This is a genomic window from Acetobacter malorum (genome assembly GCF_001580615.1).
Taxonomy (GTDB): Bacteria; Pseudomonadota; Alphaproteobacteria; order Acetobacterales; family Acetobacteraceae; genus Acetobacter; species Acetobacter malorum.
On record NZ_LHZC01000051.1, the window covers coordinates 57672 to 115342 of the forward strand.

A 57671-nucleotide genomic window follows, 5' to 3' on the forward strand; every position below is an offset into this window, starting at 1 on the left:
ACCAAAACATGACCGTAGTGCTCTAACTCGCATTTGGCGAGCCACTGCACTCCAACCGAAGGGAACGCAGTGCTGCCGCGCTAGATGAATATCGGCTTTAACTCTGCCAAACCTGAAAGCCGACAGGCCGGAATCTCCCAAAATCTAACTTAAAGAGGGGGTTCACGGGGGAGAGCTTTGCTCTCACCCTGACCAGTTTGCAAACCATCGCGACACAACGTGTCCGCTGGTTTGCACGGCTGGCTATCCTAAATATTGCGCCCCAATTTGCAGAGGAAACTTTAATGACAAACGAAATGCTGTCGTAACCAGACGGCAAATGCCTCCTCTTCCATACCACCTGAAGCAAGTGTCACCATAACCTCTACCGCCTCTGGGGCATGGACCTGAATACGCACCCCATTCACTCTCAGAAACAGTACGCAGCAACTCCAGGCCGTCCGCTTGTTTGCATCATTAAAAGGATGATTGCGGGCTATACCGTAAGCATAGGCTGCCGCCAAAGTAGCCATATCAGGCGCTTCACTCTCCGCATAATGCCAACGATTTTCTGGCCGCGCTAACGCGCTATGCAACAAGTCTTCGCTTTTGACACCTTGCGTTCCTCCATATTCCCTGAGTGCCTGGTCATGCATAAACAGCACCACATCAGGTTCAAGAAACTCTGGCTTCTCCGTCATTACCGCTTAGCCAGTTCCTGAAGCACATCAGCCTGCTCTCGAAGCGTCTCACGCGCCATTTGCATCTGACGTTCCAACTTCAAATTACGCTTTACCAGCTTGATGCCATCGGCCATCTCAACAAGCGTGAGTTCCTGCCCTACTTCCAGACCCAGCCGAATACGTGTTTCAGCAGGAAGGGTAATTCCGATAGAGTTTCCCTGTTTCCGCACAACAACTGTTTCCATGACACATCTCCGTAATACAATCCGTATTACATAGCAGAGGCTATTGGCGCTATTCAACAACGAAACACTTATAAGCAGTCTGCTGAATTAAACTCTGCGCCACTGTCTTGACTGCCCCACGGGTTTGCCCGCACAGTGAACCCGCAGTCACCATGTGAAGGATGATTTCTTCTGAAATTATCGTTCTATTTCAATGGGTTGTCTGACTGGTTGCGGCCAAGACGAGCGGGTTCGAGTCCCGCAGTTCGCAATATCTAAGGCACTGATTTTATTGAAAATCACAAAAAATATGAAATATGAATTTCTACATGGTCGTCTTCCCAATCAGAGAACTTTTTAGACTTGCGACCGCACTATAAACTTCAGACATCTCGTGCGCTTACGGTCGGACTACGTAACTTTCGCAGATATTACGTCAAGCAATCTCCCGAGAATTAGTCGCGCATATGCCCTCTATACGAAACACTGAATACAGCTGACAGAAAACCATGCACCATTTTTGCACCACAATAAGGAAGATTTAGGGTGACAAGCCGTGAGATTGGATGACATAAATGTATCTGTTTTTCATATAGTTATGACAGGATCCCCCAGATGACCACGGTCTATTTTTGCCCTCTCACGGCGGCAACACGGGTTCGAATCCCGTACGGGACACCACTGATTTAATTGGCTTTTTTGGCCAAATTCTTCCAAAAAATATGGGTTTTTGCACCATCGCGAGGCACGTCATAGTGTCCTCTCATGGTGGAAGAAATCAACACGCCAGCAGGTGATATCATGAGCGGGCGCACGGACCCCGCCCCAGGAAGCCTTTACCTCGCGGTGTAAACTATCGTGGCCCAAAGCAATACATGACCCGTAAGGTAGTCGATGGACGTCGAGTGCAGCAGACTTTCTCCACCGCGGCACAAGCCCGACGCTAGCTGAATGAAACGGCTGCCCAGACAGAGCTTGGCCAGTTCACAGATACGCGCCCTCTCGACAAGATGACGATTGGCACACTTGTTGAACGGTATCGCGACGAGTGCATGGCCAATCGGAAAGCCGACCGGATCGGGCACATTCCTGCAATCCTGCGTGAAACAACAATTTTTCCGGTAAGATTATCAAAATTCTCAGCGACAGAGGCGTCATGTCGCCTTCACGGATTGCCGGTGCAGTGTCTTGTTGTCGGGCGTGACCTACAATATCCCAAGTGTGCTTTCCCTGCTGCTTATGGGGTCTCAGAGACAGGAGCGGTGCTTGTCCGCGCCGACGGGTTTGTTGTCTGGAAAACCGTGCGAGCGAACGTATTTCGTCACGAAGATTTATTAAATATTTTGATTGCAGAACGTGAAATATAAAAACCTGTCGAGGCAATTTCTGCTGCTGTAGAATCGTAAGCCATCGGTGAAGGCATCAAAGACCGACCGCTATGATCCCGATCAGAACGACGGCAGCGCCCGCGATCCGGCGTGCGAGATGGCCCTCGTGAAAGAGCATGCATGCCAGAAGAGAGCCTATAACGATAGAGGATTCACGCAGGGGCGCAACGAGCGCCACTGGCGCCACCTGCATGGCGCTGAGTACGAGGATATAGGCCAACGGGGAAAGCACGGCGACAATAAGGATTGGCGTGGCGTTTGTGCGAATAGTACTCGGGATCTGATGCCCCCGACGCAGCGCGCTCGGCGTTAGCAATACGCCCTGTAGCAACAGCGTGCCTGTGTAGTAACTTACCGGTGCGAGATGCAGCGAAGTCAGTGAATAACTGTCCCAGAGAGTATAGCCTGCAATGGTGGCGCCTGTCGCAGCCCCCCATAATACCCCCTGAAGCGGGTGGTGACGTGCGCGCCTGAACGGATTACCTGTGACAACGAGAATTCCTGCTATAATCAGGAAAGCGCCGAGCATCGCGAGTGCAGTAAGGCGTTCTCCCAGCAGGAGAACCGCGAAGAGCATCGTCAGCAATGGTCCCGTGCCGCGTGCTACCGGATAGACCACGCCCAGTTCTGCGCGGTCATATCCGACCTGTAAAATCAGAGAGTATGCGATATGGAGCACTGCCGAGACGGCCGCGCCTAAGGCAAGCGGCCAGTCGAGCACCTGTTGCCCCGTGATGACAGGCGTGACGCAGAGTGGCACACACAGCAGCGCCGAGGTGCCGGTATAGGCCCAGACGAACAGTAGGGTATCACCGCGCTTGTATTTCGAAGCCAGGTTCCATATCGCATGGGCCACCGCCGCGACGAGGACTATTTCAACCGTGCCCGGCTGCATCAGGCAAGATCGGGCAGGTCGATGCCGGCTCGTTCCGCCCGTCGGCTACGTTCCGGGTCGCGTAAGGCCAGAGCGGCGGCCAGTGCATCAATAACGACGAGTTGGGCCAGTCGGCTGCCAGCGGCGGCCATCTGTGCCGGCAGTGGTGCGCCACCGACGACCAGTGCAATATCCGCAAGAGCGGCCAGGGGTGTGCAATACTGATTGGTGACCGCGATGAGCGACGCTCCTGCGGCAGCCGCTGCGTCGGCGACAGCCAGCGTCGTTGGCGTACGACCCGTCGAACTGACAGCTATGACGACGTCGTCCGGGCCAAGCAGGCGCGTGGCGATCATCGCCGACAAGTAATCCGGGATGCTAATGGTCGTTACGCCCAGTGCGCGCAGGCGGAACACCGCGTCGGCGGCAACCGTCGCTGACGGACCCGCGCCGAAGGCGATCACTTGGCGGGCACCCTGGATAGAGGCAACGGCCCTGTCGAGCGCAGTGATGTCCACTGCTCCGCTGAGCGCCGTCAGAGCGTCGGTGCCCGCACGAATGGATGTTTCTAGCACGGTGGCGGTAGTCGCATCCGCCGTGAGTGTTTCAGAAGGTGCGAAGAATTCGGCAGTGCCACGGGCACGAGCAATCTCAATCTTGAGTTCAGTAAAGCCACTAAACCCAATCGCACGCGCGGCGCGGATCACGCTTGGTGCTGAGACGCCAGCTCGGGCGGCTACCTGCGCAGTCGTGCTGGTGCCGACGAACAAGGGATCGGTGAGCAGGAGTGCGATCACCTTCTCCTCGCTGGCAGCGAGGTTGCCGGTGCGTGCCTGAATGCCGCCAAGCCATTGGCCAAGCCGCCCTTCAGAATCTGAAATTCCATTACAATTATCTTTCATCATGTGTAATATATTACAAAGAGCGTATCGAGCGCACAAGCGTCATGTGAGTCTATGCGCTGCATGTGAGCCGAAGATTTCACCAGGGAGGCCGTTTTCATGAATAAGGATATGAGTACCACTGTCGCTGTCGTAGGCCCCGGCGCAATCGGCACCGTGATTGCGGCGGCGCTGTACGAAGCTGGTCACATTCCGGTGTTATGTGGCCGCACACCGCGCGAGCATCTGACTCTGCAGGATAACGATCGTCTCATCACCGTTCCCGGACCGGTAAGGACTGATCCCCGACAAATAGATCGGAGCGCTGACCTCGTCTTCCTTGCTGTGAAGGACACACAAATCGAGGCGGCGGCGGAATGGCTGTCAGTACTGTGTCGCCCGAGGACCGTCGTATGCGTGCTGCAAAACGGTGTGGAACAGGTGGAGCGCGTAGGGCCACACTGTCCGCATGGTCAGGTCATCCCTGCCGTTGTGTGGTTTCCTGTTCAGGCGCAGTCCGATGGCTCTGTGCGCTTGCGTGGGGATGTGCGTCTTACCCTGCCAGACATGTCGGCTTCACACATCGTTGTCGAGGCGTTGCAGGGCTCCCGCTGTTCCGTAGAATTGGCCGGGGACTTCCTCTCGCAGGCCTGGCGCAAACTACTGCAGAACGCGGCAGCCGGCCTCATGGCGCTTACGCAGCGCCGCTCAGGCATGTTCGGCCGGCCTGACATCGCCGGACTTACACTCACTTATCTGCAAGAATGTCTGGCCGTGGCTCGCGCCGAGGGCGCTGAACTGGGTGACGAGATTCCGCAGACTATCCTCGACAAGTTTCTGACATCTCCTGCTGACATGGGCACTTCCATTCTTACGGACCGTGAAGCGGGTCGACCCCTTGAATGGGATATCCGCAACGGCGTCGTCCTACGTCGAGGTCGCGCCCACGGCATCCCAACGCCGATCAGCGATGTCATTGTGCCACTCCTTGCAGCCGCTAGCGATGGTCTAGGCTAACTCCATGGCTGAAAAGGTCGAAGGAATTATTGTTGAAATCCCTGCGACCCGATTTTGAGGGCAATGGATGATGACAACTGGGGCTGCGTGATGACTTTCGCCTTGCGTTGAAACCGAGCGGGAGATGCTCTGTCTTACGCTGCTATGCGGCGACGCTGACCTTCTTGATGAAGAAAGAGAATCGCACAATATTAGGCGAAAATCATTCACCCCACAGGCATTTTGGGGATAAGTAAGTGCGGCCGCCTTTTGGGTGCCAGCGATATGGATATTTCTCCAGCGAGTTTTAATTCAATCAGCAGGCTCACCGAGGAACCACACGCTCGTCTTGATGCCCGGTTTCCTAGGGCATGCCGTCAGTTAGCTCCGATGACAGCGGAGACGAGTTGCACTGCTGCGATGAAGGTTGATTTCAGCTTGTCATAGCGTGTTGCAATGCCTCTGAACCACTTCAGTCTGGCGAAGAACCGTTCGATGATGTTTCGTTTTTTATAAATTGAAAAACGGGTTTTTCGTGGACAGATACGGTTTTTCTTTGAGGGGATAACCGGCGTGATCTCCCGCTCTTCAAGCTTTTCGATGAGGGGAGCGGCGTCGTAAGCCCTGTCGGCGGCGATGTAGACCTCAGGATCGATTTCATCGAGCAATGGCTCTGCTTCAGTGATGTCCGCCCTTTGCCCGGGTGTCAGGGAAAGAGCTACAGCCTTTCCCGCAGCATCGACAATGGCATGGATTTTTGAAGTCAGTCCGCCACGGGACCGCCCGATGGCCTGATACGCGCCCCTTTTTTACGGGTACCCGCACTGTGCTGGTGAGCGCGGACAATCGTGCTGTCGATCATCATGTATTCGTTGTCATGGTCAGCTGCCAGATGCCGGAAAATCCGTTGAATCACACCGCTTTCACACCAGCGACGCAGCCGTCGGTGCACGTTCTTCCAGTCCCCGAACCGGACAGGCAGGTCACGCCAAGGAATGCCTGCGCGATAACGATACAGCACGACTTCGATAAACCGACGGTATCCGTAGCTGTCCTACCGACATGCCCTTCGCGACCCGAGAGAAGATTTTTTATCCGCTCCCACTAACCATCGTTCAAACCATACCGTCGCATACACATTCTTCCCGTTCCCAAAACAGGAAATAAGCATCACAGATCAGACGGGAGTACAAGCGACATAATCCTTCCGCTTAACTGACGACACGCCCTAGTCAGCCAGAAGCGGATTATGAACAACCATAGCTTCAAACTGGATGAATTTATTTTCCAGTTCAATCTGTAACCCGGCTTTCTCACTTCGCGCGACAAAGTCGTGACAACTTTTACTCGTCATATCCTGACACGCAGGGACGACATGCCCGTCTGCCCACAGGCTCTCACCGGGTATGAAAGAATAAGTCAGCCCATTACGCGACAGTTCTTTTATATCCTGATAGCTGAGCGGCCATGTGGTCACCGCACGCAGGTATTCCTGCGTAAGATCGCCGCGCGAGACACCTTCGTCATCAGTGGAAAGAGCTACTGGCACCCCTGCCCGCCGGTAAAGGGCTAAGGGATGAGACTTTCCTTTCACATTCAAAATCACATCATTACTCGTCAGGTTGATTTCAACCATGACTTTCTTACGGGCCATTTCCGCTAAAAGCCCTGCAGGGTCACGTTCCCATTCGATATCAACGCCGTGCCCGATGCGGCGCGCGTTCGCCACTTCCACTGCCCCGCGAATATGGTGATCGAGCCCTTCAGGCGGAACAAGACCGGGAGTTAGTTCACCCGCATGCAGGCTAAGCCTGACATCGGGATACCGGGCGTTCAGCGCCTCGAACATACGCATATGCTGGTCATAATCGCGCATGGAGGTGGCATCATCTTCGGGACAGACAATATTCACCCCGACAAAACGCGGGTCGGCGCGCACCACCTCATATCCCGCGTAAAGCTGTGCGAACACGGCAGAGGGCTGCACGATACGCAGGGTTTGGTACAAATAATGCACCTTTACCCCACAGCCTGCATGGGCCTACGGCGTCCCGCACTGCAAGGTGCGCTGGGCTTGCTGCTCCATCTCGTCGGTTTCGCGCCGGGCATCCGCCACTAGTCGGGGCAGAAGCGGGCGAAGGGACTGTTCCGCCTGAGCATAATCCTCGCCCTTGAGGGGATGCGTATTCCCTGCGGCGATCATACCGCCCAGTCCCGGTGAAACCATCAGTTCAATATAATGCACATGGTCAAGGGCAGCACGTTCCCGTGCTTCTGCCAGACTATCGCCTGCATGGGTACGTGTCAGTGCATCAAACCCGCGGAACGCTGCGAAGAAATGGTCATGCCCCGACCGATCTTTTGCCGTGGGAACGAAATCACGCATCGACAAAGCATCGATCATGCTGTTTTCCGCATCTACATCTGCGGGCAGCGTGGCAGCAGACCTGCCTCCTTTGTCATGATCGGTGCAACCATGAGGCAGGATCTGGCCATTTGCAACCGTTACACACAACCCATCCTGCGCAGCCCATTTCAGGTAGCTTTCGGCATAAATCGCACCAACCAGGTGGTTATGCAGATCCGCACCCTTGGGAAACTGACGCATGAACAGCGGCAGACGCACAGGGTCAGACTGCAGGGTGGAAAAAATATGGGCCGTTTTCTGTTCATCCGTCGTCTGCGCCTGACAGACGTAAACAGGCATAAACAGAGCAGCACAAATCAGAAAAAGGGAGCGAAAACGCATAAGTCACCATCGACGAAGAAAAATTGACACAGACCCGCAGGTAAGAGGGACATATACGGCAGGCCACTCATCTAATCTGCCTGCCGATATCCCTTTAGATGCAAAATTTGACGTAACTGCCTCAGGGCGTTTGAGGACCGTACGTATTCCAGTTCCGAAGCAGTTCATGAATAATGGTGGAACCAACACGGTAGCCATTTGTCAGCGCAACGATTTCACCATCGTATCCACTATTCATTGACTGAACGGCGGTCATCTTGCGGGGCTGTTCCGTATAATTCGATGCACTCCGCAGGACGAGCACCCGGTTTGCATCCACTTTGCCTGCTTGCCCCAGGCGTGTCAGAGCCTCCAGAATACCGGAATCTTCCATGTCACTGGAGACAAAATGAGTTTTTCCCTGCGTGAGAAGCCTGACCCAGTCCCGCGCAAAGCCTGTCATGATCTTCCCGTGCCAGAACGTGTCGGATCCGAAATCACCACCGGTCACCACGGCGGGATGTCCTGCCGCCTTGTCTGTTGCCTTATAAAGTTTGCGCTGGGCCTCAAGTTGCGGTGGGTCGGACAGAGGGATCGCATGCGTCAGGCCATAAGCCCAGCTTACCAGTGAGGAGTTAAGCGCGAATGCATTATTGTGCTGTATGCTGCCATCAGGGGCATCCCCACCCGAAAGGGCATACTGGTTGGGCTTCTGCGCGGTAATCATGAAGTAACCATATGGCCATTCCTTCGGAGCTTCCCGCTTGTCGATATAGCGCGTGATATCTCCCACAACGTAATCGGCAATGGAAACGGACCCGACCGAGGCAACCGTCGGATCAAACCCGGAGATGCCATCCACCATCCAGTAAGCATGCCGCAGGTCAAAACGGGGGTCTGTCGCCAATGCCGTGACGGACGTCGTGGCCGGCGCGATCGGGGTCCCCGTGATCACAACCAGCAGATGGTGCTCTGCATCCGTGTACATGGGATGAATACCCAGTGGGAACGGTACTTTTTCAGTAAGGTGCTCACCTTCAATCCACGGCTGAAATTCTCCGGCACGATCACCGGTATCTTCACCGATTTCATAAGTTGTCAGCACAACAGCTCGTATGTCCCACGGTTTTTCTGTCGGACGGGCCTGCGCAAGCGTGGATGACGCGGCAACGCAAAAAACGGCTGCTACTATAGGACTAAATCTTTTTATTGATTTAGATGGAGACGACATTTTTACATTCCCATTGATATAATTATATCATTAGCCTTATCACTGAAGCTTTATAGTCTCAATGACAGAAATTCGTACAAACAAATTACCATGCAAATTATTCATGTTTCATTATTTATTTGTAATTGAGATGATTATTTCAATATAATTTCTTGTGCAATGGCTTTATTCAATCCTACGTGGGGATTTATCGTTCGGCTTTTGTGTTAAAGGATAGCTCAGCAATTAGCGTCATATCTGGGCTTTTTCGATTTTAAATTTGCACCATGTAAGATACTCTTTCCTTATAATGCGAGCATAAGAAAGAAGTTTTCGTTAACAAGACTATAGAAACAATGACGAAAATATTTGTTCCAAGTATTTTCGACAACTACCCTCACACCGATAGATCAGAATAGAAAACCAGACTAATACCTGCATTGTTGAACAGAGTCTCCAGAAAAAGTATGATCTAATCAGTTTCTTCTGGTTATCGGACAACATAAACAGATCCGCCCACAGGCTAACCTTCCATCGGTCAGCCTGTGGATCACAACGTCATACTCAGTCCAATAAATTAACAGGCTCTGAAGTTAGAAAGATGTGGAGATTGTGCCCGTCATGCTAAAACGTGGCTGGACATAGAATGCCGCACTGGATCCTGCACCAGACAGATTGCCATTCATCAGCCGGACAGTTGATGCATTTGTCCCCACACCCCTTACACCAGTTCTGACAATGGACCCTGTCAGATTTGTAAAATTCAGGCGGAAAGTGGGCGACTGAGCACGCCAGAATGGCTTGAAGTGATAACCCAGAGAGAGTGTATCCGTCACATACCCCGGCATCCGCTGGTCCCCTGCAAGAGATACGGACTGCGGGCCTGTGTAATGCACCGTTCCGTTGGCAAAAAATCCTTTATTTGTATAGGTCAGACCAAAGTTTGCCATGACATGCGGAGACATGGGCGCCTGCGTTCCTTTGGTACGGAAGTTGGTAAGATTCCCGTACATGTCAGACGCCGGTATGTTTGAGTCCATTCGTGCGTTGAGATACTCGAAGGACACATAGGGGCTAAAGCCATAGATTGGCTGACTGGCAACCATCAAGTCAAAACCACGGGCTGTCTGGTTACCGGCGTTGATAACACCGGACTGATTGTTACCCAGATATGTAGAAAGCAGACGATTGGTGATGTTGTAATTGAACAGATCGAGATCAACGATTACGTATTTGTCGTTATACCGATAACCGAGCTCTTCTTTAATGGAATACTGGTTGCGTGGCAGGGTGCCAGTATAACTCGTGTTTGCCAGCGCCGATGCTGAGGGCTGGCGGAAATCACCTTCCGCATTGACGTAAATCTGGTGATGCTGATTGAAGCGGTAGCTAACGGAGAGATGCGGCAGCGGCGCTGTTAAGTTCTGTCCCATGTGGCCATTACCGGGGTAAGTCCGATACCACACGTTGGACATAACGTATTTGAAGCCTGCATTGATCTGTAGCTTGTCTTCAAAATACTTTGCCGTGTCCTGCACAAAGAGTGAATGCACCTCATAGCCGGTGGTATTGCCGGGGTAGGAGCGGCTACCATCAGAGAAAACCTGATAGCGGTAGTCATTCGGGCTCGGATTTGCTCCGTTAGCCTTGGTCACACTTGTTGGGAAGTGTTGGGTATAATCCTGATTCTCGTACCAATAGCCAATATCAAAATGGTTGTGTCTATCGATATCATATCCAAGCTTGGCCGTAGCCCCGACATCAAGGGCCCCATTTTCCTGAAAATAACTTGTCTGGGGCGTGCCCGCAGCAATAGGCTGTCCGGAATAATAGGTCGTGTTTCCGGTTGCGTTGGAGCCTGCGGAACCATCCCAACCCTGCCCCCAGTTATAATAGGGACGGAAGTCAAACGTCAGCTTTCTGGTAATAACCACATGAATGGGAGCTGTCAGAAAAAGCTGATTCCAGTGGTCAATATTATTCCGCCAGTAATCATTCCCCACAGCATCAAAGCCAGCCTTGCGGCCATACCCTTCACCTGTGTGCTTATATTTCATGAACTGCGCCGCCGTGGGATAACGGTCGATCACAAAGTCCTCATTGTTCCAGGACATGAACAATTTGGCAAAAGAGCCGTTATTCCAGTCCTTCCTCAGACCAAAATCAATATGCCTGCGCTGATTAGTGCCGGCCCCCATCCACGAGCGGGCATGAGTGTTAGAAAAAGAGAAAAAGCTGCGGACGCCGCTTTTGCCAATATCCCCGCTTTCCAGACGAATAAACTCGCGGGACATGTTGTTCGTGCCGTAGGAGAAATCAACCATGCCACCAAACTTGTGGCTGGGATCATGAGATGTTTCATACATTGTGCCTGCGGCAGCGGATGTTGCTGGCAGATCAATGGGAGAAGACCCTGGCATCATGCTGACGCTATCAAGATTTTCGGAATCAATATTTTCCGCAAGATATGTGGCACTCGCCGCGGGCGCACCATCCAGCATGAGGGCCATATCTTCATCTGTCAGGCTTCGGCTCTGGATGCTGCCACCCTGCATGCCAGAGGAATCTGACGTAGAAACGCTGACACTGGGCAGATTTTTGATAAGATCAAGCGCGGTGTTAGTTGGGCTTTTCATCTCAATGTAAGATTTTGTAACGGTTTGAATGGCATGCGGAGCTGTTTCCACACGCATCATCCCGCCACCACGCCCCTTGCCGGAGCGGGAGACGGCAACTGTGAGCTGCTCTCCGCCAGACGCATTCACAGCCGTGGGACGTGCCTTTTTCCGCGCTGTCACAGGCTGAGTTCCTGCGCCAGATGCAGTGGCCACATGATGGGCAACGGTAGCATGTGGCAAACGATGATGCGTATGAACTGCACCGGTTTCCGCCCGAGCAGAAGAACTCACTGACACAATTCCACTGCCAGCCAGACAGGTGACAAGGCACAGGACTTTTCTACTTGATGGCCTGTCAGAAAAATAAAAATGCATTACCTTTGAGTCTCTCCTGCGATGCAAGACGCATTTCGCTGTGTAAGGCGCTGATTGGTTAAAGACAGCACCCTTTTCTTCTTGCGATAACGTAACATTATCTCATCTTATTGTGAAAGGAGTTCTAAAACCTACGCCAACCCAAATTTACCGTTTTTCTGCCGAAAAACAGGAAAAACCCCCTAAAAAAATGCGCGTTTTCCCGCTGGCTGTATCTTGTATGCAACTATGCCACATTATGGAAACAAGCCATTCTAAAACTTCGAGCAACAAAGCAAAGACACGCGAGAAAAGACGTCGCAACAGCTTTGTGGTGCTGCTTCCTTGCGGCCAGAGCATGACCTCAGCGAATTTCGTAGGGACCAGGATCTACGCGTCATTGGATTGAGCGGCACGTTATAATTCACAAATTTACCGATGGAAGTGACGCAGTGAGTAACGTGCTTATTGCAACCTGAGTGCCAGATGGAGTTGATCAGGCCGTTTTTCCCTCGGGCGCATGGTGTTCCACGTTTAGCTAACCGTCGGGTTCTGAGTGAGATCGTTTTATGGGGTCCGCAACGGTCTTCAGTGGAAAGACGCCTCGAAAGCATATAGTTCGCACAGGATAGCGACTTTTCTGCTCAAAAAAGGGTTTTCCCACGCCATATCGGACAAACAAAGCAACGTCTGAACTCAATGCTGTATACCGTGTGTAATGACGAGGAAGGGCCTGTCCATCTACATCTGGCCGTGGGATAGGTTAGAGCGTGTCGTCAGTTAACGGGTAGCGATACTAACGACACGCTCTAGCAGAGGATTTTTCTGAAAAGTCATCATATCTCGTCTCTCAACCACACCACTTACCCAGACCAGAATGAGGATTTTAAATAAGTTCTATAATTATATGGTGTTTTTTATTATCATTTTTATGGTACTTATCCTTTCCACATGATGCATGGGGAAACAAGGTCTAGTTATTCCCTCTCCTATTGCAGTGTCTTTTTATGAGGCTGCCGCAATCCCGTTTCTTTGATCCGAATATTTTGCACCAACCGGTCCAGGAACAGCAGGCCATCCAGCCAGTAGCCAAGGTCGCATTGGTTACCGATATGCCCTTTACGACCAGCATCCACGAAAAAAGCGCCCCAGTGCCGCGCGAACGTGCGGGCACGCGCCACACTAAGCCATGGGTCATTACGACTCCCTACCACCACGGATGGGAAAGGTAAGGGCGATAATGGCACCGGACTAAAGGCGGCAACGCGAAATCGTTCCCCTTCAGGCCCATTCTCCACATCAGCAGGGGCAACCAGCAAAGCGCCAGCAACAGTATCGGGTAAAAGTCCCTCTTTGGCAGCATGCGCAATCAGGAGAGACCCTAGACTGTGCCCAACAAGCAGAACCGGCTTTTTACTCTTCTTGACAGCAGCCGTCAGGGTCGCAATCCAGCTTTCATAGTCTGGTTTTGACCAGATTTCCTGCCGGACGCGCCCCACGGAAATACCGCCAGCACGAAAGAACCTCTGCCAGTTGGACTGCCAATGGTGCCGCGCAGAGCCATCCAGACCTGGCACGATGATAATCTCAAACCCCGCCAGAGAAGCTGAAAGGTGCCGAACAATATCATCAGGCACTCCGTGATCCACCACACTCTTATCGTGCGAAGGAGCAGATCTTCGCGCTTGGAGAGTCGGCCTTAAGAAGGATGAACGCGATACAACCTTGCTTTGGTACCCAGAACTCATCGTTCTTACGTATTGTGCTTCAGGAGCACGCTTACTGACACTATGCCGCACCTTCGTAATCCTCCTGTGACCAGTATGTTCTGGCTGCTTTATGAAAGTTTCACCAAACGCAGATAAGGTTTGAGAGCCTTCCACCCCTGAGGAAACAGCGCTTTCGCCTGCTCATCGCTGACAGATGGAGCGATGATCACGTCATCCCCGGAATGCCAGTTGGCTGGCGTTGTCACCTTCTGCTTATCCGTCAGTTGGAGACTATCGAGCACCCGAAGAATTTCATCGAAGTTCCGCCCTGCTGAGGGAGGATAAGTCAGTGTCAGTCTGACTTTTTTGTTGGGATCAATAATGAAGACACTTCTCACCGTCACCTTCGGATCAGCATCAGGATGGATCATGCCATAGAGAGTAGAGACCTTTTTATCCGTGTCCGCCAGGATAGGAAAATTGACAATACTCCCTTGAGTTTCGGCAATATCTGCCTCCCAGGCAGAATGGTCTTTCAGACCGTCTACAGAGAGACCGAGCACCTTGGTGTTCCGTTTGGCCCATTCTGGAGCCAGACGGGCAACAGCACCTAACTCGGTTGTGCAAACGGGGGTAAAATCCTTCGGATGACTAAACAGGATCCCCCACCCGGCCCCAAGCCATGAGTGAAATTCAATTGGCCCCTGTGTGCTGTCCTGCACAAAATCAGGAGCGATCTGACCAAGCTGGATTGTCATAAGCTCACCTCGAAATTACACACCAGAATCTGATATAAAGATAAGCACATATTTTTATCGTTGTAAAAATTATAATTCACCATATTTTAGTGAAATATAATCGGTCTGCTATCGAAAGCGCATACCGTGCGAACCCGACCGAACATGGAGGACATGATGATGCTCAGAAAAACACTTTGGCCTGCCCTAGCTGTCGGTGCTCTCCTTGCAGTCACAGGAGCCGTGTTTCTGCCTCCACAGAGCACACAGACAGTGCTCTACGCGTTTTCTGACGCTACCGCCTGCCTGTTCCAATACGATGTGACACAGCCTACGCTGGAAGTGGCTTCACGCTGAGGAACAGGTCGGTAAATGACGGCTATGAAGCCACGATCTGGTGCGGTCTGATAAAAAATGTGCATATGGCTGATGTAAGGCAAAGTAAAAAGCTAAGGAAACCCACCCACATATAATGGCCGCTATTACCCGCCACTCCAGCTAATAATGTTGTCGCTGCCTGCGAAAGCATCCATGCTCCCCCAGCACGGGAAGCGAGCTTACCCGAGGAGTCAACCAGACAGGTCAAACCAACCAGAGCAGGATAGATAAAAAACCATAAGGCATAGTTTAAAGAAAATGCTGCGTTAAAAACCAACCATGATGGTGGGCAAGCCTGAAAAATACAGATCACTCCGGCCAAGATAAGTGCAGGGCTTAACAGCCGCAGGCTTGCTGTATTCCGACTTAACCGGACACTGGCAAGACAAGCACACAAGCCGAACAAATTCGCAAAAGCTGATAAAGAGCCAAATGCGCCCGGCGTAAGTCCGACTGAGGCCGCAATCCGTTCTGTAAATGGCCAAACAGCAAGGCTTCCGCCTGTATAGCATAAAACAGCAAGTAACGCGGCGACCGCTTGACCGGATACCGGCTTGGTAGCTTGCAGCACCGGCTTAGTCTTATTAACCGCTTTTGGCAGCAGCCGCATCAGTGGCGTAAAGACCAGAACAATAAGTGCCAGTATTAAAAAAATACCCATCTGCCCAAAAACCTTACCAACATAAGGCAGGAAAAGGCTTGATGCGGAAAAGACGATTGTCTGTACAACCATCACAAAAGAAAGCACAAAAACAGGCTGCCCTATACGGCTCGCTCCCACATTAACAACCGCATTCAAGGCCCCCAGCCCACAGCCGGACAAAACACGGAGACCCAGCAGCCCCCAGAATACATGCAGATATGCAGACCCGGCTTGTGCTACAACGACGCAACCCGCAGCAACAAGAGCGAGCTGACGCAAACGCACACGGTTCACGTGGGACGCAATGCCCGTCATGGCAGCAGCATAGGAAAGCATTTCTACGCTGCTCCATATCCCAGCCTGTGCGGCTGTCATCTGGCCGCTTTTTATCAATTCTCCCACAGCAAATGGGCCGAGCGAGTTCATGCTATGCGCGGCACAGTCTGCTGCACTGATAGCGGCCAGTGTGGTGAAGCCAATTTTACGGGTTTGCTCCAGCATTGTTAAAGAGACCGCATGACTTCGAAGCCAAAGGAGCGCAAATCACCCGGGTAACGACTGATGTTACGGTTGAAGAATTCACCAAATGCATTGGTATAAGTCATTTGGTTGGTAATATTATGGAGCCAGACAGCCACTTCCGTTTTTTCATCCACAGAATGCCAGGCAAGCCTTACATTACCGGTAATCACCGGCTTTTGGGAAAAGGCATTCCGCACTAAGGCCTGCGTTTGCGGTGAAGAGAGAAAGGGCGCAGGCGTAGACGGATGCACGTCAGACCACGCCTGGAAACGATAACGGCTCGTGTAACGCCAGTCTGTCTGGATTGTGAAGTCGCCAAAAGATACAGGGATTTTATAGCTCAGCAAAAAATTGGTCGTGATATGAGGTGCGCGCTCCAACGGCTGCCCAGACAAGTCTACCGGGTTGCCACCATTAAACGGTGTTGGAGCACTCGCATTACGAAAACTGGTATAATGTGCATCCTGATAGGAAACACCAAAAGAGGTAAAGACGTTTTCAAGTGGTCTCACCTGCCCTTCAAATTCAAACCCGTTAGAAACGGCTCGGGCGGCATTTGTTGTATGTGTGCCGGTGTTTTGCAGAATTGTAACCTGCATATTGTTATAATCATAATGGAAGCCAGACAGATTAAGCTGAGCTTTACCGTGCCATAACCTGGCCTTTACGCCGCCCTCATAGTCAGTCAGCACTTCAGGATTATACAGACTAAAATCTGATGCTGTTGCAACATATGTGTTGTAATTCCCTGTGCGAAACCCGCGCGCATAACGCAGGTAGCCAATAATACCATGCGAAAACCGATATTTCAGGCTTGCATCTTCACTGTCCCGGTTAAACGTTTTTTTCAACGGTGGGCCGCTAAGACTTTGGCCGGTGGCCGGGTCAATAAATGTTCCTGTATTGGTATTAATATAAGTAAGTGCCCGATTACCCGTATAATACGGATCTGCGGCTAACGTATTATACGCCCAGGCTTCACCATTGGCGCTGCGGTTTTCAGACGTAAAGCGCCCCCCAATATCAAGAGTTAAGCGGCGCGTCAGGTCAAAGGAGAGAGCCGAAAAAACAGCCGCATCCTGCGTGTTAATATTAAAGCTGGATGCATTGCCATTCACACCAAAATCAGTCGGGCTATAAAGCGGCTGCTGACTGGAAGATTGCATCATGTTTCGTAAATAATAGACACCGCCAATATACCGTATTTTCCTGTTCTGTGGAGATGCTACACGAATTTCATTACTCAACACTCGCGCCACCCCGCCAATATTTTCCTGATAATCAACAGCGGCCGGGCTTGCATCATCATCTGAAAAAACGTTGAAGTGATTCCACTCCAGCGCAAAAATATTACTCAGGCTCCACCCATTTTCAAACTCATAGCGCGCATTGACAGAAAGCCCGGCTCTCCGGGTTGTCGCATCCGTACGCCCGTTATTCTGGATGTTTCGACGGGAGGTTTGAGCATACCCTTGCGCATCCGCTCCCCCTTCCAGCAGCCCGACATGATCAATAGGTACTTCCGTTCTATTCCGCCCAAGATGGGCCTTGACCAGAATGGAGAAGTTATCAACAGGCTTCGCAAGGATCTGGCCACGCATATCATAATACTGGTAGCCACCGGTTGGGTTTTTATGTGTGCCATTATAATACTGGCCATCCATACGCCGGTTAACAATGGCAAAGCGCGCCATAAGCTTATCTTTTATAATGGGGCCACCAATTGCTCCTTCCTCTCCCCATAACCCATAATTACCGGCCGTGCCCCGCACGTAACCATCAAGCGTATTGGTTGGCTTTTTGGTATAATAAGAGACCATGCCCGCAGTTGTATTTTTGCCTTGCAAGGTGCCTTGCGGCCCACGGAAGATTTCCACATGATCCAGATCGTAAATTGGTGTCCCTTGCGAAGCGCCACTATCTAAAAACACCTCATCTTCAGACACACCGACGGCCGTTGTCATGTTTGCTGAAAAATCATTTGTACCAATACCGCGCAATCTGTACCGTGGATTGGTAGAACCCGATGTGCTTTCTGCCATAAGTCCGGGAATATCACGCGCCAACGATAATGCGTCCCGCACTCCTGTTGTCTGAAGTGTCTTGCCTGTCAGCGCTACAACAGAAGCCGGCGTATTTACTGCTTGCTGCGTGCGCCTGTTAGAACGGACGATCACCTCCTCCAGAGCAGAAGATTGTTTTTTTTGTGCCGCAACATGGGGAGCATTTTTCTGCTTGCTTTGCTTTTGTAATACCTCTCCGGATTCAGAAGCATAGGCAGAACATGCCGCTCCAAGAGAGACAACAAAAGCGAAAGATGCGCGATAAGGAAGGCGATTTACTATCATAGCGATATTACCCAATACCCTGTAATAGCAGCCGCGCTTCTGCTTCAAGCTGTTCCAGAGGTTTATGATGGCGGATATAGGCGCGATGGGCATTTGCAGGAGGTTGATAATCCCATGCTGTCGGGCGGCCTGTGGCAAGGGCTCGCTTCACTAACGCACGCCTTTTCTGACTCAGCAGCACGTTTTGCCGTAGCTGATCAAAATCCCATTTCTCATCCACTTCAGCGCGAAAAGCCCGGACGCGCTCCTGATAAGAAGGTAAATAAGCGAGATTTTGCTTTTCGTCGGGATCATCTTCCAGATCATACAATTGATCAGGATCGTTTGGGGTGTAGAGAAATTTCCATTTGTCACGACGGATCATGACAGTTGGTTCAAATGTCCCTTCCCCCAGATACTCACCAAACACTTCATTGGCCCACGCTTTCTCTCCGTGAAGAAGGGAGGTCAAATCACGACCGGTAACTTCCGGGGCTGATGGGGCACCGGCCAACCCACAGAGTGTCTCACCCACATCCGCCAGGCAGACAGCTTGTCCAACATGCCGTGATTGCTCTTCCGGCAGGGCAATCAGCAGCGGTATCCGGCTGGCTCCCTCCCGAAAAGACATTTTATACCATTGCCCGTGTTCACCCAGCATCTCACCATGATCCGTGGTGAAAATAACAGCGGTAGTTTTGTCTAGCCCGGTCTGCTGCAAGACCTCGAGCAATTGTCCCAGTTGATGATCAACATAAGAAATAGCACCGTAGTAAGCCCGCTTTGCACGCAGAACATCAGCCTCAGAAGGACGGTGCGCATCAATGCCACATGCCGCACGAATACGATCTTCGGCGGGGTGCTTTTCTACCGCGTCGGGCACTCTGGGAAGAGGGATGTCGCTGTCCGCATACAAATCCCACCATTCCGGGGTAATATTGAATGGGTCGTGTGGATGCGTAAAAGACACCACCATGCAAAATGGCCGTTTGTCGTCTCTCTGACGCGCGAGGTCGAACAACTTGCGCCGTGACGCAAAAGCAACTTCTTCGTCAAAATCAATCTGATTACTCCGCAGAACCGGGCCTGCATTCAGCACGGAATCCATGGAGTGGTACCAGTCAGGCCGATCCTCCTTGTTCTGCCAGTCTGGCACCCAGGTAAAATCTGACGGGTAAATATCTGTTGTCAGGCGCTCTTCAAAACCATGAAGCTGATCGGCGCCAACGAAGTGCATCTTCCCTGCAAGAATGGTTTGATATCCCACATCGCGCAGTCTGTGCCCGAAGGTAGGGATGTCTGAATGCCATTCACTGCCATTATCCATGATTCCACTTTTGGAAGGCATAAGGCCCGTCATGAACGCACCACGAGAAGGCCCACACAGAGGGCTAACCGTATACGCATTGGTAAAAACGGTGCCGCGTTGCGCCAGCTTATGGAGGTTAGGTACTTTAGCCGGAGACGGATCACGCCCGCCCAGATAAGCAGGCAAAGCAAGAGCTGTGAGCTGGTCTGCCACAACAACCAAAGAATTCAGAGGAGAGGCTTGGGTCACGGTGTCAGTCTCCATTGCGCAATTAACTATTTCAAATAGTTTTAATTCATCAAATTAAACATTTTTTTGTTGTTTTTGATATATCTACGTTTGTATGTGTTGTATAAGCATGAGTTATGACACCGAATCAAGCAGACTATCTGTTACGCTCTCTGCGCCTGATTGAGACCGTTGGTCGATGCGGCAGCTTTAGTACGGCTGCTCTTGAGCTGGGCATGACTCAACCCGCAGTGAGCCAGCAAATCGCGCACCTCGAAAAACTATTGGGGGTTGTCTTGTTTGAGCGCCGGCATAGGGGTGTGTCTGCTACCCACCATGGCCAAATGTTACACACAACAACCACGGATGTGCTGACACAGCTCTATGGCACAATGAAAACTATTCATGAAAGTGGTGCTCGTGAAGCGTTAACTATTCTAACTGACTACGGATTTGCAGCTAATTGGCTTCTGCCCCGTTTGTCAGACTTTGAAGAAAAATTTCCTGAATTTGACGTCAGCTTACTAACAACTCAGGCTAAACGGGATGCCAAGATAGACCATAGAAACACCCATCATGATGTTTCGATACTTTTCGGGGAAAAGCCGCAGGCACATGATCTGTCCAGCACCTGTTTATTCCAGGAGGAAATCGTTCCTATCTGCAGCACCACGTATTTCAAGACGGCAGGCCCATTTAACCACCCAAGAGATATCCTGAAGGCAAAGCTGTTACATTTAAAAGGCCCGGATCATCACTGGTTTACATGGGCAGACTGGTTTGATGCTATTGACGCTTCTTTCTCTTTAAAGAGCGTTCCGAAAAATAGCCTTTCTTTTGGGAATTATCCGCTCCTTCTGCAAGCCGTATTGCAGAACCAGGGCATAGCTCTGGGCTGGCGACCTTTAATTGATGATCTGATAAAAACAAACCAAATCATTCCCTTAAGTAATGAATCAATAAAAAGTAAGAGAGGATATTTTCTCTCTACTCCTTTAAAAAATAGACCAAATATCGAAAAATTTACACAATGGATACTGCAGCAGACACAAATTAATCAAGTATGATTTTTTACCTTTCCTCGCGATTCCAAGACATAATTTACATACTTTGTATGAAGAGATTTGAAGAGATTCTATCAACAAGAGGCCGTCAACAGAGTTGGAGGGACATTCCTCCTCTCATAGAAAGGTATTACAAGGCATAATTTTAGAAAGAACCTTCATAAGAGGTTATTTTTCATGTCGAATTTTCGAACATATTTCCGATAAGATATCATTTTTTATAAAGCCAACTTAAACCATGAAATCCCGTACACATGGCGTCTAAAACCACGTGACGGGATAATTTCTCTCAAGCCTCCTTTTTCATTTATCCATGTGTGGGCATCACGAATTCCGCACCAGACCGAATACCCGCGGGCCAACGTTGCGTTACAGCTTTCATGCGGGTAAAGAAGCGTACACCTTCCGGGCCGTGCATATGGTGATCCCCAAACAGAGAATCTTTCCAACCACCAAACGAATGGAACGCCATAGGCACCGGGATAGGCACGTTCACACCAATCATTCCTGCTGTCACGTTATGGGCAAAGGTTCTCGCAGCATCACCGTCACGCGTGAAAATAGCTGTCCCATTCCCAAAGGGGCTGTCATTGATTAGTTTGAGCGCAGTATCAAAGTCTGGAGCACGCATGACGCACAAAACAGGACCAAAAATTTCCTCACGGTAAATGTCCATATCTGCTGTCACATTATCAAACAGTGAACCGCCAATGAAAAATCCTTTTTCATGGTCCTTTACTGTGATGTCACGTCCATCCACCACCAGCTTTGCCCCCTGATTGACACCTGCATCAACAAGTCCCTTAACACGGGCCAAATGCTGCGCGGTCACCAGTGGCCCCATTTCGCTGGCGTCATGTGTGCCATTGCCAATGGTGATTGCTTTCACCTTTTTTTCCAGTTCTGCAACCAGTGTATCTGCAATTGGTCCTACCGCGACTGCCACGGAAATAGCCATACACCGCTCGCCTGCGGAGCCGTAAGCGGCTCCAATCAGGGCATCGACTGTTTTTTCCAGATCACAATCAGGCATGATGAGAGCGTGGTTTTTTGCACCACCCAGTGCCTGCACTCTTTTGCCGTACGCTGTACCCGTTGCATACACATGTTGAGCAATAGGAGTGGAGCCTACAAAGCTGACAGCCGCAATATCAGGGTGTTTCAGAATAGCATTCACCATGTCCTTATCACCATGGACAACCTGAAACACTCCATCTGGCAGACCAGCCTCTTGCAAAATTTCAGCCAGTAGGACAGATGCGGACGGGTCACGCTCCGATGGTTTCAGGATGAAGCAGTTTCCGGTAGCCAGCGCCATAGGGGCCATCCATAAAGGCACCATAACCGGGAAATTGAAGGGAGTAATGCCGGCGGCAATGCCAACAGGCTGACGCATGGTCCAGGCATCAATACCGCGGCCCACCTGCTCCGTATATTCCCCTTTCAACAGTTCTGGTACGCCAGTTGCAAACTCCACAACCTCCAACCCTCGCGTGACCTCCCCTTTAGCATCAGAAAGGATTTTTCCGTGCTCTGATGTAATAAGAGCAGCCAGATCATCCATGCGTTTTTCTATCAGGTCACGCGCCCGGAACAGAACGCGCGCACGCGCCAGAGGCGGTGTTTCTGCCCATGCAGGGAAAGCTGCCTTGGCAGCAGAAACAGCTGCCTCCAGATCATCCTCTGTGCCGAGCACAACTTGTTTGCTGACAGCCCCTGTAGCGGGGTTAAACACGTCTCCAAACCGCGTGCTGTTACCTTTGACGGATTTTCCGTTGATGATGTGATGAACTGTATTCATTTTTCTTGTCCTTTTTGCTGAAGATCAGCCTTCGCTCATAACGTCGTGTGAAAGGGAGACAATCTGGGTGCGTTCGCCTTTGCGCACGCTCAATGTTTCAGGCACCCAGAACAGGGTGACAAAGAAACCGATCAGGCACAGACCCATAGGGTAGAGCAGGCCTGCATAGGGATTACCTGTTTCTGTAACCAGCCAGAGGCTGACCAGAGGCAGAAAGCCACCAAAAATCCCGTTGCCAATATGGTAAGGAACGGAAATGGAAGTGTAACGCACATTGGCGGGGAAGCTTTCCACAATGAACGCACCGTAGGGGCCGTAAACTGCCGCGGCGATGACCACCAGAGCAAACACACAGGCGGAAATTGCCGCATAACTGGTGTTTTCTGGGGTGATAGCGTGCCGGATAATGGAAAAAATGGGAATGTAGAACAGCACTGCGGCGGCCATACCTGCCAGAGACAGACGTTTACGTCCGATGCGGTCAGACAGTGCACCAAACAGAACAAAAAACGGCACCCCTAGAAATGCCCCGACCGCAACAGATAATGTTGCTGGCAGGAACGGCATTTTCATGAATGTCTGGATATAATACAGCGCATAAAACTGAGCCGTGTAGAACGTCACGGCCTGTGCGCAAGCGACCCCAAACAGAAACAGGATAATACGCCGTGCATTTCCGGGGATACGAAAAGCATCCCGCACTGGTGATTTGGACAATTTGCCCTGCTTGTGCATTTCCACAAACACTGGAGATTCAGAAAGCCGAAGGCGAATACGTAGAGAGACTGCAACCAGAACAAAAGAGACCAGAAACGGTGCCCGCCAGCCCCATGTCCCAAAAGCCTCTTCGCCCAGCCAAAGCCGTAGGATAAGCACCATCCCCAAAGATAGCACAAACCCGCCAGAAGCCATGGCCTGAATATAACTGGCCCACTTTCCGCGTTCCCCGGGTGGGGAATGCTCGGCCACATAGGTTGCCGCGCCGCCATATTCACCACCCAGAGCAAGTCCCTGCACAATGCGCAGCAGAATAAGCAGAACAGGAGCCGCATAACCGGCTGTTGCAAATGTGGGCAGAAGCCCAATGGCCGCAGTGGAACAGCCCATGATCAGCAACGTGATCAGAAAGGTCGTTTTCCGCCCGACACTGTCACCCATATACCCAAATATCAGGCTGCCGAGAGGACGTACAGCAAATCCGGTAGCAAAGGTGGCAACACTGATGAGGGTCGCCGCGACATCATCACCCGGCGGGTAAAACAGACGGGCAAAGAAAATGGCCAGACTGCCGTAGAGAAAGAAATCATACCATTCAATAACAGTGCCAACACTGGAAGCCAGCACCAGAGAGCGCATGGAACGCTCTTCTTTTGCGGGGGATGTCATGATTTTAGCCTCCTGAAAGGAGTTTTATTGTTTTTATATCCATCCGCCTGTGTTCAGGCCCAGACTTTTCGATACAGATCAACAATCTCCGTATGACTTGGCACACGGGGGTTATTAGCGGGTGAACCGGAAGCCAGAGCCTGCTCCGCCATCAGAGTCAGAAGGTCATTCCAGCGGCTTTCCTGAAGCCCATAGGAACTTGGAGAAGGGACATCAAGTTCCCTGTTACGTTCACGGAGTGCTGCAACGAGAGCTGTACAGGCAGCACCGTCTTCTGCGTCAGGAGGCACAATGCCCATCACACGAGCGCAGGTTGCATAACGTGACTGCGCACCCGTAACAGACCATGCTGTAATTTCCGGCAGCAGCATCGCATTTGAAAGCCCATGAGCCACATGGAAATGTGCGCCGATGGGGCGGCTCATACCATGCACAAGCGCTACAGATGCATTGGAAAATGCCATTCCGGCTTCAAACGCACCCTGCATCACCTGTTCACGCGCTTCACGACTGGAAGGGTCTTTGCAAGCGATGGGGAGTGCGTGCCAGATACGCTTCATGGCAGCCAGTGCCAGAGCATCCGTAAAGGGAGATGCTCGTTTGGACACATACGCTTCCATTGCGTGGGTCAGCGCATCAATACCCGTATCAGCCGTCAGACGACGCGGCATGGTCAGAGTAAGTTCGTAATCGACAATGGCAATGTGTGGCAGATAAGCATAGCCAGCACACAGCATTTTCTCGTCGGTCTTTTCATCCGTGATGACCGTCACGCGCGTGGCTTCAGACCCTGTGCCTGCCGTAGTGGGAATGGCGATAATGGGAAGGCCTGCCTCATCCTGCACGTGAGGCACCTTCAGGTGTGAAGGCGTGCCTCCATGTTTGGCCAGAACCGCTACCATCTTGGCAGTGTCAATCGGGCTGCCCCCACCAAGGCCGATCACACAGTCATAAACACCGCGTTTCAACGCGGCCAATGCGGCTTCAACCGATGTAACTGTAGGGTCCGGCACTGCATCCGGGAATGCGCCGGACTGAATATCGGCTTCAGCCAGCAGAGTTTGCACTCTATCCAGAAGGCCGGATTTAGCCATAAACCCATCGGTAATGATGAAAGGGGCTGAAAGCCCAGCCTGCTTTAATGCTGCGGGAAGCTCATTGAGAGCGCCACCCCCGATACGTACCAGAGAGGGCAGATAAAGTGCTGTCATAGCCTTATCTCCTGGGAAAGGTTACGGCGTGGACCGCTCCTTTCCGGCTGTTGTTCTTGTCCTGGTAGTGAACGCGCAAAAGGCATCACAAGAAAATCAGGAGATTTCGCCCACTTGGTGTGCAAATCTGCACATAGCCATAAAAACAGGGAATTTTTACTCCATGAAACGCAGCCTGGACTGGAGAAATCTGCAGTTTTTTCTGGCTGTCGCGCGAGCAGGCTCCCTCTCAGAGGCTGGCCGTCTTTTAGGGGTTGATCACGCAACTGTGGGCCGACACATTGTTGCGTTGGAAGCGTCAGTCGGCAAAACGCTATTTGAGCGACACCTGCGCGGTTATGCATTGACCCGCTATGGACAAGACCTGTTAACCACGGCTGAAGCCATGGACCGTGAAGCAACAAGCGTGGCGCAGGCTTCCAGCCCCGCTCATGGATTAACGGGAACGGTGCGGATCAACGCGCTTGAAGGATTTGCCAGCTTCTTTCTGGCGTCCCGCATTGGCTCACTGTTGGTGGATAACCCTGCCCTGACAATTGAAATCCTGACGATCCAGCAGATTGTGGCCCTCTCACGCAGGCAGGCCGATATAGCTATTACCGTAACACCGTCAGAGGATGATCGGTTTGTATGTGAGAAGCTGACACCATATTATCTGTGCGTTTACGCCACCCGTTCATATCTTGATCGGGAAAAACCAATCAAGAAACCGGAGGATTTTTCATCACACCTGTTTTCTGGGTATGTGGATGAAATGATTTTCATGCGGGAGCTGGATTATCTTGGGCATCTTGGCGTTTCACGCAAAATGGTGCGGATTCAGAATTCAAGCGTGCAGGCACAAATGGAAGCCGCGTGCTCCGGCTTGTGTATGGCAGTCCTGCCGACTTTTGTTGCTGCTACCCGCCCTGAACTAATTCCCGTCTTGCCCCAGCAGGTCAGGCTGGAACGCCATTACTGGCTGATTACCCGTGCTGAAGAGCAGACAAGTGTTCGCATCAGTCAGCTATGTCATTTTATACGGGACGAGGTACAGAAAGGCGAAAAGCTGTTTAGGGTGTAAAAAAAAGAAGAGTGATCATTTCACAGAGTGATCTCCTCATTTATCTCAACGATACTCCCTAGCTTTTCCCAATTCGGGCGGACTCAAAACGCAATACCTGCTCAGTTCAACGGAACGATTTATGCTGGCATGATGGATCATCCTGCATAAACCGTTCCAGGTATGGCTTTAGGATACGATCCTGACCTCTTTAAAAATTTCGTTCTTCTCAGGGTTTTTGCACACACCACTCTGATCTTCTAAAGAAATCTGGCTCCTTACCCGCTCACATAAAGTCGAGATGATTGAAGGATCACTCAAAGCAGAAAGATCGCCCAGTGTATCGGTTTCACCACTGGCAATTTTGCGCAGCAAGCGCCGGACGATTTTTCCGGAACGGGTCCGCGGCAAGTCTGGCACCAGATACACCGCCTCAGGTGCTGCGTAGCGGCCAATCAGGTTGACAATAAGACGACTAATGTCTTTTTCATCCACGCCCGTTACAGCCGTCCTGTTCGGAATAGCAAACACAACCAATGCCTGCCCCTTGACAGAATGCGGCACGCCAACAGCCGCACATTCCACAATACGATGATCTTCGCCTAAAGCATCCTCAACTTCAGCCGTCCCCAAACGATGCCCGGCAATGTTAATGACATCGTCCATGCGTCCCGTAATCCAGTAATACCCATCCTCATCACGCCTTGCCCCATCGCCTGTAAAATACAGACCCGGCGCCATAGAGAAATAAGCCTGACGGAAGCGTTCATGGTCTTTCCAGATTGTCCGGCACTGACCCGGCCACGAGCGCGCAATACATAATGCGCCCGCGGTCGCACCCGCCTCTGCCTTACCATCTGAATTAAGAATAACCATTTCCAGCCCCGGCAAAGGCATGGTGGCCGATCCGGGTTTGAGCGACTGCACACCGGGCACGGGTCCAAGCACCACGCCTGCTGTTTCAGTCTGCCACCACGTATCTGCTACCGGGCAACGCTTTTTGCCCACAACATCATGGTACCATAACCATGCATCCGGGCTTATTGGTTCTCCGGCAATACCGAGCAACCGCAAGGAGCTCAGGTCACGCTTCTGCACCACAGCCTCCCCTTGCGCCATCATCGCCCGAACAGCGGTAGGAGCTGTAAACAGCATGGTCACCTTATACGCATCAATCAGGTCGAACCAACGGCCCGGATAAGGAGATGTCGGCAGGCTGTCTGAAATCATGGTTGTGCCACCATTAGCCAGCGGCCCGTACACAACTGATGTATGCCCCGTAATCCATGCCACATCTGCGGTGCACCACAGTACATCGTTTGCTCGGGGGGTATAAACCATACCCATAGTATACGCGGCCCAGACCATGTAACCGCCAGTCGCATGGACAATAGCCTTGGGCTTGCCTGTACTACCGGACGTATAGAGCATGAACATGGGATCTTCCGCATGCATCGCAACAGGCACGAAATCCGCTTCGAAATGATCCACAAAATCATGATAGTCATAGTCACGGCCGGGCAGCATGGGGACGGCTTCATCAGATGTGCGCACAACCAGCATGAACTGCACGCTGCTCTTCTCACCTGCTTTCCTCAAGGCTTCATCCAGAGTATCTTTGTAAGGGACTGCCTTGTTCCCGCGCCATGCCATGCTGCCGGTAATAACGACGACCGCGCCGCTATCCACCAGCCGCTCGGCCAGCCCTTCAGCAGAGAAGCCGCCAAATAACACAACATGAACCGCACCAATCCGTGTGCAGGCCAGCATGGACACAATCGCTTCTGACACCATGGGAAGACAGATAGCGACGCGGCATCCTTTCTTCACGCCCAGGTAAGTCAAGGCGTTCGCAAGCCGACAAACGCGCTCATGAAGATCATGATACGTCAGGCTTTCAGAACGGCCTTCGGCCTCCCGCTGGCTAATCAGTGCCACCTGATCCCGTTTTTCGGTCAGATGCCGATCTATGCAGCAAACGGAGGCATTCAGCTCTCCATCGGCAAACCAGCTGATGGAAACATTTTTTTCAAAACTTCCAGAAAACCCTTGCGTCGGTTTTTTGAACCAATGAACACGTTGGGCCTGTTCCAGCCAGAACGCATCCGGGTCAGATCGCGCTTTTTCACGCATAACCTGCAACTGCTCCGGCGTCATGATCGCCGGGTAATCTGGATAAGCGCGTGCGGGAATGACTGTCTGGTCGGTCATGTTGGCGTATCCCTTATTTTTTATGGTTTCTGTGGGATAAAGTTCTACGGTTTCAGGCCGCAGAACGGTCGCTCTGCCCGACATGCGGGAGAACCGTGGCCACAATGCCTGCATCGAGCGTTTCATACTCATAATACCGAAGTGTTTTGTACAGCTCTTCTCGTGTCTGCATGCGTGGCAGCATTTCTTCGGTGCTGCCGTTACGTGCAAGAGTGTCATACAGATCCGCCTGCGCCTTGTTGGCAGCACGAAGAGAACTCACCGGCCATATGACCATGCTATAGCCCATCTGCTCAAACTGTGAGGCCGTGAAGTATGGTGAGCGTCCAAACTCTGTCATGTTGGCAAGAAGGGGCACATCAGGAAGCTGCCTTGAAAACTCTCTGAACATGTCTTCAGAAATAAGGGCTTCTGGGAAAATAGCATCAGCACCAGCTTCATGATACAGGCGGGCACGCGCAACAGCGCCATCCAGTCCCTCAGAACCCGCGGCATCTGTCCGGGCGATAATCACCATATCCCGTCGGGCACGGGCAGCGGCTGCAACTTTCTGAGCCATCTCGTAAGGAGATACGAGCTTCTTGTCATTCAAATGGCCGCATTTCTTGGGAAGGACTTGATCTTCAATGTGTACGGCCGCCGCACCTGCGTCCTCAAACGCGCGCACCATATTCATTACATTCAGGGTTTCCCCGTACCCAGTGTCCCCATCCACAAGAACAGGCAACCCGGATGCTCTGACAACCTGACGAATAAAGAAGCAAACTTCATCTATCGTAATAATGCCCAGATCAGGCAGACCCATGCTGGCTGTCATGGCGGCACCAGATAGATAAAGCGCGTCAAACCCACGATCTTTTGCCTGCAGTGCAGCCTGTCCGTTATGCGCACCGGGGATCTGCATGATTCCTTTTGCACTCATCATGCCTTTAAACCGTTGTCCCGCTGGCGTTGCGGAAGAATTGGCGCCTATCAGGTAGGTCATGCTGCATACTCCAGTCCGTCACGTTCACGCAGGGGAATCAGGGGGCGTGCATCCGGCCCTGTGTAATTTGCAGACGGACGAATGATTTTCCCATCCTGCCTCTGTTCCATGATATGCGCGCACCAGCCGGTCACACGGGCAATCACAAAAATCGGCGTAAACATGCTCGTGGGAATGCCCATGGCGTTATAAGAAACCGCACTGAACCAATCGAGGTTGGGAAACATCTTCTTCTGTTCCGCCATCACACGTTCAATTCTTTCGGCAACATCATAGAGCCGCATGGTTCCATTACGCCGCGAGAGGTTTCTTGCTATTTCCTTAATAATCTCGTTGCGTGGATCAGCCAGTGTGTAAACCGGATGACCAAAGCCGATCACCACCTCTTTGGCGTCCAGCCTGCGCCGAATATCGGCTTCTGCTTCATTCGCTGTCAGGTATCGCTTCTGGATATCCAGCGCGACCTCATTCGCTCCGCCATGTTTGGGTCCACGCAACGCCCCTATGGCTGCCGTCACCGCAGAATACATGTCTGACCCTGTGCCAGCCACCACGCGAGACGTGAACGTAGACGCGTTAAACTCATGCTCTGCATATAAAATAAGGGATGTATGCATGGCCTGAACCCAGTCATGGGGTGGCGTATGCCCGTGCAGGAGTGTCAGGAAATGCGCGCCAATGCTCTCATCATCTGTCATGGTTTCGATACGCCGGCCATGATTGGAGTAATGATACCAATAAAGCAGCATGGATCCCATTGAGGCGACGAGCCTGTCGGCAATCTCCCGCGCGCCTGCTATCGGGCAGTCACTGCGTTCTGGCAGGGCACAGCCCATAACAGAAACCGCCGTACGGAGCACATCCATAGGATGCGTGGATGCCGGGAGACGTTCCAGAGTGGCTCGTACAATATCAGGAATATCGCGCATACTTGCGAGATGCCGCTTATAACTCTCCAGTTCTGGCGTGTTGGGCAGATAGCCATGGATGAGAAGATAGGCAACTTCTTCAAACAAGCAGGCTCGTGAAAGATCTTTGATATCATACCCACGGTAATGCAGATCATTACCACTATGGCCGACAGTGCTGAGCGCTGTGTTTCCTGCCACAGTGCCAGACAGAGCAACTGACTTTTTGGGTTTTGTGCTGTGGAGTTCGGTATGCATGAGTCTCGCTCCCTCACCTTGCGGGTACAGAGTCAGGTCATCAGAGCTGCGTGCTGACGCGGCACTTCAGACTCAGAACCCAGCTGACCAAAATTGAAAATGCTTTCCACACGATTGAACTGCATATCCTGCGGGGAAACGTTCAGTTCAATCTGGTGCAGTTCTCCTGCTGTAAGGTCAGGCAGTTTCTGCACAACGCTCAGAAACCGTTCAGCCTCTGCTTTTGGGACAATTCCCTCTGAAAGCGTGAGAAATTTTTTGATATAATCATCCCGTTGCCATGGTGTGGCACCAAGTGTGTGGGCATTGGCAACTGCCAGTTCATCCGCCAGAACACGACCATCTTTCATGCGGATGATGATACGACCCCCAAAAGCTTTCCTGTCTGGGTCACTCTCATGATACCGTTCGGTCCACTCGGGTTTTTCAACAGTATGTATTTTCTTCCATAAACGCACAGTATCTTCGCGCCGTGCCCGTTCCGGTTCATAGGAGCGGACGTGATGCCAACACCCATCCTGCAAAGCTACAGCAACGATATACATAATCGAATGATCCAGCGTTTCACGCGAGGCCTGAGGATCAAACTTCTGCGGATCGTTCGAGCCGGTACCAATCACATAATGCGTATGGTGGCTGGTTTCGATCAGCACGTCCTCAACGTCATCCCAATTGGTAATGTTTTTACCCATACGGAAAGCAAGGTCTATCAAAGCCTGACTTTGATATTCTGCTGAATGTTCCTTGGTAAAAGACGAAAAGATAGCGCGTTTTGGTTCACCCACGTCAGGTAAAGGGACCTGGTATGACGCATCTTTTCCGTCCAGCATCCATGCAATCACGCCATCTTCCCCTTCATAAATGGGGGTTGGTGCCGTTTCACCCAGCATGGCGCGATCAACTGATTCTACGGCCATTTTTCCCGCATGAGCCGGCGCATAAGCTTTCCAGGAGGAGATTTCCCCTTTACGGCTTTGGCGTGTGGCTGTGGTGACATGCAATGCCTGACCAATGGCCTGATAAATGACCGAAGGCGGCAGACGCAGAAGCGTGCCGATCCCCGCAGCAACAGACGGGCCGAGGTGCGCAACATGGTCAATTTTATGCTTGTGGAGGCAGATGGCGCGCGCCAGATCAATCTGGATTTCGTACCCGGTCGCAATGCCACGGATGAGGTCTGCGCCACTCCGGTCACACTGCTGCGCTACAGCCAGAATACCGGGAATATTATCCCCCGGGTGGGAATATTCAGCCGCTAGGAACGTGTCATGAAAGTCAAGTTCCCTTACGGCTGTGCCATTGGCCCAGGCAGCCCATTCTGCATGCACCCGCACATCTGGCCCCATGCCAAACACCGTGGCGCCACCCGTTCTACGGTGCGCCAGCGCCTCTGCACGCGCACTCATGACAGAATGGCGGTTGACTGAAGCCATAGCGACGGCGGCATTATCAATCATACGGTTGATAATCATATCAGCCACTGCGGCCTCGACCCCCACTGGGTCCGCTGCAACCTGTGCAATTTTCCAGGCCAGTTGCTCAGAGCAGGCAAGACGGTCGCTCTCCGGGTGCACTCTTACCGCATGGTTTTGCATGGTTTTGTCCCTTGCCATTTTGTGATCTGGAAGAGACATTCGCAGACTGTTGTATCAAGCGGCAGGGGAATAAGAGTAGAAAGAAGCAAACGAATTTGCACCAGTTGCAAAGTCTGCGAAGGTCTGTCGGTATGCCCAGAACAAAAATAAAACTCTTTGCAGGAAACCGTCTGCAACAGTTACGTAAGCGTGAAGGCATGACACAGGCTGCCATGGCTGAACGCGTGGGGATTTCACTAAGCTATCTGAATCAGCTTGAACGCAATCACCGCCCGTTACCCAACCACCTCCTGCAGAACCTTTGTGAGCGTTTCACTCTAACGCCTGCGTGGTTCAGTGACACGCGGGAAGCCCACATCATACAGGCGCTTCGGGAGACAATGGCTGATCCTATTTTTAAAACAGCGTCCCTCCCTTTTTCTAAAATGACTGAGGCTGCAAACCACAGTCCGGAACTCTGTCAGGCTTTTTTAACACTCTATCGTGCTTATACTTTTAATCAGGAACAATATTTCGAAACGGCCTTGTCCCCTTCTCCCTCTCTGGAGCCTTATGATGTGGTGGGAAACTGGGTGCAGGAACATCGGAATTATTTTCACGAACTTGATAGAGCTGCGGAGGAATTTTATAAAAATTTTACCCTTAAGGATGACCAGTTAAGCTCTAGCCTCGCCAAGCATCTTTATGATCGCCACGGGCTGCATATTACACAAAGCACCGATATGGAAAGTACAGGTCTTGTCTGGCGCATTGACCAACATAAACGCCAGATTTACCTGCCTCATAATCAGCCTCATGAAAGCACTTTATTTTTTCTGGCTCAGATTATTGGTCAACTGGAACAGAGCCGACTGATAACGGATATTCTACGCCGCGAAGGCCCCAAAGATTACAATGCTCAGGAACTGGCCCGGGTCTATCTCAGCAATTACTTTGCCGGCGCGCTGATCTTGCCGTATGCCAGATTTTTAGAGCAAGCCGAAATAATGCGTTATGATATTGACGAGTTACGCCGCCATTTCTCCGTTAGCTTTGAGCAGGTTTGTCATAGGTTGAGCACTTTACAACGCACTGGCGCAGAAGGAATTCCCTTTTACTTCCTCAAACTCGATATTGCAGGAAATATTCTTAAAAGTTTTTCTGCCAATCGTTTTTCTCAAGCTCGGTTTGGTGGGCCGTGCCCTTTATGGAACGTATTCAGGGCCTTTGCGACGCCCGGCCAGATTCAGGTGCAGCTTTCTCAAACAACGGATGATGCTATCTATCTGAACGTGGCGCGCACAGTTGGCCATGAAGGCTCAAGTTATGCTGATCGTCCACGGCAAATCGCTATGGTTCTGGGTTGCTCCATAACCGATGCCGCTAAAACTGTTTATGCCGCAGGCCTTAATCTGGAAGACCACAGTATGGTTGTTCCCATTGGGCCTGGATGCCGAGCCTGCGGACGTGACCAGTGTAGTCATCGTTCTCTCCCGGTTTCAGGCCGCATTCTGGACACCGGCAGTCATGCGCGCGGCGTTGTTCCCTACCGGGCCTTGCCTGAAGAATAGTATGTTAGGTCAGAAAATGCTTTGTTGTCATTACCCGGTCGCATTGCGATCTATTCCAATAAGCGGGCAGGTAGTACCGCACCATAATGCTCCAAGGAGGCCATCATGATGCAGTATTGGGGCGTAAGGCTTTTAATCAGCTAGCAACGGGTTATGAGCAATTGCGGCTTCAAACCGGGTGAAGTTCTGTTCAAGATCAAGCTGAATCCGGGCCTTTTCGCTTTGCGCGGTAAAATCCTGACAGGACTGGCTCGTCATATCCTGACAGGCTGGAACCACATGCCCGTCTGCCCAGAGGCTTTCTCCCGGTATGAAAGAATAGATCAGGCCATTACGTGAAAGCTCTTTCATTTCCTGATAGCTCAGCGGCCAGGTTGTGGCAGCGCGCAGATATTCCTGTGTCAGGTCCCCACGGGATACGCCCTCATCATCAGTAGACAGAGCGACAGGCACACCGGCCCGTCTATACAGGGCAAAGGGGTGAGATTTTCCCTTAACATTCAGAATAACGTCATTACTTGTCAGGTTGATTTCAACCATGACCTTTTTCTGAGCCATCTCTGCCAGCAAGCCCGTAGCATCCTGCTCCCACGTAATATCAATGCCGTGCCCGATCCGGCGTGCGTTGGCTATTTCTACCGCTGAGCGAATGTGATGCGTCAGCCCTTCAGGCGGAACAAGACCGGGAGTAAGCTCACCCGCATGCAGGCTGAGTTTCACATCGGGATACTGAGCATTGAGCGCCTGAAACATGCGCATATGCTGGTCATAATCCCGCATGGCTATCACGTTATCTTCGGGGGCAACAATATTCACCCCTACAAAACGGGCATCCGTTCGCACAACTTCATACCCGGCATAAAGCTGCGCAAACACGACAGAGGGCTGCAAAGTGCGCAATGTCTGGTACAAATAACGCACTTTTACACCACACCCCGGATGCGCCTGTGGGGTTCCGCACTGCAAAACCTGCTGGGCCTGCCGCTCCATGTCATCGGTCTCGTGCCCAACATCTGCCACCAGTTTAGGCAGCATAGGCTTCAGCGCCTGTTCTGCCTGCGTATAATCCTCGCCCTTGAGGGGATGCGTCATCCCGGCAGCGATCATCCCGCCCAGACCGGGGGAAATCATCAATTCAACATACTGCACATGATCTTGTGCTGCCCGGTCTTTTACTTCTGCCAGACTGTCCCCTGCGTGTTTTTGCGTGATGGGGAAAAAGCGGCTGAAGGTTATAAAGAAATGATCATGTCCTGAGCGGTCATTCGCTGTGGGCACAAAATCACGCATGGAAAGAGCATCAATCATGCTGTTTTCTGCGTCCGGGTCAGCAGGCAAAGCTGCGGCGGGGATCTCCCCTTTAGTGTGCCCCGTGCAGCCATGCGACAAAATCTGGCCGTGCTCGAGTGCCACGCATGCTCCATCCTGCGCAGCCCATTTTAAATAGCTTTCCGCATAAATGGCCCCCACCATGTGGTTGTGAAGGTCAGCTCCTTTAGGGAATTGACGCATGAAGAGCGCAAGACGGGCTGGGTCTGACTGTAATGTCGTGAAAATATGTGCTGTTTTCTGCTCATCTGTCGTTTGCGCCAGACAAAGGTTAGCAGAAAATGGCAGAACTGCGCAGGCCAGAAGTAAAGAGCGAAACAACATGAAACACCATTGATGAAAAAATTGACAGGTTTAAGAAAAAAGCCTCGGAAGGCCTGATAGAGCGTTTCTACACTATAATGATAAAATGGGTCCATGTCGCAACTGCAACCAACACGCTAGCCATTTTTCCGTGCTGCACTGCGCGGCTTCTTTTTGGCCAAGCCGCAGAGATGCTCAACTTCTCTTTTGTGGGCAACGCTCTGAATATGATCCGGAATCAAATCTTAAATTACGTATATTCTTGAAAATAAAATGATTTTTCCGGCTTCATGCAGCCTAGAAATCTGTCGTATTTTTGAATTTCTGAATTGAGGCGCCTAATAAAGGGGCTTTGAGAATAGCTTATCGAGCCTCTGGCAGCACAAGCCGATCCAACATTGAGGGCAGAATGGGTAGTGGTGCATCCTGCTTTTCAGCCCCGGGCTCGCCTACTCCGGTCGCCAGCCACGCGGCAACAGCACTGTCTCCGCCGGAAGGAAGCCAGTGTTCGGGGGTGTTTATCCAGCTCAGCATATCCTGCATTACGCGTGTACCCTGCCGGTCCCGCAGCAGCAGATGGTGGCCACCAGAGATAAGATCCAGCCGTGTTCCTGCGGGCATATTTTGCCAGACAGGCACCATGGCGGTGGGCGGAACAAGCTGGTCATGGTCGCCATATACACACAGCACAGGTCCATGGAGATGCGGGGCTGCATGCGCAGCCTGCTTCATCAACGTCACAAGGCCTTGCAGGGCTTTAAGTCGCGTTGCGCGCAGAGTTAGGGGGTCATAATACAGGCGGGCCAGCGCCAGCATATTGTCACTGGCCACAACATGTACCGGGAGTTCCCGCCCTGTTACAAGAGAGTCTGGAAACAGGCGTGCCAGCACCTTCAGCGGCACATCTGTCGCCCAGCTAAAATTCCATACAGCCGGAGCCAGCAGGATCGTGCCTGCCACATGTGGGGCATTCGGCTGTGCCATCAGCTGCATCAGCACAGCACCACCCATGCTTTCCCCCGCCAGATAAAGGGGCGTGTGCGGATAGACCTGCTGAAGCTGGGTGACTTCCTCCCGAACGTCCTCCACCATCCGTGCCGTTCCTGCCCAGCCGCCACGCTCGGGCGCCTGCCCGAACCCCCGTTGATCTGGGGCTACAACCGTGACCCCACGTGCAGCGAAAAACGGGGCTGAGGATTCCCATGCATCCCGGCTATCATTAAACCCGTGCAAGGCCAGAAAAATGGCGCGAGGCGGTGCAGAGGCCTGCCAGAGGCGGGCGGGGATTTTTGCCCCATCGGAAAGCGTAAAAATCTTTTCTGGCGGCACTAACTGCCCAAGTTGGGCAAACCGCGACGGCGGTTTTGGCACGGGAGGCATTGTGGTGCTGCAGGCAGGAAGCGCCAGCATTCCGCAGGTCGCCAAACCCGACCATCCGGCCTTTATGACCGCAGAGAACACTACCCTGTTCAGCACCGACCGCAGCATTCTGCTCACGCGGATGGGAAGGAAGAAAGCATGGAAAAGCACATTTCAACCCGCTATCATTCCTGACAAATCCGCGCCAGTCTGGACTGATCCGGACTGTAAGCATGACGCGCCTTTGCGGACACTGCGTCCTGCGTCACCATCAAGGATGTGCCTCCATGCTTCTTCAAGCTACCAACCCTGTCCCTCACCCCCAGTTGGGGCATGTTGAAACGATTGTGGTCGATCATCGCAAAGTAGCGTGTGATGGTGGGCTGGGTGCGTTAGGGCACCCGCGTGTGTGGCTGACCATTGGCGGGCATCAGACTGTTTGCCCCTACTGCTCCCGCCTGTTTGTATTGCAGCCCGGTGCATCGGATGCGGGGCAGCATTAGGGAGCCGACAGTCCCTCTTATTTTACAGTTTTTTATGTGAATTTAATTTTGCACGTATTTAATTGACATTTATCCTGTCCTCTCCATACATATCCTCTTAGCAATTCCGCTGCCTGACACGCTGTTTGTTATACGCCTTGTGGCCGGAAAAGCGCCTTTAGATTAATCAAGGATCATTCTGCATGCGTTCTCCCGCTTTTTTCCGCACTTTGTTGGTGGCAACCGCTCTGACTGCTCCGGCTGTCGTTGGCATGGGGCAGCCTGCTGCGGCACAAAGCGCGGTCTCCAATGCGGCAACGGTGCCTGTCCCGCAGATTGGCTCTGCGCCAATTACAGCGGTCGCGCATCCGTATGCAGAACCAGATGACGCACAGGCTGCGGTAGACGCCGCCTTTGCAGAAGCCCGCAAGACAGGCCGGAAAGTGCTGATTGACTTTGGTGCCAACTGGTGCCCGGACTGTCGCGTTCTGGCGGGTGTGCTGACGCACCCGGCTGTCAGCCCGTGGGTTGATCAGACCTTTTCCGTCGTGTCTGTCAATGTCGACCATTTCAACAAGAACATGGATATTGCCAAAAAGTTTGGCATTACCATTAAGGCCATTCCGGTCGCTCTGATTGTCACACCGGAGGGCAAGGTGCTGAACGGCGACGAGACACTGGCTCTGGGCGATGCCCGCCGCATGTCTGGTCAGGCTGTGGTGGACAAGCTGGCGGCGTGGGCCAAACGCTCCTGAGCAACGCTCAGACAGGCGGCAGATACTGCTCAATCTGATCCAGTTCATGCAGAACGGAAGCAATATCCAGAGGCTTTTCAGACTGCGCGATATGGTCATCGTCCTGTTGGCCTGTGGGCATCAGTTTCCCCCAATAGGGTAAGCCTGCCTGCATGCCCATCAGCAGATTACACGGGTTCTGATGATGTTCGGCAACCAGTTCAAACATCACAGTGCCCGGCTGACACCAGACACAATTAGCCATTCCAGAGCCAAGTTGCCCCATAATCAGTCTGGCCCGTTTGAAAATCTGAATTTGTTCAGCCGCCGAGTGGTTTTCTGCCCGGACACACAAAAAGCCCCGCGCCTGCAAAGCCGCTGTTAGTTCGGCTTCATTCGGAATTCTGCGATTACTGGCGGGACCTCGCTCAATAAAAATACGCAGGTCTCGGGGGCCGGTTGGGGGCTGCGTGGCCGCCAAAAACTCGTATGCTGCCCGAGACAAAGGTGAGACCGAAAAATCAGCAGCTCCGCGCACATAATCCGCATAGAGCACCCGCCGGAACGCATATTGCTTACCATGCTCTGTCGGGATGCCTTTTTGCGCATCAAACCCGGAGAGCGCCAGCGTATCAGCCTGCCAGGGACGCATGCTGGCTGGCAGCATGAGCCGTGCATCCTGATGCCCGGTGATGCGTAAAGCATGCAAGGTGGGCAGCGTATGGGAGAGCCAATGGTAATAATTGCTGTTCCAGTGGTCACAACAGACTGCGGCAGGGGTAGCGTGGTCCGGTATCGTTACCAGATCCTCCGGTCGCACTGTCAGCGCCGCAACTGCCGAAGGGTCCTGCACATAGGCTGTTTCAAGCAGCGGTTTCCCATCCTTCAGGAAAACCATCAGGGAACGATCCAGCACCACATCCCGCAGTTCATACAGGCAGAGGGTTGCGGGCTCGGAAACCCAGCTTTGGAACACAGAGGTTTCCCCCGCCCCCAGAACGCCTCCATTCACAAGGGACACAGGGACAGCGGGAACAGTTTCCAAAACAGTCACACTGCTGGCAACGTCTTTCAGGCTCACAGGGCCAGTGTCGGCTGTCCGCCTGAAAAAGCCCATTGATCCCTGCTCTTCCTTCTACCTGTCCATTGTGCGTAACCGCGTTTTCTGCACGCATTACCGTATTCTGGTCCGGCTCTGGACACAAACTCCCGCAGTCCTGTTGCTGTGCTGCATTCTATGCCGCCAACGGACCATGCTATGGTGCGTTACTTTCCTGCCCTGTTGCATTTTTTATCTGAGATCCCGCATGCCCCGTTTGTACTCTCCCCCTCCGGTTGTTTCTGCCACAACCCTATCCCCGCGCGCACTGACGCACCGCATGGTCCGCAGCCTGTGGGGGCTGGCCCTGATGTTTGCGGTTGGGGCAACCCTGTCCGGAGCGGACCTGACAGGCCAGTGGCAACAGGCGGACGCAGCGGAAAGCGCCCCGGTTTCCACCACCGGGCACAGTGTTGCCACGCTGATCACGGATACAGACACCACAGACGGAAAGGCGCCGCTACATGTTGCCCTCCGGCTGAAACTGCAGGACGGCTGGCACACCTACTGGCGCAACCCGGGTGACGCCGGAGAAGCGCCGGACGTGACCGTGACAGCAGACGGGGCCTTCAACGGGAAAGCATCTCCCATTGTATGGCCAACACCGCACCGCATCCCCGATTCCTCGCTGATGTCTTACGCTTATACGGGTGACGTTGTGTTGCCCATGGAGCTGCCTCTCCATCCGGCAGGGGGTGAGACATCCGGCCCGACCACACTCAAAGCCCATGCAAGCTGGCTGGTGTGTGAAAATGTCTGCGTGCCGGAAGAAGCTGATCTGGCCGTAACCTTACAGCCCGGCCCGGCTCATCTCTCCGCAGAGGCATCTCTGTTTTCCGCTGCGGCAGAGGCCACACCTGTTCCGTCCCCTTATGCCGCCACCGTCTCGGCTGATGGGGTGTTGACCATCAAGGGCGCCGACCTCTCTGCCCGTTCCGTGCAGGATGCATGGTTCATGCCAGACCAGCCGGGCTTGATTGATCAGGCCGCCACGCAGAAGTTTACAGTGCAGGATGGGAGTGCCGCCCTGCTACTGAAACGCCTGCCGGAATTTGCGTCCACACAACCTCTGAGCGGTTTGCTGGTTTTAAAAGATGCGGCGGGAAATGAGCGTTCCTTATCCCTCACGGCCAGGCCCGTTCCTGCTCTGGCAGGTGCGCCGTTTGCAAGCGGACAGAACGCCAGTTCCTCCCCCCTCACCAGCACGTTGACGCAGGCCGGATTTTTGCAACAGGTGGTGTTTGCCTTTCTGGGCGGCCTGATTTTGAATCTGATGCCCTGCGTCTTCCCCATTCTGGCTATGAAGGCTCTCTCTCTGGCGCGGCTGGGTAAAGCGGAACGCCGCACACAGGTCATGAGTGCAGCCTGTTACAGTCTGGGCGTTATGGTGACGTTCCTGGCACTTGGCGGCGTGATGATGGGCCTGCGTGTGGCTGGTGCTGCGGCAGATTGGGGCTTTCAGTTTCAGTCTCCTCTGTTTGTCACACTAGTGACCTGGCTACTGTTTGCCATGGCGCTTAACCTGCTGGGCGTGTTTGAATTCATGCCTGTCTCGGCAGGCAGTTCCCTGACGAGCCATGCCCATGGCCACTGGCATGATGTCGTCACAGGCATTCTGGCCGTAGTGGTTGCAACGCCCTGCACGGCCCCGTTCATGGGGGTCGCTATTGCGGGGGCCCTCTCCGGGCCGCCTGCCATGGGGCTGATTGTTTTTGCCGCCATGGGGCTGGGTCTTGCCGCCCCCTATCTGCTGCTGACCACCGTGCCGGGACTGGCCGCGCGCCTGCCAAAACCCGGCGCATGGATGCAGTATCTCCGCCAGTTTCTGGCCTTCCCGCTGCTGGGCTCCTGCGTATGGCTGCTATGGGTGGCATCGCTGGAAGGTGGGGCGTCCGTTGTGCTGCTGCTGGCGACAGGATTAGTGCTGCTTGGCTTTGCTGGGTGGATTTATGGCGTGGCGCAGGTGCGGCTTATTCAGCAAGGCCATACACGCACCAGCACGGCTTTGCATGGGCTGGCTCTGCTGGGGCTATTGGGGGCGCTGGCGCTGGTTCCCGCCCTTCGTCACCAGAGTGCGGCACCGGCTGCCAGCGGCAGCCTGACCTCCGGGCTACCTAAAGGAACAGAACCCTTTTCGGAAGCACGACTGAAAGAACTGCACGCGGCAGGCAAACCCGTTTTTGTGGATATGACCGCAGCGTGGTGCATTACCTGTCTGGTCAATGAGCGGGTGGCACTGGATATCCCCAGCACGCAGGCAGCCTTTGCAGCCCATGGTGTTACGGTGTTGCGGGGAGACTGGACCAATCATGATCCCGCCATCAGCGCGTTTCTAAAAGCACATGGGCGAGACGGCGTGCCGTTCTACCTCTATGTGCCTGCCAACGGGCCGGAAGTGGTGCTGCCACAGATCCTGACACCGGGGCTGGTTGCAAGCACAGTCGCGAAATAGCTTCGTTATGCCGAGCGGATAAGTTCCACTCGGTAAGCCCTCTAGTCCAGATACACGTTATCAGGCCCCCATCAAAAATGGGGGCCTGACCAGAAAGTCCCCTGTTAGAAAAATCAGGCAGACTGTGACAAGCGAACGTCTGCTTTGGGCTGGCTCAGCAGATAAGGGCCGCCTGCCCGCACTTCCAGAAGCAGAATTCCCATCCTTCCCTGCGCCATATGTTCACACAATGGCAGGACGGCATTGCCATTTGTCCAGGCGCATGGTTCCTCTCCTGCGCCATACCACCCGTCCATCGTTTCAGTCTGCAGGTGAGACGTTATCTCGTAGTTCTGGCTGCCTGTAACAAAAACGATTTTGGCAACCAGCACCCCAAGATAACGACGGTCATCCACGAAAGGACCGATCACATCTGAAGGCCGGCTGGCACGGGAGACGATACGCACGGACTTTGTATGCGGCGGCAGCATGAAGCTGTAATGCGTGCCATCATACCGCAGTGGGCGCACAGTTCTCCCTGCATCAATCACCAGATGTAAATCCGGATCACCTGTCTGCTCAGCCATTTCAGGCACCGGCTGATCTTTAACGAGTGTTTTTGCGCGCTGTTCCAGTTTACGGAATAACGGCTCCACAACGGCACGATCAACACACAGCGGAGCCGCGGCATCTTTTTCCCATGTGCGGGAAATGCCATAGAGACGCGCCACCTTGCCCGTCTGCTGGAAAGACGATCCTGACCGAGTATCAAGGTAGCTTTCCGTCAGCACATTATCGGCCGTGATGACAGAATGCTGCTCCGTTTCCACGTGATAATACGTGTAGGACGTGATGGACTTGTCATAGAAAACAGAGCTTCCGTTAACCAGCATCCGGACAGGCACAAAATTTCCTTCAAAGAACAAGGCAATGTTCTGGCGTAATCAGCAGATCCTTAGACGGAACCCCCTCTGCAATGGCATTCTGGCACACGCGCACCGGGTAACCCGCCATATCGTCAGACAGCGCGCTATTCACCACAACAAACTGCCTGCCTGCCCAGATAACAGACCGACTTACAGTCTGCCCCCTGACATGAGCGACAAGAACATCCCCAACCTGGATATCTTCTACAGCCACGCATCCGTTGCTTGTCTCAATCATAGCGCCGGCAAGGAAGCATGCGCCTGTATCGCTCTGCTCACCGAACAGAATATAGCCATCCCGGTACATCGCTGTTGGGATCGCATTGCCATTCGTGTTTGTGACGAAGTTTTTCAGAGTGACAAGTGTGGTTGTATTACCATTAACTGTCCCCTGAATAAGCAGATCATTCCCGCTTATGCTGGTCGTTAGCGTGTTCGAGCTATAATCAGTATAAGACTGAATTTTGATCTGATCCCCGTAGACAAAATTCTGTACATGCAGATCCAGATTGGACAAGCTGGAAAGAGATGTATTTTCAATCTTCAGAAGGCCGCCGGGGGTATTATGAAAGTCAATTTTTGCAGTCCCACTGATATCATCAATGAGATTGTAAAAATAGACAGACCCGCCCCTGATGTTGATCTTGGGCGACATCAGGTTTGAACATTCCAGACCGGCAACAAAAACGCCGCCGCTGTTTACGTTATAAACCCCCTCAAACCCTGTGAAAACATGGTTCACCACCAGCTTACCATTGGTGATGTTGTAAACACCCGTACGACCGTTAAAGTCGTTACTGATCGAGAGTGTTCCGTTATTGATATTGATTGTGCCGCCAGCAGCATCCTGCAGGATACCAGCAGTATCTGACTCATCTCTTACAACCTGAACCGTCGCACCCTCAGTAATATTGACGATGCCTGCGTTCAGATTGAGATAGCCTTTGATGGTGAGGGTGGCCCCGTTATGGACATTCAGAATGTCACCATTTGTGCCCTGCCCTTCCGTGGCATCGGCAGGGGGAGCAACCCAGCTTAGGTTACCATTGCCAGCCCAACTTCCCATGGACTGATCTGTCGTAATGTTCGTGATAGACATTTTGATATCTTTCTTGTTTGGAAAATATCAATTTCCTGCATGCGGGCTCGACAGCGCTCTTCCATAAGGGAAGTCCTGTGGAAGGAGGGAAGACGTAAAGATATATGCAGAATGTTGATATTATCTCTTTATTTTGGACATCAATCCCCTACCGTAGATGAATTGAAAAGAATATATCAATAAAGGTAAATTTCTTGTGAATTCGTGCGTTTATTTACAGTATTAAATCATGGATATTTAATACTACTTTTAATTACTTTATGTACTTAATATTTTTACATCATAATGAAATAGGGTAGAACCTTTCAAGTCAGACCGCCTCAGAGCAGTGTAACGGCACTCCTCCCGGCACGCATCAAAGCGTTTTTCATAAACATCAAAACCCGGTCTGGAGAGAAACATAAGCCCCGGTCTGATTCCGGTACGTCGCAATGGTCCCAAGAGAGACATAAGCGGCTGTGATATTCAGGTGCTTATTCACAAAATAGCTGGCGTAGACATCAAACCAGTTGCTTTCAGGCGTAAAGTTCTGGTTACGCGGTTTGGTTCGATATTCCACCCCAACAACCAGCCCCGGAATGAAAGACGGCAGATAGCCGAGTGATCCTTCAAACTGCGGGTAGTAATTGTCGTTCCTGTCACCACCGAAGCCAAGAATACCCCACTGGTTGCCTTTGGTCAGGCGCATGGTGGTATCCACCAGCAGGCCAAGTTTGGGAAACAGTTTGGTCACGGCGATGTAAACATCCGCACCATCGGTGTGTTTGGAGCCCACGGCATGAATAACCTTTGCGTCCCCATCATGCTTATACATGGCCCCCACAGCCACCTGCGGCAAAAGGGTTTTGTCCAGCACATGCCCAAACAGGCGGACCTTGATACCACCCGTATCCAGATCAAACTGATAGCCGTGCCCAATACCCAGCTTGCGCCCCGTTGAACCGGTGCGGAAGAAGTTGTGGGAGTAGGAAATTTCCACGCGGTCATAAAAACCCATGACGGCACCAACATTCTGGTCGGTATAATTGGTCAGGCTCACATAACTGTAGTGAAAAGCCATCCCCATGCTTTTCTTGCTGCCATAACCCCCAATGGTGGCCCAACTGGCAATACCACCACCGCTGGAGCCCTCCAGAGAACTCAGGCCACTGGTGCCCAGCGTGCGCTGGCCATCAAAAACCTTGTCAAACGTGAGTCCCGTATCCGGTTCATCAGGGGCCTCTGCTGAGGGGGTCTGCGCCGTCCCACCTGTGGAAGCGGTAGATTGCGCAGTTCCCGGCGCAAGCGTGACACGCGGGGTGCTGCCGGGAGTTGTGCCCGCAGGCGATGCTGCGGCAGACGCTGTCTGCGCTCTGGCGTTCTGAGCACAGACAACAAGAGCCGAAGCTGCCAGCGCCGGGGCGAACATCTCGCGCCAGTTCTTCAGCTTGCTTATCAATGCTGCGGCTTTCTGCTGCAAGGCTGGCAGGCACTGTATGGCGCGTTGCATACGCTGAAAACTCATGTGAACAACCCTGTTTCTCAGCATAGTGCTCTCCTGAATGCTGCTGCCCTGACATCTCAGACCATCGAGACACCCCACATTGATCTGAAATGCCTTATGAAAATTTCAAATTTTTGCGATGCTTTTCGAAAACCTGTCTTTGGATCTGTTATTCCGTGTTTCACCACTTCGTTACGGCGACGGACATGCTAGCTATGCATTTCGTGACAAACCCTAAAATCATCCCGCCTTTACAGGAGGGTATCCCTGTCTATATTCGTATATATATAGACATGTAAACAGAACAAGGCCGCTCTTTTCGTGCTGATTTCAGACTATAAGTTATTCGTACTCTGCATATTTCAGACGGTCAGGTCGGATGACCGAGATGCACAAGACTCGCTGGGGTCAAACGAAAGGGTGGAGAGAAAACACCACTCGTCTTGCAGGCTCCTTCCCCACCCCTGTATGCTAGACAGACCGAGCAGGGGCGCATATCCCCACAATCTCCATCCGTCCCACCTTTTCCGGCCCTGGCCTGCAAGAGTTTCATGACCAACACAGATACACCCCACCTGGTACTGGTAGATGGCAGCGGCTTTATTTTCCGCGCCTTTCATGCCCTGCCTCCCATGACGAACCCAGAGGGGGTGCCGGTTAACGCCGTTTACGGGTTTACAAACATGCTGGCCCGCCTGCTGCGGGAGCATGTAGGCACACATCTGGCGGTCATTTTTGATGCAGGACGGCAGACATTCCGGACAGAAATTTACCCGCAATATAAAGCGCACCGGCCAGAACCGCCGGAAGATCTGCGCCCGCAGTTTTCCCTGATCCGCGATGCCACGCGGGCCTTTAATGTGCCCGCCATTGAGTTGGCCGGGTGGGAAGCGGATGATCTGATTGCCTCCTACGCCACCGCTGTGCGGAAGACAGGGGGCACCTGCACAATCGTCTCGTCCGACAAGGATTTGATGCAGCTGATCGGCCCCGGTGTATGCATGCTGGAACCGATGAAGCAGACCGCTATCAGCACGCCGGAAGTGGAAGCCAAGTTTGGCGTCACCCCGGATAAGGTGGTGGACGTGCAGGCGCTGATGGGCGACCCAACGGATAACGTGCCCGGTGTGCCCGGCATTGGCCCCAAGACGGCCTCCGCCCTTGTGAAAGAATACGGCACGCTGGAAGCCGTGCTGGCCGCAGCACCGGAGATGAAGAAATCAAAGCGCCGGGACATGCTGATTGAGCATGCAGACGCCGCGCGCATCTCCCGCAAACTGGTCGAACTGGCACGGGATGTGCCGCTGCCTGTGCCGGTCAAGGAACTGGGCGTTCGGGAACTCGACAAGGTGGTGGTGGCAGACTGGCTGGAGAGCATGGGCTTCCGCTCCGTGCTGAGCCGTCTGGGCGTTGGTCATCCCTCTGGTGCGCATGCGCACCGCACCGCCCGTGCCGCAGCACATGCATCCGTTACCGGTGCCACCGCTCCCACTGGAACAGAAACGCCTACCGCTGAGGCCGGTCAGTCCGCCGAAGCGACAGCTTCCCTCACCGCCGAATACGGCCCGTATGAAACCGTGCGCACGGCAGAAGAGCTTCAGAAATGGGTCAGTGCCGCGCAGGAAGCGGGCATTTGCGCGGTTGATACAGAAACCGACGGGCTGGACCCGCTGCATGCCAACATGGTCGGCATTTCTTTGTCTCCCGTCCCCGGCAAAGCCTGCTACATCCCTCTGCGGCATGAAGGTACGCTGGAAGAACCAGCAGGTGAGCAGCTCCAGCCTGCCGCAGCACTTGATATTCTGCGCCCCCTGCTGACAGACCCGGCAGTTCTGAAAATCTTCCAGAACGCCAAGTTTGATCTGCTGGTGTTTGACCATGCGGGGCTGGATTTCTCCACCATCGCACCGGTGGATGACACCATGCTGATCTCCTACGCGCAGTCCGCCGGGCAGCATGGTCAGGGCATGGATGAACTCTCCACCCTGCATCTGGGTCACACACCCATCAGTTATGACAGTGTGACGGGCACCGGGCGCAACCGTATTCCGTTTACACAGGTTCCGGTCGCGCGTGCCACGCCTTACGCAGCGGAAGATGCTGATGTCACGCTGCGGTTGTGGTACGTGCTGCACCCCACCCTGCGCACCAATCAGGCGCTGGCGCTGTATGAACAGCTGGAACGCCCGCTTTCCCCGGTTCTGGCTGGCATGGAAAAAGCTGGCATTGCGGTGGATCGGGCCGAACTGGGTCGTCTTTCTGAAGATTTTGCCAGCCGCATGGCCGTCATGGAAAAAGAAATTTATGCGGCAGCCGGACGCGACTTCAATGTCGGCTCCCCGCGCCAGCTTGGGGAAATCCTGTTTGATGAAATGGGTTTGAAGGGCGGCAAGCGCGGTAAGGCCGGGGCATGGAGCACGGATTCTTCCGTATTGCAGGATCTGGCTGATCAGGGGCATGACCTCCCGGCCCGCGTGCTGGCATGGCGGCAACTGGCCAAGCTGAAAAGCACCTACACAGATGCCCTGCTGCGTCAGGCCACAGTGGATGACCGGGTGCATACGTCTTTCCAGATGGCCATTACTTCAACCGGTCGCCTGTCCTCTAACGACCCGAATTTGCAGAACATCCCCATTCGCACGGAAGAAGGTGGCCGTATCCGGCAGGCCTTTATTGCGCCGCCCGGTAAAAAGCTGATTTCTGCTGACTATTCCCAGATTGAGCTGCGCCTGCTGGCCGACGTCGCCAATATTCCGGCGCTGCGGGAAGCCTTTGCTCTGGGGCAGGATATTCATGCCCGCACGGCCTCGGAAGTGTTCAATATCCCGCTGGAAGGGATGGACAGCCTGACCCGTCGCCGGGCTAAAGCTATCAACTTCGGGATTATTTACGGCATTTCCGCTTTTGGGCTCAGTCGGCAGCTTGGCATTCCAGCAGGGGAAGCCCGGGCCTATATCGACGCCTATTTTGCCCGCTATCCCGGTATCCGGGATTACATGGAGCGCATGCGTGAGCAGGCCAAAGCCAACGGCTACGTGCTCACGCCCTTCGGGCGGCGCTGCTATGTGCCGGGCATTCATGAAAAGAGCGCAGCCCGCAGACAATATGCGGAACGGCAGGCCATTAACGCCCCCTTGCAGGGTGGGGCGGCTGACATCATCAAACGCGCCATGGTCAAGTTGCCGCGCGCCCTGAAAGATGCGGGGCTTTCCGCCCGCATGCTGCTACAGGTGCATGATGAATTGCTGTTTGAAGCTGATGCCGCAGAGGCAGAGGCTGTCGCCGCTGTGGCGCGCAAGGTGATGGAAGCCGCGGCGACACTGTCCGTGCCGTTGGTGGTTGAGACAGGCATTGGCGGAAACTGGGCAGAGGCACATTAAGTCATGACACCAAGTGAAAAACGATTTGCATTGATTGCGGCTGGCGTTCTGGTTGTTGCCAGCGTGACCGGCTATGTGGGCACCCGCGTTGCCCTGCGCTATGGCCCGACGCTGGATACGTATGGCAATGAAGTGGGCGGGTCCTTCCGCCTGATGGACGCCACCACCGGCACCATGACGGACCAGACCTTCCGCGGTCGCTGGATGATGGTGCTGTTTGGCGCCACCCATTGTGCTGACGATGCCTGCACCCCGGCGCTGACCAACATGTCCGCCGCACTGGATAAGACTGACCCCGGCAAGCGGAAGGCCGTGATTATTTTTGTCAGCCTCGACCCGGACCGGGATGATGCCGAACGCCTGCGCCTATATGGCCAGAGCATCAGCCCGCGTGTGGTGGCCGGCACCGCTGCCCCCAGCCCGCTGGCGGATCTGGCCAAGGAATACCACACCACGGTTGAAAGAGTGGCTGACCCGGAATGGACGTATGCCATGCGCATGTCCCCCCGCTTTGTGGTGATGGACCCCAACGCCCGTTACGTTGGTACGGTTGACGCTAATCTGAGCGCAGATGCTATGACGGATGCTCTGAAAAAACTCATGAACCCGGGCCAGTAATCTCCCCTCCCCCAAGAAAGACTGACACCATGAGTGACCATCCAGTTCTGACCGGCCTTCCTGATGAGATGAGCGAGCAGGCCGCTACAGCGTTCAACACCCTGCGGGGCGGTCCGGACTGGCAGATTTCCCCCCACGTTGCCGTGCCAGCCCTGAGCAAGGCAGCACTTTTCATTCTGGTTAAAGACGAAGCCGATATGATCGGCCAGAATTTACGCCACCATTACCAGTTGGGTTTCCGCCGCTTTTTTATTCTCGATAATAACAGCACAGATGGCACAACAGACATCATCATGCAGTTCCGGCAAGATCACCCGGATGCAGGTGTCTTCTGCGCGCTTGATTATCAGGTTGCCTATTATCAGGCATCCAAGATGAAGGCGCTGGAGCAGTTCATGCTGCTCTACCTTGAACATGACGAGATACCTGTTGAATGGGTATTTTTTGTCGATGCAGACGAATTAATAACCTGCTGCACCCGGAATGCAGACCAGAGCGCTGAAACATTCAACGCCATGCTGGAAGACCCTGCTGTGTCCATGCTGGTTTTCCATTGGGCTCAGGCTGCGCTTGTCTCTCCAGAGGGGTACCCTGTTCCGTTCGGCCCGACATTAAATGATACGCCGATTGCTGTTTGGCCGACCATGAAAGTGCGCGTCACCAAAGTAGCCTACCGGTTACGGCAAGGGTTAAGTCCTGTTACAGGCAATCACTTTGTGGAACAGTTCAACCAGCCTCCCTCTGCAATCCGCATCATGGTTGAAGCTGGCTTTTGTATCCTGCATTTCCCTATGCGGTCCCAAGAGCAGGTAAAGAAAAAAATTCTGAATGGCTTTAACGCTTTACAAGCCAGCAAACAGCCTGATTACGTTGGAGAACACTGGCGCACCTACTACTCCTGGTACAAGCAAGGCGGAGAGAATGTCTTAATGGGCCTTCTCCGTGATCATATCCGATCCTGCATCCGCCCTTGAAATAGAGACAGCATGCCACAGTCCCTTTCCATCTTATCTGACCTTGTAAGCCGTTTTTCCAGCCGGGCAGCCGCTTATGACCAATCGGGCGAGATTGCACTGGATAATCTGGCAGACTTACACAAAGCCGGGCTACTGGCATTAACGGTTTCCTCCCGGTATGGCGGCGGTGGAAAAGGGCTACGGGACGTGCTGCCCCTTATCGGCACACTGGCGCAGGGAGACCCGTCCACCACCCTTATTCTGGCCATGCAGTGCCTGCACCATGCCAGCATTGCGGCAGACCCGCACTGGCCGGAAGACGTGCGCCGCATAGTCTCAGAAGCTGCTGTGCAGGACGGCGCTCTTCTGAATGCCCTGCGGGTGGAGCCGGACCTCGGAACTCCCTCGCGCGGCGGGATTCCTGCCACACGCGTCAGCCAGAAAGACGGGCAGTGGGTGCTGAATGGGTGCAAGATTTATTCCACAGGCTCCACGGCTCTGCGCTGGGGCATTGTATGGGCCGCGACCGATGAGGAAACACCGCGCACAGGCCATGTTCTGGTGCCGCTGGATACACCGGGAGTGCGCATAGAGCGCACATGGGACCAGCTCGGTATGCGGGCAACGGGGAGCCACACCATTCATTTTGAGAATGTGGTCCTGCCGGAAGCCTTTCTTGTCGATTTACGAAAACCAGAAGACTGGCGTGGTGCCGGGCAGGACCTGACGCTCTGGCATGCGCTGCTGATTGCCGCCTTGTATGATGGTGTCGCGCGGTCTGCGCGGGACTGGCTTGTTACCTTCCTGCATGCCCGTGTGCCTGCCAATCTGGGTAAACCTCTTTCCTCCCTGCCCCGTTTTCAGATTGTAATGGGTGAGATTGAAGCCTTGCTGCTGACCAACAGGGCAATGCTGGCGGATGCGCTGGCACGGTATGATCTGGGGCAATGCAGCGTGACAGACGCTAATCTGATTAAACATGTGGTGACAGACAACGCCATTCGCAGCGTGGAAACAGGCGTGGCGGCGATTGGCAACCCGGCTCTTAGCCGCTCCAATCCGCTGGAGCGGCACTTACGCGACGTTTTGTGCGCACGCATTCACACACCACAGGCAGATACCGCCCTGAGTGCTGCCGGGCGTGCTGCTTTAGGTGACGTGTAGGGACAAAGACCTCTTCGCTTTATCGGCAATTTTTCAAATTCCAAGCATAACTGTTTTTCTTCTCAATCTTAAAAGCAGTTTTATCATGGTATGCGGTTTCTGCATTGCCGGGCACGGAGCGCCCTTTTAAGGTCTCTCCCCAGTGCGTGGGGTGTGAAACATGGTGCAGAAGCGGTTTTTTGCTATGGGGTGTGTGCTGGCTGCTCTGTGCGCAGCTTCTGGTTCGCCCTCATTTGCGCAAGCCGAACTCACCACAGCGCCGACGCCACGCCCTGCTCCCATATCCTCTGACTCTCACAAAGGCGGCACCCTCCGGCTGGCTGCGCAAAATTCAGGGGGCACGCTGGACCCGCAGGTCTCTTATATTTCTCTTATCAAGCAACTCGAAACGCCCGTTTATGACGGGCTTCTAGCTTTCCCCAAATTTGCAGGCTCCGCAGCACAACCTGTTATCGCCAATCTGGCAGAAGTTGTTCCACAGCCAGAAGATGGAGGACGAACCTATCGGTTTACGCTTCGTCCCAATCTGCATTTTTCCAATGGGCAGGTTGTGCGTGTGGAGGATGTTGCCGCGTCTTTCCGCCGTCTCTTCAAAGTCGGCAGCCCGACTGCCGGACCGTATTACAGTCATATCGTGGGGGCAGACGCCTGCCTGCACGACCCGGCCCGTTGCACACTAGCTGGCGGCATAGAGACTGATCCGACCACCCGCACCATCACCTTCCATCTGACGCAACCGGACGCCGAATTTCTGGACCGTCTGGCTTGGTTTCATGCCGCCATTCTCCCAGCCAGCACACCGCCGCATGATACCGGGAACACGGCCCCTCCGGGCACCGGACCGTATCGGGTGACACGCTATGATCCTGCCACCGGCATGGTGCTGGAACGCAACCCGTATTTCCGGGAATGGGCGCATGACGCACAACCCGCCGGGTATGTGGATTCCATACAGGTCACGTTCGGGCTGGACCCGGAAGGCGAAGTAACCGCCATTGAAAATGGCCAGTATGACTGGATGTATGAAGATGTGCCGCTGGACCGGCTGGGCGAAGTCGGTAGCCGCTATGCCGGACAAGTGCAGATTTATACGCTACTGCTCTACTATTACGCCGCCCTGAATGTGCGGATGCCGCCCTTCAATTCCCTCAAGGCCCGGCAGGCGCTGAGCTATGCCATCAACCGGCATGCCATGGTGATCTACCATGGGGGCGCTGCCGTTGCGACGCCCCTCTGCCAGCTTCTGCCGCAGGGTGCGCCGGGTTATGAGCCGAGCTGCGCTTACACTAAGGGAGCCTCACCTGCGCATCCACTCCCACAGTGGCAGGCACCAGACCTTGAGGAAGCCCGCAAACTGGTGCGGGAAAGTGGCACGGCGGGGCAGAAAGTCACGATTATTGCCCCACTGGAAGGGCGTTATGCGGCCATGGCCATGGAACTACGCAGCACTCTGGCCAGTCTGGGCTATGACACCTCTGTGCGCAGCATGACGCAAACGGTGCAATTCCCTTACGTGCAGAACAGTGACAACCATGTGCAAATTGCCCTGACAGGATGGAATGCCGATTACCCCTCCGCCTCCACGTTCCTGCAAACCCTGTTTACGTGCGCCAGTTTCCGCCCGCATTCCGACAATTCCCCCAACATGTCGGCTTTTTGTAACCCGGACATAGATGCGCTGATGAACAAGGCTTCCGCCGCTGCCCTGACCAGCCCGGCAGAGAGCAGGCAGCGCTGGGCGGAGGTGGACCGCGCCCTGATGGCGCAGGCTCCCGCCGTGCCACTGGTGCAGATCAAACGCGTCAGCCTGTTGTCAAAACGCACGCGTAACGCCATCGTAACACTTAATGATGAAATCCTGCTCTCCCAGCTTCAGGTCCGATGACAGCTGAAGCGCCTCCCCCACCCGGCCCCTGGCGGCAGGCCATGCGTGGCCTTGCACGCAACCGCGCGTCCATGGCGGCCCTTGCCGTTCTGGTGCTCATCACCCTGAGTTGCGTGCTGGCTCCACTGTATGCGCGGGATATTGCCCGGACTGACCCGTTCACCTCCAACGTCGCAGGCAGCATCATGCTGGACGGGCACGAGGTGGACATCATGCAGCCAAATGATAATCCGCTGCATCTGGGCCTCAGCCCCATCGGGCCGACCGGCCATGCGGCCTATCTTCTGGGTGCTGACAGTCAGGGGCGCGATGTCGCGGCCCGTATGTTGTATGGCGGCCGGAATTCCCTGCTGATTTCTTCCTGTGCCGCCGTGCTGTGCCTGATACTGGCCGCGGCTGCCGGTATTGCCGCAGGCTTTTTTGGCGGGCTGGTGGATGCCGTCCTCTCCCGCCTGATGGATATTATGTGGGCCGTTCCGGTCTATCTGTTTGCGATCTCGCTCTCCATTGTCACAGTCAGTCAGGGGTTAAAGCTGGGGCCGTTTGTCGTGGAAGCAGATAGTCTGCTGATCCCTATTGTCATTATTGCACTGGTCTATGTGCCGTATGCTGCCCGGCCCATCCGCGGACGGGTGCTGGCCTTACGGCAGGCAGAGTTTGTCACCGCAGCCCGATGCCTTGGCGTGCCGCGCTGGCGAATTGTGCTGTTTGATATTCTGCCGAACGTGACCACCACGCTCGTCGTGCTTGGGCCGTTGCTCATGGCGCTCTCCCTGCTGGCAGAAAGCGCGCTCTCCTTCCTCTCCATCGGTGTGCAGGCGCCGGCAGCATCATGGGGCACCATTATTCAGGATGGCGAGGGGCTGATTTATACCCGCCCGATGGTCGCCATTGCGCCCGGCCTCGCCATTGTGCTGGTGGTGCTGGCGCTGAACATTCTGGGCGACGGCCTGCGGGATGCGCTGGATGTGCGCGATGCCGCTCGGCGGTCTTCATGAGGAGGGCTGACGCATGATGATGGCACTCCTCCGTCGGCTCGGGCAGACCGTGTTCGTTCTGTTCGGGATTTCAGCGCTCGTGTTTCTGGTGTTTTTCGCCACACCGGGCGCGGACCCCACAGCCCGTATTGCCGGGCGGAACGCCTCCCCCCAGACCATGGAAAAAGTGCGGCAGGAATACGGGTTCGACCGCCCTCTGCCTGTGCAATATGCCACCATGATGAAGAAGCTGTTCATCACGCAGGACCTCGCCTCCTATGTGGATCGGGGTGAACTTGTCGTGCCGGAAATTGCCCGTGCGGCTCCTGTTACGGTTTCTCTGGTGTGTGGGGCGGCTCTTATCTGGGTGGTGCTGTCCATCGCCATGGGCACTATCGCTGCAGCCATGAAAGGGACATGGGTTGATCGTGGGCTGATGATGCTGGGACTGATCGGCATTTCCATGCCGGTTTTCTGGCTGGGGCAGGTTGCCAACCTCATCACGCAAAGCCGGTATCATGACACATGGCTGTTCTCATGGGTGCCGGGGCTGGGCTACGTGCCACTGACGGAAAATCCATGGGGGTGGTTCAAGGCGCTGGTCATTCCGTGGATTGTGCTGGCCGTCATGTTCATCGGCATTTACAGCCGCGTCTTACGGGCGGATCTGGTGGCTCTCTCCGGCGAGGACTTTATGCGCACGGCACGGGCCAAGGGGCTTTCCCCTACCCGTATTCTGCTGCGCCATGGCCTGCGCACCTCTATGGTGACCTTTGTCTCCCTGTTCGGGCTGGATTTTGCGCAGCTTGTGGGCGGCGGCGCGTTGCTGACGGAAGTAGTGTTTGGACTGCCCGGTGTGGGGCGGCTGACCTATCAGGCGCTCACCAATCTGGACCTGCCGCTGATTATGGCCACCGTGATGTATTCCGCTGTGTTTGTGGTGCTAGCTAATGCGGTGGTGGACATCCTTTACCTCTTCCTGGACCCGAGGGTGCGTGATGCCCGCTGAGACCGCCCCTCCGATGGCTGCCCCCTTGCTGGATGTGCGGGACCTGTGCGTCAGCTTTCCCTCCCGTGGGCGCATGATCCCGATTGTGGAACATGTGTCCTTCACGCTGGGTGAGCGGGATATTCTGGGGCTGGTGGGAGAATCCGGCTCTGGCAAATCCGTCACCGCCATGGCGCTGATGGGGTTGATTGACAGCCCGGGTGTGCAGATTACCGGCTCAGCCCTGTTCCGGGGGCAGGAACTGGTCGGGCTGCCACAAAAGCAACTCCGTCGCCTGCGCGGGCGCGAGATTGCCATGATCTTTCAGGACCCGATGACGGCCTTTACGCCGGTTTACACCATCGGCTGGCAGATTGATGAGCAGATCCGCGCGCATGAGCGACTCTCCCGCAAGCAGGCCCGTGCCCGCACGGTCGAACTACTGGCAGAAATGGGCGTGCCAGACCCGGCCCGCACGGCAGACCGCTACCCGCATCAGCTTTCCGGGGGGCTGCGGCAACGCGCCATGATTGCGATGGCGCTTTCCTGCAACCCGTCCCTGCTGATTGCCGATGAACCCACGACAGCGCTGGACGTAACCGTGCAGGCCCAAATTCTGGAGCTGATCCGCTCCCTGCGCAGCACCTACGGCTCCTCCGTGCTGCTGATTACGCATGACATGGGCGTTGTGGCCGAAACCTGTGATACGACACTCGTGCTATATTCAGGCAGGGTGGCGGAAACCGGCCCGACAGATGCCCTGTTTGCCCACCCCGGCCACCCTTATACGGCTGCTCTTCTGGCCTCCATCCCGCCGCTGGATGGTCCACGCCCGCACCGCCTGCCTGCCATTGCCGGAGCCCCCCCACCCCCGCTGGAGCGCCCGGCGGGCTGCGCCTTCGCACCACGCTGCGCCTATGTGCATGACACGTGCTTGCCCGCTCCACCTCCGCCACTGGTGCCGACGGGGTATCATCCTCTGACTGCTCAACCGGACGAAGCAAGCGCCCATACCTCGGCTGCTGGCACATCGCCCCCCCCTGTCCAGTTTGCCGCCTGCGTTCTTCCGGCAGAAGGCACACCCTTGCCGGCCCGGCTAACGCACAGTGAGCTTTCCACAAAGCCTAACTTTGACACTCCGGATCAGGCCCTCCCGCCCCCAACTTCATTCTCTTCCGGGGAGGCACATCAGTGACCAGTTCAGTACCCCCCGCCCCCACCGCCACAAGCACGCATGCCAGTGCCAGTGCCAGTGCCAGTGCCAGTGCCAGTGCCAGTGCCAGTGCCAGTGCCAGACCGCTGCTGGAAGTGCGAGACGTGCGCAAGACTTATCATCTGCCGCGCGGGCAAACCCTGAAGGCGGTTGATGGGATTTCGCTCTCTGTCATGCCGGGAGAAGTGCTGGGGCTGGTTGGAGAATCCGGCTGCGGCAAGTCCACGCTGGGCCGGTGCCTGCTTCGGCTGATGGATGTTTCTTCCGGGGAGATTCTGTTTGAGGGGCAGGATATCACCCATCTGAAAGAACGCGCCCTCCGCCCCTTACGGCAGCGGATGCAGATGGTGTTTCAGGACTCTTATGCCTCGCTCAATCCGCGCCGTCGCATTGGGGACTTGCTGGCCGAGCCACTCAAGGTTCATCCCGGCCCAGACGGGCGCAAGCGGGCTCGCGCGACCATCATCAACCGCCTGCATGAACTGATGGATCTGGTCAGTCTCCCTGTTGGAGCACTGGACCGTTATGCGCACGAATTTTCCGGCGGCCAGAGGCAACGTATCAATATCGCCCGCGCTTTGGCCCTCTCTCCTCGGCTGGTGGTGGCGGATGAGCCCGTGTCCGCGCTGGATGTTTCCGTGCAGGCGCAGATTGTTAATCTGTTTGCCGACCTTCAGGCCCGGCTGGGGCTGACGTACGTGTTTGTTGCGCATGATCTGGCCGTAGTGCGGCAGATTTCCACCCGCGTGGCCGTCATGTATCTCGGCGCTGTGGTGGAACTGGGCGAGACAGATGCCGTGCTGCACCGCCCCGCGCACCCGTATTCTGCAGCACTGACGGCTGCCGTGCCCCGCCCTATGGTGGGTGCTGTCCGCGCGGCGCCACTGGGCGGCGACATTCCCAGCCCGGTGGCACGCCCCGCAGGCTGCCGCTTTCATACGCGCTGCCCGTTTGTGCAGGACCGCTGCCGAACAGAAGAACCAGTCCTGCGCAAGATCGGACCGAGCCATTCTGTCGCGTGTCATTTTCCACTGGCAGAAGGCTGAGCGGCCCAGTATGCAGAAAAGCCCTCATCTTGCAGGGCTATCACTCTGACGGATAAAGCCTGAGCCCGCATGTTCCGCCTCTCTGCTTTAAGCGCCTGTGTGCGTTTTTATGCCTCCCTGCTGGGAATTGCCGTTATTTTTCTGGCACTGGATGCCGGGGCTTTTGTCCTGCGAAGCCTGCTGCCAGAAGGGCCTCGGCGGCGGAGACTGGGCCGTTTCTGGCTCTATCATGTTGCTCGTTTTTCCGTGCGTTTTCTTCACATCATGGGCATTCTGGAGTGTGACCTGCGTGACCTTGCTGCCATCCGGCAGGAAACCGGGCTGGTACTGGTTGCCAACCATCCCTCCCGTCTGGACAGCCTGATTCTGGCCGCGGCCCTGCCCCGGCTGGTCTGTGTGA

43 protein-coding genes, 1 tRNA gene and 3 pseudogenes (2 of these 47 cut by a window edge) are annotated in these 57671 nt (G+C 53.9%); 20 read left to right on the forward strand and 27 right to left on the reverse strand.

Translation table 11 applies throughout. From position 1 onward, the window contains the following. On the forward strand, positions 1-12 hold the final stretch of the coding sequence (locus AD930_RS09475) for a DUF6602 domain-containing protein (RefSeq protein WP_156476968.1). The gene continues 1407 nt to the left of window position 1, outside the view; the window shows 12 of its 1419 coding nt (coding positions 1408-1419); the start codon falls outside the window, past its left edge; its stop codon occupies positions 10-12. A 269-nt stretch (positions 13-281) separates the two neighbouring features. On the opposite strand, the gene AD930_RS09480 is transcribed toward AD930_RS09475, so the two are convergent. Together AD930_RS09480 and AD930_RS09485 are read right to left on the reverse strand one after the other, a co-directional pair. Then, positions 282-680, reverse strand: coding sequence for a type II toxin-antitoxin system death-on-curing family toxin (locus AD930_RS09480; protein WP_061506041.1), 399 nt, complete (start codon positions 678-680; stop codon positions 282-284). Beyond that, a complete protein-coding gene (locus AD930_RS09485) occupies positions 680-907 on the reverse strand; it encodes an AbrB/MazE/SpoVT family DNA-binding domain-containing protein (protein ID WP_025826032.1) in 228 nt (75 codons plus the stop codon). Before AD930_RS09485 ends, AD930_RS09480 begins: the two co-directional genes overlap by 1 nt. Before the next feature lie 592 nt (positions 908-1499). Here AD930_RS09485 and AD930_RS17825 point away from each other — a divergent pair. Together AD930_RS17825 and AD930_RS17830 are read left to right on the forward strand one after the other, a co-directional pair. Further along, a tRNA-Glu gene (locus tag AD930_RS17825) sits at positions 1500-1567 on the forward strand. Between the two features lie 371 nt (positions 1568-1938). After that, complete coding sequence (locus AD930_RS17830) at positions 1939-2253, forward strand: hypothetical protein (protein WP_156476969.1); 315 nt, start codon at positions 1939-1941, stop codon at positions 2251-2253. 55 nt (positions 2254-2308) lie between these two features. On the opposite strand, the gene AD930_RS09495 is transcribed toward AD930_RS17830, so the two are convergent. Continuing rightward, on the reverse strand, positions 2309-3169 hold the full coding sequence (locus tag AD930_RS09495) for a DMT family transporter (protein ID WP_061506043.1): 861 nt from the start codon (positions 3167-3169) through the stop codon (positions 2309-2311). Continuing rightward, positions 3169-4089: a MurR/RpiR family transcriptional regulator gene (locus AD930_RS09500; protein ID WP_208598596.1), complete on the reverse strand. Its 921-nt coding sequence runs from the start codon at positions 4087-4089 to the stop codon at positions 3169-3171. The genes AD930_RS09495 and AD930_RS09500 overlap by 1 nt, the downstream gene beginning before the upstream one ends. Positions 4090-4161: 72 nt before the next feature. On the opposite strand from AD930_RS09500, the gene AD930_RS09505 reads away from it, so the two are divergent. Then, positions 4162-5046, forward strand: coding sequence for an oxidoreductase (locus AD930_RS09505; RefSeq protein ID WP_208598597.1), 885 nt, complete (start codon positions 4162-4164; stop codon positions 5044-5046). Between the two features lie 356 nt (positions 5047-5402). On the opposite strand, the pseudogene AD930_RS17420 reads toward AD930_RS09505, so the two are convergent. From AD930_RS17420 to betC, 10 genes and pseudogenes are all read right to left on the reverse strand, one after another. Next, positions 5403-6120 (reverse strand): annotated as a pseudogene (locus AD930_RS17420) (IS5 family transposase). Between the two features lie 133 nt (positions 6121-6253). Next, positions 6254-7048 (reverse strand): annotated as a pseudogene (locus AD930_RS18470) (adenosine deaminase); the annotation flags it as partial. A gap of 18 nt (positions 7049-7066) precedes the next feature. Next, complete coding sequence (locus tag AD930_RS18475) at positions 7067-7774, reverse strand: amidohydrolase family protein (protein ID WP_306308845.1); 708 nt, start codon at positions 7772-7774, stop codon at positions 7067-7069. Between the two features lie 121 nt (positions 7775-7895). Continuing rightward, the gene (locus AD930_RS09525; protein ID WP_061506047.1) at positions 7896-8858 is read right to left on the reverse strand and encodes a purine-nucleoside phosphorylase; all 963 of its coding nucleotides are present in this window, start codon (positions 8856-8858) and stop codon (positions 7896-7898) included. 698 nt (positions 8859-9556) lie between these two features. Further along, positions 9557-11659, reverse strand: a complete 2103-nt coding sequence (locus AD930_RS09530) for a TonB-dependent receptor (RefSeq protein WP_061506091.1) — start codon at positions 11657-11659, stop codon at positions 9557-9559. A gap of 1265 nt (positions 11660-12924) precedes the next feature. Further along, positions 12925-13572 (reverse strand): RBBP9/YdeN family alpha/beta hydrolase, encoded by a 648-nt coding sequence (locus AD930_RS09535; protein ID WP_061506048.1) that lies wholly within the window; start codon positions 13570-13572, stop codon positions 12925-12927. Positions 13573-13772: 200 nt separating this feature from the next. Then, complete coding sequence (locus tag AD930_RS09540) at positions 13773-14402, reverse strand: peroxiredoxin (protein WP_061506049.1); 630 nt, start codon at positions 14400-14402, stop codon at positions 13773-13775. Between the two features lie 358 nt (positions 14403-14760). Then, positions 14761-15903, reverse strand: coding sequence for an MFS transporter (locus AD930_RS09550; RefSeq protein ID WP_061506051.1), 1143 nt, complete (start codon positions 15901-15903; stop codon positions 14761-14763). Positions 15904-15905: 2 nt separating this feature from the next. Continuing rightward, positions 15906-18320: a TonB-dependent receptor gene (locus tag AD930_RS09555; protein WP_244150554.1), complete on the reverse strand. Its 2415-nt coding sequence runs from the start codon at positions 18318-18320 to the stop codon at positions 15906-15908. Beyond that, a complete protein-coding gene (betC, locus tag AD930_RS09560) occupies positions 18280-19824 on the reverse strand; it encodes a choline-sulfatase (protein WP_061506052.1) in 1545 nt (514 codons plus the stop codon). The genes AD930_RS09555 and betC overlap by 41 nt, the downstream gene beginning before the upstream one ends. Positions 19825-19925: 101 nt before the next feature. Here betC and AD930_RS09565 point away from each other — a divergent pair, with 101 nt between their 5' ends. Further along, positions 19926-20855, forward strand: a complete 930-nt coding sequence (locus AD930_RS09565; protein WP_061506053.1) for a LysR family transcriptional regulator — start codon at positions 19926-19928, stop codon at positions 20853-20855. A 304-nt stretch (positions 20856-21159) separates the two neighbouring features. Here the strand turns inward: AD930_RS09565 and AD930_RS09570 are convergent, their stop codons facing one another. Genes AD930_RS09570 through AD930_RS09580 form a run of 3 tightly spaced genes read right to left on the reverse strand, consistent with a single transcriptional unit; the run spans position 21160 to position 25250 of the window. Next, entirely contained in the window at positions 21160-22653 is a 1494-nt protein-coding gene (locus tag AD930_RS09570) for a CoA-acylating methylmalonate-semialdehyde dehydrogenase (RefSeq protein WP_061506054.1), read from the reverse strand. Between the two features lie 24 nt (positions 22654-22677). Beyond that, positions 22678-24039, reverse strand: a complete 1362-nt coding sequence (locus tag AD930_RS09575; RefSeq protein ID WP_061506055.1) for an MFS transporter — start codon at positions 24037-24039, stop codon at positions 22678-22680. 53 nt (positions 24040-24092) lie between these two features. Next, positions 24093-25250, reverse strand: a complete 1158-nt coding sequence (locus tag AD930_RS09580) for an iron-containing alcohol dehydrogenase (protein WP_061506056.1) — start codon at positions 25248-25250, stop codon at positions 24093-24095. A gap of 163 nt (positions 25251-25413) precedes the next feature. Between AD930_RS09580 and AD930_RS09585 the strand changes: the two genes are divergently transcribed. Next, positions 25414-26313 (forward strand): LysR family transcriptional regulator, encoded by a 900-nt coding sequence (locus AD930_RS09585; protein ID WP_061506093.1) that lies wholly within the window; start codon positions 25414-25416, stop codon positions 26311-26313. Between the two features lie 168 nt (positions 26314-26481). Here the strand turns inward: AD930_RS09585 and acs are convergent, their stop codons facing one another. Genes acs through AD930_RS09605 form a run of 4 tightly spaced genes read right to left on the reverse strand, consistent with a single transcriptional unit; the run spans position 26482 to position 32249 of the window. Further along, entirely contained in the window at positions 26482-28503 is a 2022-nt protein-coding gene (gene acs, locus AD930_RS09590; RefSeq protein WP_061506094.1) for an acetate--CoA ligase, read from the reverse strand. A 52-nt stretch (positions 28504-28555) separates the two neighbouring features. Further along, on the reverse strand, positions 28556-29488 hold the full coding sequence (prpB, locus tag AD930_RS09595; protein WP_061506057.1) for a methylisocitrate lyase: 933 nt from the start codon (positions 29486-29488) through the stop codon (positions 28556-28558). Further along, positions 29485-30654, reverse strand: coding sequence for a bifunctional 2-methylcitrate synthase/citrate synthase (gene prpC, locus AD930_RS09600; protein ID WP_061506058.1), 1170 nt, complete (start codon positions 30652-30654; stop codon positions 29485-29487). Before prpC ends, prpB begins: the two co-directional genes overlap by 4 nt. Before the next feature lie 32 nt (positions 30655-30686). Beyond that, positions 30687-32249, reverse strand: a complete 1563-nt coding sequence (locus AD930_RS09605) for an MmgE/PrpD family protein (RefSeq protein ID WP_061506095.1) — start codon at positions 32247-32249, stop codon at positions 30687-30689. A gap of 131 nt (positions 32250-32380) precedes the next feature. Here AD930_RS09605 and AD930_RS09610 point away from each other — a divergent pair, with 131 nt between their 5' ends. Continuing rightward, positions 32381-33799, forward strand: a complete 1419-nt coding sequence (locus tag AD930_RS09610; RefSeq protein WP_061506059.1) for a helix-turn-helix domain-containing protein — start codon at positions 32381-32383, stop codon at positions 33797-33799. 132 nt (positions 33800-33931) lie between these two features. Here AD930_RS09610 and AD930_RS09615 read toward each other — a convergent pair whose 3' ends face one another. Continuing rightward, positions 33932-35452 (reverse strand): adenosine deaminase family protein, encoded by a 1521-nt coding sequence (locus AD930_RS09615; protein WP_061506060.1) that lies wholly within the window; start codon positions 35450-35452, stop codon positions 33932-33934. Between the two features lie 342 nt (positions 35453-35794). Further along, a complete protein-coding gene (locus tag AD930_RS09620) occupies positions 35795-36811 on the reverse strand; it encodes an alpha/beta fold hydrolase (protein ID WP_244150555.1) in 1017 nt (338 codons plus the stop codon). A 266-nt stretch (positions 36812-37077) separates the two neighbouring features. On the opposite strand from AD930_RS09620, the gene AD930_RS09625 reads away from it, so the two are divergent. After that, positions 37078-37293 carry a zinc-finger domain-containing protein gene (locus AD930_RS09625; RefSeq protein ID WP_061506062.1) on the forward strand — a complete coding sequence of 72 codons (216 nt, stop codon included), beginning with the start codon at positions 37078-37080 and terminating at the stop codon, positions 37291-37293. Positions 37294-37475: 182 nt separating this feature from the next. Then, on the forward strand, positions 37476-38027 hold the full coding sequence (locus tag AD930_RS09630; protein ID WP_061506063.1) for a thioredoxin family protein: 552 nt from the start codon (positions 37476-37478) through the stop codon (positions 38025-38027). A gap of 7 nt (positions 38028-38034) precedes the next feature. Here AD930_RS09630 and AD930_RS09635 read toward each other — a convergent pair whose 3' ends face one another. Continuing rightward, positions 38035-39123 (reverse strand): glycosyltransferase family 61 protein, encoded by a 1089-nt coding sequence (locus AD930_RS09635; protein WP_082781812.1) that lies wholly within the window; start codon positions 39121-39123, stop codon positions 38035-38037. Positions 39124-39313: 190 nt separating this feature from the next. Here AD930_RS09635 and AD930_RS09640 point away from each other — a divergent pair, with 190 nt between their 5' ends. After that, entirely contained in the window at positions 39314-41557 is a 2244-nt protein-coding gene (locus AD930_RS09640; protein WP_082781813.1) for a protein-disulfide reductase DsbD family protein, read from the forward strand. 113 nt (positions 41558-41670) lie between these two features. Here AD930_RS09640 and AD930_RS18300 read toward each other — a convergent pair whose 3' ends face one another. From AD930_RS18300 to AD930_RS09650, 3 genes are all read right to left on the reverse strand, one after another. Further along, complete coding sequence (locus tag AD930_RS18300; RefSeq protein ID WP_264820993.1) at positions 41671-42441, reverse strand: Hint domain-containing protein; 771 nt, start codon at positions 42439-42441, stop codon at positions 41671-41673. Positions 42442-42451: 10 nt separating this feature from the next. Then, complete coding sequence (locus AD930_RS18430) at positions 42452-43561, reverse strand: Hint domain-containing protein (protein WP_264820992.1); 1110 nt, start codon at positions 43559-43561, stop codon at positions 42452-42454. Positions 43562-43937: 376 nt separating this feature from the next. Further along, the gene (locus AD930_RS09650; RefSeq protein WP_244150556.1) at positions 43938-45065 is read right to left on the reverse strand and encodes a DUF3034 family protein; all 1128 of its coding nucleotides are present in this window, start codon (positions 45063-45065) and stop codon (positions 43938-43940) included. Positions 45066-45595: 530 nt separating this feature from the next. Here AD930_RS09650 and polA point away from each other — a divergent pair. The 10 genes and pseudogenes from polA to AD930_RS09700 form a co-directional block, all read left to right on the forward strand. Then, on the forward strand, positions 45596-48424 hold the full coding sequence (gene polA, locus AD930_RS09655) for a DNA polymerase I (RefSeq protein WP_061506065.1): 2829 nt from the start codon (positions 45596-45598) through the stop codon (positions 48422-48424). Between the two features lie 3 nt (positions 48425-48427). Further along, positions 48428-49042 (forward strand): SCO family protein, encoded by a 615-nt coding sequence (locus AD930_RS09660; protein ID WP_061506066.1) that lies wholly within the window; start codon positions 48428-48430, stop codon positions 49040-49042. 29 nt (positions 49043-49071) lie between these two features. After that, positions 49072-50016, forward strand: a complete 945-nt coding sequence (locus tag AD930_RS09665; protein WP_061506067.1) for a glycosyltransferase family 2 protein — start codon at positions 49072-49074, stop codon at positions 50014-50016. A gap of 12 nt (positions 50017-50028) precedes the next feature. Further along, entirely contained in the window at positions 50029-51162 is a 1134-nt protein-coding gene (locus tag AD930_RS09670) for an acyl-CoA dehydrogenase family protein (protein ID WP_061506068.1), read from the forward strand. Between the two features lie 160 nt (positions 51163-51322). After that, the gene (locus AD930_RS09675) at positions 51323-53047 is read left to right on the forward strand and encodes an ABC transporter substrate-binding protein (protein WP_167375167.1); all 1725 of its coding nucleotides are present in this window, start codon (positions 51323-51325) and stop codon (positions 53045-53047) included. After that, positions 53044-54045 (forward strand): ABC transporter permease, encoded by a 1002-nt coding sequence (locus AD930_RS09680; protein WP_043551486.1) that lies wholly within the window; start codon positions 53044-53046, stop codon positions 54043-54045. The genes AD930_RS09675 and AD930_RS09680 overlap by 4 nt, the downstream gene beginning before the upstream one ends. Positions 54046-54058: 13 nt before the next feature. Then, positions 54059-55033: an ABC transporter permease gene (locus tag AD930_RS09685; RefSeq protein ID WP_082781814.1), complete on the forward strand. Its 975-nt coding sequence runs from the start codon at positions 54059-54061 to the stop codon at positions 55031-55033. After that, positions 55023-55983 (forward strand): annotated as a pseudogene (locus tag AD930_RS09690) (ABC transporter ATP-binding protein); the annotation flags it as partial. The gene AD930_RS09685 and the pseudogene AD930_RS09690, both read left to right, overlap by 11 nt. Positions 55984-56314: 331 nt before the next feature. Further along, the gene (locus tag AD930_RS09695) at positions 56315-57271 is read left to right on the forward strand and encodes an ABC transporter ATP-binding protein (protein WP_082781822.1); all 957 of its coding nucleotides are present in this window, start codon (positions 56315-56317) and stop codon (positions 57269-57271) included. Between the two features lie 69 nt (positions 57272-57340). After that, positions 57341-57671, forward strand: the 5' portion of a protein-coding gene (locus AD930_RS09700; RefSeq protein ID WP_061506069.1) for a lysophospholipid acyltransferase family protein. It continues 437 nt past the right edge of the window; only the first 331 of its 768 coding nucleotides appear in the window; its start codon is at positions 57341-57343; its stop codon lies beyond the right edge, outside the window.

Excerpts from the sequence above, each read along its gene's own strand:
- AD930_RS09480 (WP_061506041.1), bottom strand. The coding sequence starts at position 680 with ATGACGGAGAAGCCAGAGTTTCTTGAACCTGATGTGGTGCTGTTTATG.
- AD930_RS09485 (WP_025826032.1), bottom strand. The coding sequence starts at position 907 with ATGGAAACAGTTGTTGTGCGGAAACAGGGAAACTCTATCGGAATTACC.
- AD930_RS17830 (WP_156476969.1), top strand. The coding sequence starts at position 1,939 with ATGGCCAATCGGAAAGCCGACCGGATCGGGCACATTCCTGCAATCCTG.
- AD930_RS09495 (WP_061506043.1), bottom strand. The coding sequence starts at position 3,169 with ATGCAGCCGGGCACGGTTGAAATAGTCCTCGTCGCGGCGGTGGCCCAT.
- AD930_RS09505 (WP_208598597.1), top strand. The coding sequence starts at position 4,162 with ATGAGTACCACTGTCGCTGTCGTAGGCCCCGGCGCAATCGGCACCGTG.
- AD930_RS18475 (WP_306308845.1), bottom strand. The coding sequence starts at position 7,774 with ATGCGTTTTCGCTCCCTTTTTCTGATTTGTGCTGCTCTGTTTATGCCT.
- AD930_RS09530 (WP_061506091.1), bottom strand. The coding sequence starts at position 11,659 with ATGATGCGTGTGGAAACAGCTCCGCATGCCATTCAAACCGTTACAAAA.
- AD930_RS09540 (WP_061506049.1), bottom strand. The coding sequence starts at position 14,402 with ATGACAATCCAGCTTGGTCAGATCGCTCCTGATTTTGTGCAGGACAGC.
- AD930_RS09550 (WP_061506051.1), bottom strand. The coding sequence starts at position 15,903 with ATGCTGGAGCAAACCCGTAAAATTGGCTTCACCACACTGGCCGCTATC.
- betC (WP_061506052.1), bottom strand. The coding sequence starts at position 19,824 with ATGGAGACTGACACCGTGACCCAAGCCTCTCCTCTGAATTCTTTGGTT.
- AD930_RS09565 (WP_061506053.1), top strand. The coding sequence starts at position 19,926 with ATGACACCGAATCAAGCAGACTATCTGTTACGCTCTCTGCGCCTGATT.
- AD930_RS09570 (WP_061506054.1), bottom strand. The coding sequence starts at position 22,653 with ATGAATACAGTTCATCACATCATCAACGGAAAATCCGTCAAAGGTAAC.
- AD930_RS09575 (WP_061506055.1), bottom strand. The coding sequence starts at position 24,039 with ATGACATCCCCCGCAAAAGAAGAGCGTTCCATGCGCTCTCTGGTGCTG.
- AD930_RS09580 (WP_061506056.1), bottom strand. The coding sequence starts at position 25,250 with ATGACAGCACTTTATCTGCCCTCTCTGGTACGTATCGGGGGTGGCGCT.
- AD930_RS09585 (WP_061506093.1), top strand. The coding sequence starts at position 25,414 with ATGAAACGCAGCCTGGACTGGAGAAATCTGCAGTTTTTTCTGGCTGTC.
- acs (WP_061506094.1), bottom strand. The coding sequence starts at position 28,503 with ATGACCGACCAGACAGTCATTCCCGCACGCGCTTATCCAGATTACCCG.
- prpB (WP_061506057.1), bottom strand. The coding sequence starts at position 29,488 with ATGACCTACCTGATAGGCGCCAATTCTTCCGCAACGCCAGCGGGACAA.
- prpC (WP_061506058.1), bottom strand. The coding sequence starts at position 30,654 with ATGCATACCGAACTCCACAGCACAAAACCCAAAAAGTCAGTTGCTCTG.
- AD930_RS09605 (WP_061506095.1), bottom strand. The coding sequence starts at position 32,249 with ATGCAAAACCATGCGGTAAGAGTGCACCCGGAGAGCGACCGTCTTGCC.
- AD930_RS09610 (WP_061506059.1), top strand. The coding sequence starts at position 32,381 with ATGCCCAGAACAAAAATAAAACTCTTTGCAGGAAACCGTCTGCAACAG.
- AD930_RS09615 (WP_061506060.1), bottom strand. The coding sequence starts at position 35,452 with ATGTTGTTTCGCTCTTTACTTCTGGCCTGCGCAGTTCTGCCATTTTCT.
- AD930_RS09620 (WP_244150555.1), bottom strand. The coding sequence starts at position 36,811 with ATGCCTCCCGTGCCAAAACCGCCGTCGCGGTTTGCCCAACTTGGGCAG.
- AD930_RS09625 (WP_061506062.1), top strand. The coding sequence starts at position 37,078 with ATGCTTCTTCAAGCTACCAACCCTGTCCCTCACCCCCAGTTGGGGCAT.
- AD930_RS09630 (WP_061506063.1), top strand. The coding sequence starts at position 37,476 with ATGCGTTCTCCCGCTTTTTTCCGCACTTTGTTGGTGGCAACCGCTCTG.
- AD930_RS09635 (WP_082781812.1), bottom strand. The coding sequence starts at position 39,123 with ATGGGCTTTTTCAGGCGGACAGCCGACACTGGCCCTGTGAGCCTGAAA.
- AD930_RS09640 (WP_082781813.1), top strand. The coding sequence starts at position 39,314 with ATGCCCCGTTTGTACTCTCCCCCTCCGGTTGTTTCTGCCACAACCCTA.
- AD930_RS18430 (WP_264820992.1), bottom strand. The coding sequence starts at position 43,561 with ATGTCTATCACGAACATTACGACAGATCAGTCCATGGGAAGTTGGGCT.
- AD930_RS09650 (WP_244150556.1), bottom strand. The coding sequence starts at position 45,065 with ATGAGTTTTCAGCGTATGCAACGCGCCATACAGTGCCTGCCAGCCTTG.
- polA (WP_061506065.1), top strand. The coding sequence starts at position 45,596 with ATGACCAACACAGATACACCCCACCTGGTACTGGTAGATGGCAGCGGC.
- AD930_RS09660 (WP_061506066.1), top strand. The coding sequence starts at position 48,428 with ATGACACCAAGTGAAAAACGATTTGCATTGATTGCGGCTGGCGTTCTG.
- AD930_RS09665 (WP_061506067.1), top strand. The coding sequence starts at position 49,072 with ATGAGTGACCATCCAGTTCTGACCGGCCTTCCTGATGAGATGAGCGAG.
- AD930_RS09670 (WP_061506068.1), top strand. The coding sequence starts at position 50,029 with ATGCCACAGTCCCTTTCCATCTTATCTGACCTTGTAAGCCGTTTTTCC.
- AD930_RS09675 (WP_167375167.1), top strand. The coding sequence starts at position 51,323 with ATGGTGCAGAAGCGGTTTTTTGCTATGGGGTGTGTGCTGGCTGCTCTG.
- AD930_RS09680 (WP_043551486.1), top strand. The coding sequence starts at position 53,044 with ATGACAGCTGAAGCGCCTCCCCCACCCGGCCCCTGGCGGCAGGCCATG.
- AD930_RS09685 (WP_082781814.1), top strand. The coding sequence starts at position 54,059 with ATGATGATGGCACTCCTCCGTCGGCTCGGGCAGACCGTGTTCGTTCTG.